The sequence below is a fragment of the Intrasporangium sp. genome (assembly GCF_030452765.1).
GTDB lineage: Bacteria > Actinomycetota > Actinomycetes > Actinomycetales > Dermatophilaceae > Intrasporangium_A.
In genome coordinates, this window is sequence record NZ_JAKDLO010000012.1 from 1 (window position 1) to 43842 (window position 43842).

Here is a 43842-nt window from a genome sequence, read left to right on the forward strand (position 1 = left end):
GACGAGGACGACGAGGACGACGAGGACGACGAGGACGACGAGGACGACGAGGACGATGAGAGATAGGGCGGTCAGCCGATGAGACTCGGCCTCAACCTCGGCTACTGGGGGCCCGGCAGCGCACCCACCGACCTCATCGAGAACGCCGCGCTGGCCGATAGGCTCGGCTTCGACAGCGTGTGGGCCGCCGAGGCGTACGGCTCCGACGCGGTCACGGTCCTGTCGTGGGTGGGAGCGCGCACCGAGCGGGTCAAGCTCGGCAGCGCGGTACTGCAGATCCCCGCGCGAACACCCGCCATGACGGCGATGACGGCAGCAACCCTCGACACGCTCTCCGGCGGACGCTTCCAGCTCGGGCTCGGCGTCTCGGGGCCGCAGGTGAGCGAGGGCTGGCACGGTGTACGGTTCGAGGCCCCGCTGGCCCGGACCAGGGAGTACGTGGAGGTCGTGCGGATGGTCCTGGCCCGTCAGACGGTCGAGCACTCGGGCCGGTTCTGGAGCCTCCCGCTGCCGGACGGCCCAGGAAAGGCGCTGCGCCTGACCATCCGCGGGCACCGGGCCGATCTGCCGCTCTACCTCGCGGCGGTCGGTCCGAAGAACCTCCAGCTGACCGGCGAGATCGCCGACGGGTGGCTCGCCATCTTCTACAGCCCGGAACACTCGGGCGACCTGCTCGCCGCAGTCGAGAAGGGGCGGCGCGCCTCCGGTCGCGCCGAGCCGACCGCGCCGATGTCCGGGTTCGACGTCGTCGCGACCGTGCCGGTCGTGCTCCACGACGACCTCGAGCGCGCGGCCGAGGCCGTGCGGCCCTACTGCGCGCTGTACGTCGGCGGGATGGGCTCCCGGGAGAAGAACTTCTACAACCGGCTCGCCTGCCGGATGGGCTACGAGGAGCAGGCCGCCCGCATCCAGGACCTCTTCCTGGCCGGCCGGCACCGGGAGGCAGCGGCCGCCGTCCCGTTCGAGTTCATCGACGAGACGGCGCTCATCGGCCCGGCCGACCGGATCGCCTCACGGATCGGCCGCTACGCCGACGCCGGTGTCACGACGCTCGCGGTAGCGCCCCACGCACCCACCGGAGAGGGCCAGCGCGCCGTCCTGGCGGCGCTGGCCGAGATGGTGCCGGGCACCGACTAGGCTTCCCGACTGGCCCGTCCGCCGACCTGCGCCGTGGCCGCCTCCACGAGACCGACGACCGATTGGGCGGAAGACGCGTGCCTGACCTCAGCTACCTCGATGCGATCATCCTCGGCGTCGTCGAGGGAGTGACGGAGTACCTGCCGGTCTCCTCGACCGGCCACCTGACGATCACCGAGAAGCTGCTCGGGCTGCAGGTCGACGACCCGGCCGTCACGGCATACACCGCGATCATCCAGCTCGGTGCGATCCTCGCCACGCTCCTCTACTTCTGGCGCGACATCGTGCGGTTCGCGATGGCCTGGTTCCGTGGCCTGGCGCGGGAGCAGGCCCGGCGAGACCCCGACTACGGGCTCGCGTGGGCGGTCGTCATCGGGTCGATCCCCCTCGGCATCGTCGGGTTCCTCGCCAGGGACGTCATCGCGGGCCCCCTGCGCAGCCTCTGGGTCGTCGCCGCGGCCCTCGTCCTGTGGTCGGTCGTCATGGTGGTCGCCGAGCGGATGCACACGAGGCTCGACCGGCGCGGCGTGGTGCGCGGCGAGCACTCGGTGACCCCCCTCGACGGACTCGTCATCGGCCTGGTCCAGTGCTTCTCGCTCGTGCCCGGCGTATCCAGGTCCGGCGCGACGATCTCGGCCGGTCTCGCCCGCGGCATCGACCGCGTCACCGCGACCCGGCTCAGCTTCTTCCTCGCCATCCCGGCGCTGACGGCCGCAGGCCTCTTCCAGGCGGTCGAGGAGCGCGCCCAGCTGACGAGCTTCGGTGTCGGCCAGATGCTCGTGGGCGTGGTCGTGGCCTTCGTCGTCGCCTACGCGTCGATCGCCTGGCTGCTCCGCTTCGTGGCGAGCAACAGTCTGCTCGCCTTCGTCTGGTACCGGGTCGTGCTCGGCGCGGTGCTCGTGCTTGCCCTGGCTGGCGGGTGGATGAGCGCGACCTGAGCGGCCGCGCCCGCGCACCACTTCAGAGCCAGCCGGAGCGTTTGAACGCCCGGTAGAGAACGATGCAGATGGCGACCATGACGCCGAGCACGACGAAGTAGCCCGGGTAGAGCTCGTGACCGCCCACCGTGACGTGCCAGCTCAGCTCGGGCATGAAGTCGAAGTTCATCCCGTAGATCCCGGCGATCATGGTCGGCACCGCGGCCATGGCGACCCAGGCCGAGATCCGGCGCATGTCCTCGTTCTGCTTGACGGACACCCCGGCCAGGTGGGCACTGAGCATGTCGGTCAGCAGCCGGTCGTAGGCGTCGGTGTGGTCGACGACCTGACGCAGATGGTCCATGACGTCCCGAAAGAGGTGGTGCAGGTCGGGCTCGAAGGTCCGGCCGGCGCCGCGGCCCAGGAACTCCTCCAGCGCCTCGGCGAGGGGGCCGGCCGCCCGCCGGAACTCGAGCACCTCCCGCTTGAGCCGGTAGATGACGTTGGCGTCCCCTCCGGCGGAGCTGCCGAAGACGGCCTGCTCGATCTGTTCGAGGTCGCGCCGCAACTCCTGGTCCACTCGTCGGTAGTTGTCGACGACCGAGTCGATGACCGCGTGCAGGACGCCGTTGGCATCGAAGCGCAACCGGTCCGGGTCGCTCTCGAGCGCATGCCGCACCCCGGCCAGCGGGTTGCCCTCGCCGCGCCGTACCGTCACGACGAACCGGTTGCCGATGAAGAGCATCAGCTCGCCCGTCTCGATGTCGCTCGTCTCGTCGAGGTAGCGCAGGGTCTTGAGCACCACGAAGAGGGAGGACTCGTACTGCTCCAGCTTGGCGCGCTGGCGGCCCTTGACCGCGTCCTCGACGGCGAGCGGGTGCAGGTGCAGCTTGCGGTTGACGAGGGCGAACTCCTCTGCGGTCGGGTCCTTGAGCCCGATCCAGAGGAACCCGTCCTCACCGTGTTGCAGCCGGTCGAGCTCGTCACCGAGGTCGGTGCACGGATGCCGCTGCCCGTCCCGGTAGATGGCCTGGTCGACGATCACCCCCCTACCTCACCACGTCCGGGCTGCTCGCGCGCGGCCCGGCGGCTGTGTCTACGCTGGCGAGGTGCCCACCGTCCTCTACGTCCGCCACGGACGCTCGAGCGCCAACACGGCCGGGACGCTCGCCGGCTGGATGCCCGGGGTGTTCCTCGACGAGGCCGGAGCGAGCCAGGCCGAGGCGGTCGGCAGACGGATCGCCGGTGCGGGTCTCACGGTGAGCCGGATCGTCAGCTCCCCCCTGGACCGGTGCGTCCAGACCGGGGACCGGATCGCCGCCGCCCTCGGACCGGTGCCGCGCAGCATCCACGAGGGACTGGGGGAGTGCCGCTACGGCGCATGGACCGGTCGGGCCCTGGCGGAGCTCGCCCGGGACGAGTTGTGGAGGGTGGTACAGGACCGGCCGAGCGAGGCAGCGTTCCCGAGCTCCGCGGCATACCCTGGAGAGTCGCTGGTGCAGATGCAGTCGCGCGCGCTGCGTGCCGTCCGGGAGACCGACGATCACGTCGCGAACGAGCATGGCCCCCACGCCGTCTGGGTCGCGATCTCGCACGGCGACGTCATCAAGTCCCTGCTCGCGCACGCCGTCGGAGCGCACCTCGACGACTTCCAGCGCATCCAGGTCGACCCGGGGTCGGTCAGCGTCGTGCACTACACCAGCCGCCGGCCGATCGTCCTGAGGGTCAACGACACGGGCGGCGACCTGGGTGGGCTGCGGCCCGCGGAGGCAGCAGTGACCGCAGCCGGTGACGCCGTCGTCGGCGGTGGGGCCGGGAGCGTCGGGATAGGGTCGAATCCATGACGCTGCACGACTTCGACCCGGCTCTGCGCTTCGTCGCAGGAACGGTCGGCCCGGTCGGCCAGCGGGCGTTCTACCTCCAGGCGACCGACGGCACGCAGCTGCTCACGGTGGGTCTCGAGAAGCAGCAGGTCGAGATCCTCGCCGACCGCATCAACGACGTGCTCGACCAGCTCGCACCGACCGAGGCAGCCGAGCCGGGAGCGCCCGGCGGCGCGACCGAGGACGCGGAGCCACTCGTGACGCCCTTCGACGAGGACTGGCGCGTCCAGACGCTGGCGCTCTCCTGGGACGACGAGCGCCACCTGATGGTCATCGAGTGCCACGACCACGACCCGGACGACTTCCCGGAGGACGACGGCGCGGCAGCCGCCCTCGACCGCAACTCGCTGCGGGTGACACTGGCGCCGGCAGCCGCCCGCGCCTTCGCCCGCCGCGGTGCCGCCCTCGTCTCGGCCGGCCGGCCCCCGTGCCCCTTCTGCGGAGGGCCACTGGACCCTGAGGGCCACATCTGCCCGCGGGCCAATGGCTACAAGCGCTGAGCCGGGCGACGCCCAGCCGACCAGGCCGGATGACCCGGACCTCACCGCAGACCTCGAGGTCGTCGGTCGGGTCGCCCAGTCGTCCAACCGGGCCCTGCTCTGCCGGCTCGCGGGCACCGGTCACCACGTGATCTACAAGCCCATCCGTGGCGAGCGGCCGCTCTGGGACTTCCCCGACGGTACGCTCGCCGGCCGTGAGGTCGCGGCCCACCTCGTGTCTCGGCTCGGGGGCTGGGATCTCGTACCGCCGACGATCCTCCGGGAGGGGCCGCTCGGGCCCGGCTCGGTCCAGCTGTGGATCGGGGATCCCTTCGACCCGGTCGACGACGAGACGGTTGTCAGCGTCGTGCCCGCAGGCCGGGTGCCTGCCGGGTGGCTCGAGGTGTTCGACGGGGAGACCACGACTGGTCAGCAGGTCGCGGTCGTGCACGTCGACCTGCCGGAGGTCCGCTCGCTCGCCGTGCTCGACGCGGTGCTCAACAACTCCGACCGCAAGGGCTCGCACTGCCTCCGCGACGACACCGGCCGGCTCTGGGCGATCGACCACGGCGTCTGCTTCCACACCGAGCCGAAGCTGCGCACCGTCCTGTGGGGGTGGGCCGGCGAGCCCATCCCGGACGGCGACCTGCAGCGGCTGGCCCGCCTCGAGGACGCGCTGCACCTCGAGGCCCTGGCGACTGCGCTCGGGATCCTGCTGCCGGCCGATGACGTGCTCGCCCTCGGTCGGCGCACGCGCGGGCTGCTGCGCTCCCGGCGGCACCCACAGCCCTCGGGTGGGTGGCCGTCGGTGCCCTGGCCGCCGCTCTGACCCGCTCCGGCCGGCCCCGGGCACGAGGCCCCGAGGCTCGGGGGCGGGGGCAGTCCTGACCCCGCCGCCGGATAGGCTGCCGGGGTGAAGTCGTGGCCGTCGCCGAGCATCCCCAACCTCCCCGGGCGTGCTCCACGAGTCCTCGTCCGCGACACGGCCACCGGATCACAGCTGCCTGCCGCGCAGGGCGACACCGCCACCGTCTACGTCTGTGGGATCACGCCCTACGACGCCACCCACATGGGCCATGCGGCCACGTACGTCACGTTCGACCTGCTCGGCCGGGTGCTGCGCGACTCCGGCGTCGCGGTGTCCTTCGTGCAGAACATCACCGATATCGACGACCCGCTGCTCGAGCGGGCCGCGCGTGACGGCCTCGACTGGCGTGACCTCGCGGTCCGCGAGATCGACCTGTTCCGTGAGGACATGCAGGCCCTGGCCGTCATCGCCCCCGACGCCTACCTGGGCGCCGTGGAATGCATCCCCGGCTTCATCGCCCCGATCGAGGCACTCGTCGCCCGGGGGGCGGCCTATCCGGTGGCAGCGTCGGACGCTCGGCTCGAGGGAGCCTGCGACTACTACTTCGACGTCACCAGCGACCCGACGTTCGGTTCCGTCGGCCACTACGACGACGCGACGATGCTCGCGCTCTCGGCCGAGCGCGGCGGGGACCCCGACCGGGCCGGCAAGCGTGGCCCACTGGACCCGCTGCTGTGGCGCGCAGCCCGGATCGGCGAGCCCGAGTGGGACGGCGCCTCGTTGGGGCCGGGGCGGCCGGGGTGGCACATCGAGTGCGCCTGCATCGCGATGGATCGGCTCGGCATCCCGATCGACGTGCAGGGCGGCGGGAGCGACCTGATCTTCCCGCACCACGAGATGAGCGCCTCGCACGCGAAGGTCCTGGCGCAGGAGGAGACGTTCGCCCGCGCGTACGTGCACCAGGGCATGGTCGGGCTGGACGGAGAGAAGATGAGCAAGTCCAAGGGCAACCTCGTGCTCGTCTCGGCCCTTCGCCGCAGCGGAACCGACCCGATGGCGATCCGCCTCGCCCTGCTGGAGCACCACCACCTGGACGACTGGATGTGGACCGATGAGGTGCTCGAGCAGGGGGTCCAGCGCCTGCGGCGGTGGCGCGAGGCGCTGGCGGCCGGGCGCGGCCCGGACGCGGACCAGACGGTGCGCGAGATCCGGGTGGCCCTGGCCGAGGATCTCGACAGCCCACGGGCGCTGGCCGCGGTGGACCGGTGGGCCTGCCGGGCGCTGAGGGACGGTGGCACGGATCCGGACGCGTCCCGGTTGCTGCGCAGCGCGGTCGATGCGCTGCTCGGGATCCGGCTCTGACCCGGACGCGTTCCTGGGAACGGGCCGCGGTCAGGTCGCCGACCCGGCCGCCAGCACGTCGAGCAGGGCTGTCCCATCAGGCGCACCCAGTCCGGTACACGGGTCCCAGCCGGGCCCTGCGTGGTATGCCCCGTTCGTGCCGCTCGTGATGTCGCGGAAGCCGGGCTGGGCCATCCCCGGCCGGACCCCCTCGTACAGCCGTGCGGCGACGAGCCCGAGCGGGCGATCAAGCGACTGGGCCAGGCGGCATACCAAGGCCGCCCACAAGGGCGCGACCGCGCTCGTCCCTCCGTAGACGGCATCGGTTCCGTCGATGTAGACCCGATACCCCGTGGCAGGGTCGGCGTCGCCGGCGACGTCGGGGACCCCGCGGCCGTGGACCGACGACGCGGCCTGCGCACCGTCCTGCCAGCCGGGCTGCGGGAAGGTGTCGCTGGTTCCGCCCCCCGTCGCGCCCCGGCCTGGACCGTCGTTCCACACGGTCTCGCTCGTCACGGCGCCGGTCGCCGGGTCTGCGACCAGGCTGGTCCCACCGCACGCCAGGACGTGCGGGCTCGAGGCCGGGAAGTCGACGTGCACCCCCGTGCCGGCCGTGTTGTCGGCGCTGCCGTGGTCACCCGCAGCGGCGGTGACGGTGATGCCCAGCGCCGCCGCATCGGCGAAGGCATCGTCCATCGCGGCTCGGGCCTGTGGCGTCCACTGGTCCTCACCCTGCCCCCAGCTGATGCTCATCGCCGTGGGCGCAGGAGTTGCGCGGGCCGCGGTGCTCACGGCATCGAGGAAGCCCGCGTCGGTGTTCGGAGCGAAGTAGACCACCAGCGAGGCCCGCGCAGCGATGGCCCCGGCCACCTCGATGTCGAGCACGACCTCGCCGTCGGCGCTGTTCGGGTCCCCGCTGGGCGCGTTCGTCGCTCCGTCGACCCCGACAGCCGTCACCTGAGGCATCGGCGTGGCGAGCCCGTCGAAGTAGTGCGCGAGGTCGCTGACCCGGTAGCCCCCACCCAACTCGATGATGGCCAGAGTCTGCGCGGACCCGTCGGTCCCGGATGGCATCCGGTAGATCCTCGCGAGATCGAGCGGCGTGTAGCTCGTCCCCGGGGCACTCGCCCTGGTACCGGGCGAGACGGACATGCCGGGGCGGAACTGGGTCTGCGCCTGGGGCCGCGTGTCGAGACCGAGGACCGCCGTCAGGACACCGTCGAGCTCCGCCGGCACGTTGATCGCCCCGGTGCGCATCCGGACCTGCCGGATAGTGCCCTCGTGCTCGACGTGGGCGCGCGTGAGGGTGGTGCCGAAGAGCGCCTCGAGGTCGGCGGTTGCGCCGGAGACCCGCATCCGGCGGGTTGCCCGGTCGGTGCCGATGACGGTGGCGCCCGCGCGAGTGACCGTGTCGGTCACGAGTGCGACGTCGGCCGGGTCTGCCCCGTATCTCGTCTCGAGCTCCTCGAGGGTCAGCCGTGCACTCCTCGCCGGGTCGGGCAGATCGGCACGTCGGCGCAGGACCAGCGTGACCTCCACCTGCTCGTCGCGGGCGATGCGGCCGAGCAGACGAGTCGACTCGGGCAGGGCGCGGGAACTGCCCGGAACCGGGATCCTGTCTCTGGGCATGTCTGGCTCCTTTCAGCGGCCCGCATCGTCGTCACGCCCGCGCAGGTACCGCTCGAACTCGCGCGCGATGGCGTCACCGCTGGCCTCGGGCAGGTCGGCGGTGTCCTGGGCTTCCTCGAGTGACTGGACGTACTCGGCGACCTCGTCCTCGGTGCGGGCCAGCTCGTCGACACCCCGCTCCCAGGCATGCGCGTCCTCCTCGAGGTCGCCGTGCGGCACCCGCATCCCGAGCAGCGACTCGACCCGCTTGAGCAGGCTCAGGGTTGCCTTCGGCGACGGCGGACCGCCGGCGTAGTGGGGCACGGCCGCCCACGCGGACAGCGAAGGGATCGCCAGCTCGCCCGCCATGTGGGTCAACACGCCGACGATCCCGGTCGGGCCCTCGTAGCGGCTCGCCTCGACGTCGAAGCGCTGCCGGACCGAGTCGTCCTCGGCTGTCGCGGTCACCGGGATCGGTCGGGTGTGCGGCACCTCGGCCAGGAGTGCGCCGATCGTGACGATCGCCTGCACCCCGAGCTGGTCGGCGAGCTCGAGCAGCTCGACGCAGAAGGCCCGCCACCGGGTGGACGGCTCGATGCCCTGCACGAGCACGACGTCGTGGTCGAACCCGGTCTCGGTCGCCACCAGGATCCGTGTCGTCGGCCAGACCAGGACGCGCCGCCCGTCCTCGGTCACGACTCGCGGCCGGTTGACCTGGAAGTCGTAGTAGTCCTCGGGGTCGAATGCCGCGACGACCTCGGCATCCCATGACTCGGCGAGGTGGCGGACCGTGGCGGTGGCGGCCTCGCCGGCGTCGTTCCATCCCTCGAAGGCCGCGATCAGGATCGGGTCGTGCAGCTGCGGCAGCTCCTCGAAGTCGAGCACCTGGTCTCCTTGACGGCGGTCGTGGCCGGCGCGTCGACCACGTCTCCAGCCTATGCCGGTCCGCACCGCTGAGCCGGGCGCGGCGGGCGTGTCACGTCCGAGTCGCCCACGCGGGTTCACGGTCGGCCACGGGCCCGCACGGGAGGTTTCGTAGAATCAGGCGTCCCCCCCGTCCTCACCCGCTGTGCCAGCAGCCCAGAGAGGAGCTCCGTTGCCGGACTCCAGCCTGCCCCGACCCGACGCCACCGCAGCGCTCACGGAGGCGCTTCGCGACCGCATCCTCGTCATCGACGGGGCCATGGGGACGATGATCCAGCAAGAGACACCGGGGGAGCGGGAGTGGCGCGGCGAGCGGTTCGCCGACTGGCCGGTCGACGTCAAGGGCAACAGCGACCTGCTCGTGCTGACCCAGCCCGACCTGATCCGCGGGGTGCACCGGCAGTACCTCGAGGCAGGGGCCGACATCGTCGAGACGAACACCTTCAGCGCGACCCGGGTCGCCCAGGCCGACTTCCGCACCGAGCGCCTCGCCTACGAGCTCAACCTCGAGGGTGCGCGCCTCGCCCGTGCGGCCGTCGACGAGTTCGCCACCGCTGCCCGCCCGCGGTGGGTCGCCGGGGCGATCGGCCCGACGAACCGGACCGCCTCGATCTCGCCCGACGTCAACGACCCCGGTGCGCGCAACGTCTCCTTCGACGATCTCGTCGGGGCCTACCACGAGCAGGCCTCGGGGCTGGTCGACGGCGGCGCCGACCTTCTGCTCGTCGAGACGATCTTCGACACCCTCAACGCGAAGGCCGCGATCTTCGCCCTCGAGACCCTCTTCGAGGAGCGGAGCAGACGGTGGCCGGTCGTCATCTCCGGGACGATCACCGACGCATCCGGCCGGACGCTGTCGGGGCAGGTGACCGAGGCGTTCTGGAACTCCGTGCGCCACGTGGAACCCGTCGCGATCGGCTTCAACTGCGCGCTCGGGGCCAAGGACCTCCGGCCGTATGTCGCCGAGCTGGCGACGCTGTCCGACACCTTCGTCTCGGCGTACCCGAACGCCGGGCTGCCCAACGCGTTCGGTGAGTACGACGAGGCCCCCGACACCATGGCGGCCACGATCGGCGAGTTCGCCCGCAGCGGCCTGGTCAACATCGTCGGTGGCTGCTGCGGCACGACACCGGCACACATCGAGGCGATCGCCCACGCGACCGAGGGCGTGGCCCCGCGGGTGCCCGGCACGCCGGCGCCGGCGATGCGGCTCTCGGGACTCGAGCCGCTGACGATCAGGCCGGACAGCCTCTTCGTCAACATCGGCGAGCGCACGAACATCACCGGGTCGGCCCGGTTCCGGGGCCTGATCAAGAACGGCGACTACGACACGGCGCTGTCCGTGGCGGCCCAGCAGGTCGAGAACGGCGCACAGGTCATCGACGTCAACATGGACGAGGGGATGATCGACGGGGTCGTAGCGATGGACCGCTTCCTCAAGCTCGTCGCGAGCGAGCCGGACATCAGCCGGGTCCCGGTCATGGTCGACTCCTCGAAGTGGGAGGTCATCGAGGCCGGGCTCAAGTGCATCCAGGGCAAGCCGATCGTCAACTCGATCTCGATGAAGGAGGGCGAGGAGATCTTCGTCGAGCAGGCCCGGCTGGTCCGCAAGTACGGCGCGGCCGCGGTCGTCATGGCCTTCGACGAGCAGGGCCAGGCCGACAACCTGCAGCGGCGCACGCAAGTGTGCGCCCGCGCCTACCGGATCCTCACCGAGCAGGTCGGCTTCCCCCCGGAGGACATCATCTTCGACCCCAACGTCTTCGCGATCGCGACCGGCATCGAGGAGCACGCCTCGTACGGCCGGGACTTCATCGAGGCGACCCGTTGGATCAAGGCCAACCTGCCCGGGGCGCACGTGTCCGGGGGCATCTCCAACGTGTCGTTCTCGTTCCGCGGCAACAACCCGGTCCGCGAGGCGATCCACGCGGTCTTCCTCTACCACGCCGTCGCGGCGGGTCTCGACATGGGGATCGTCAACGCCGGTGCGCTCGCCGTCTACGACGAGGTCGACGCCGAGCTGCGTGAGCGGATCGAGGACGTCGTGCTCGCGCGCCGGACCGACGCGGGCGAGCGGCTGCTGGAGATCGCGGAGCGCTACAACCGCACCGGCGACACACCGGAGACCGCCGACGAGGAATGGCGCGCCCTGCCGGTCCGCGAACGCATCACGCACGCCCTCGTCAAGGGCATCGACACGCACGTCGAGGCGGACACCGAGCAGCTGCGCAGCGAGATCGATGACGCGGGGGGCCGTCCGATCGAGGTCATCGAAGGCCCCCTGATGGACGGCATGAACGTCGTGGGCGACCTGTTCGGCGCGGGCAAGATGTTCCTGCCCCAGGTGGTCAAGAGCGCCCGGGTCATGAAGAAGGCCGTCGCGTACCTCATCCCCTTCATCGAGGAGGAGAAGGCCAAGAACCCCGAGGTTGCCACGCAGAAGGACACGAACGGCACGATCGTGATGGCCACCGTCAAGGGCGACGTCCACGACATCGGCAAGAACATCGTCGGCGTCGTCCTGTCGTGCAACAACTACGAGGTCATCGACCTCGGGGTGATGGTGCCGGCCCAGAAGATCCTCGCCGCCGCCGAGGAACACGCGGCCGACCTGATCGGGCTCTCGGGGCTCATCACGCCTTCGCTGGACCAGATGGCCTCGTTCGCCGGCGAGATGCAGCGGACCGGGATGACGATCCCGCTGCTCATCGGCGGAGCCACCACGTCCCGGGCCCACACAGCCGTGCGCATCGACGGCCGCTACGACGGCCCCGTCGTCTGGGTCAAGGACGCCTCGCGCTCGGTCCCGACCGCGGCGGCACTGCTCAGCGACGAACGGCGCCCGGACCTGCTCGCATCCATCAAGACGGACTACGACGCCCTGCGCGCCCGCCATGCGGCCAAGCAGGACCGGCCCCTGCTCACCCTCGGACAGGCCCGGGAGGGCCGCACCCCGATCGACTGGTCCGACTACCGCCCGCCGCGCCCGCACCTGCTGCTGCGCCAGGACCAGGACGTCTCACCGATCACCGGCCGGCGCGGCGCCTCCCAGCACGTCCGGGTCTTCCATCGCTACCCGCTCGACGAGATCCGTCGGTACATCGACTGGCAGCCGTTCTTCAACGCCTGGGAGATGAAGGGATCTTTCCCCGACATCCTCAACAACCCGGCCAGTGGACCCGCTGCCCGCAAGCTGTACGAGGACGCCCAGGCGCTGCTCGACCAGGTGATCGGCGAGGGCTGGCTGCAGGCCAACGCGGTCATCGGGCTGTTCCCGGCCAACTCCGTGGGCGACGACGTCGAGGTGTACCTCGACGAGACCCGGGGCGAACCACACGCCATCCTGCGCAACCTGCGTCAGCAGGGCCAGCACCGCGAGGGCATCCCGAACCGCTCGCTCGGCGACTTCGTCGCCCCCAGGCAGAGCGGCATCCGCGACTACGTCGGTGGCTTCGCCGTCACCGCCGGCCTGGGCGCGCAGGACCGGGTCGCGGCCTACCGCGCCGATCTCGACGACTACAACGCCATCCTCATCGAGGCGGTCGCGGACCGGCTGGCTGAGGCGTTCGCCGAGCGGATGCACGAACGGGTCCGCAAGGAGTTCTGGGGCTATGCCCCCGACGAGCACCTGACCAACGAGCACCTGATCAAGGAGCAGTATGTCGGCGTGCGGCCCGCCCCCGGTTACCCGGCCTGCCCGGAGCACTCCGAGAAGCAGACCCTCTGGGAGCTGCTCGACGTGCACGCGAACACCGGTATCGAGCTGACCGACGCGATGGCCATGTGGCCGGGCGCATCCGTCTCGGGCTGGTACTTCTCGCACCCGCAGTCGCAGTACTTCGTCGTGGGCCGCCTGGGGCGCGACCAGGTGGCCGACTACGCCGACCGCAAGGGCTGGACTCTGGCGGAGGCCGAGCGCTGGCTGTCGGCGAGCCTTGCCTACGACCCGGAGGACTGACCGTGGGCACCCAGGGCCTCCCGTCCGCCGTGCTGTGGGACATGGACGGCACCCTCGTCGACACCGAGCCGTACTGGATGCGTGCCGAACATGAGCTCGTCGCCGAGTACGGCGGTGTCTGGACCGACGAGGACGCCGCGTCGCTCGTCGGCAACGCTCTCGAGGTGTCGGCCGGGATGATCCTGCAACGGACCGGGCTACGGCTCACCGTCTCCGATGTGGTCCACGCCCTGCTCGCCCGGGTCATCGAGCAGGTCCGCGTCACGGTGCCGTGGCGACCGGGTGCCCGGGAGCTGCTCGAGGACCTGGGCCGGGCCGGAGTGCCCTCGGTCCTGGTCACGATGTCGTGGCGGTCACTCGCTGACACGGTCGTCGGCCGGCTTCCGACCGGGTCCTTCCGCGGCATGGTGACGGGCGACCAGGTGCATCGAGGCAAGCCCGACCCCGAGGCCTACCTGACCGCCGCCCGCCTGCTCGACGTGCCGCCGGCGGCCTGTGTCGCGCTCGAGGACTCACCCTCCGGCGTCCGCTCGGCTACGGCAGCGGGCGTGCCCACCCTGGCTATTCCCCATGTGGTGCCGGTGCCGCAGGTGGTAGGGGCGGTGCAGATCCCCACACTGGCGGGCGTGGGCCCGGCGGACCTGCTCACCCTTCTCGACGGCGCGACCCCGGGCCGGACGCCGGCTCGGTGAGTGCCGGGTCCGCCGCCCGGACAGGCCGCCACGTGGTGTCCCGGCCGTCCTGGCCGGGCCCGAGCCCGCCGGGACGGTCAGCCAGCGCTCTCGAGCGCGCCCGAGTCAGCCGGGTCGAGGGCGCGGGTTGCGGCATCGTCGGGCAGCGGTGGCGGGGTGCCGCCCCAAGCCGGGCAGATCGCCCGATACTCGCACCAGTCGCAGAGCCGGCCCGGGCTCGGTTGCCAGTCGCCGGTCCGGGCGGCGTGCTCGATCGCGGCCCACAGGGCGCGGATCTTGCGCTCCACGCCCGCCAGATCCTGCTCGTCGGGGACATGGCGGAGCACTTCGCCGTTGCCGAGATAGACCAGCTGGAGCATCCTCGGGATCTCGCCGCGCTGCCTCCACAGGACGAGCGCGTAGAACTTCATCTGGAAGAGGGCCTTGGCCTCGAACCGCTCGGACGGGGACCTGCCGGTCTTGTAGTCGACCACGCGCATGGCGCCGTCGGGTGCCAGGTCGAGCCGGTCGACGTATCCGCGCAGCACGAGGCCGTCGAGGTCGGTCTCGACGTACAGCTCTCGCTCGGCCGGCTCGAGCCGGGTGGGGTCCTCCAGGCCGAACCAGGTCTGCAGGAGCGCGCCTGCCCCACCGAACCAGTCGCCGGAGTGGGCGCGTGACGCGCTTGCCGAGTTGCTGCCCCCACCGTGCTCGACGAGCAGGTCGGCCAGATCGGGCTCCTCGAGCACGAGCCGTCGCCACTGCCCCGGGACGAGGCCCAGGGCTGCCTCCAGGGTGCGCTCGGCTCTCGGCAGGTCGAAGAGCCGCTCGAGCACCGCGTGCACCAAGGTGCCCCGGGCCGCTGCCACCGTCGGCGGCGAGGGGAGCCGGTCGATGACGCGGAAGCGGTAGCGCATCGGACAGGCCATGAAGTCCGACGCCCGGCTGGGTGACAGGGCTGCGACCATGCGCCGACTGTACGACCCGGCAACGACAGTGCCGCTCCGTTGCTCGGTGTGTTCGTCCCAGCCGGTGTCGTAGTGTCCCACTCATGACCACACCGCCCGGCGCGTCCCGTTCGCCGCACGGCTGGCGGATGGGATCGCTCGGCGGCACCCCGGTCTACCTGGGCCGGTCCTGGCCGATCATCGCGGTCGTCATCGTCGTGCTGTTCGGGCCCCGACTCGGTGACGTGGGTCGCGGTCCCGCCTACGGTTACCTCGTCGCGCTCGGCTACGCCGTGCTGCTGCTCGTCTCGGTCCTCGTCCACGAGGCGGCCCACGCGCTGGCCGCCCGGTGGAGCGGCCACCCGGTCGACCGCATCGTCGCCGACGTGTGGGGCGGGCACACCGTGTACGACGCGACGCGCTCGCACCCGGGCGCGACCGCCGTCATCGCCGTTGTCGGTCCGCTCGCGAACCTGGCTCTGGCCGCCCTCGGGTACGTCCTGCTGCCCTTGGTCAGGGGCGACACCGCGCAGCTGCTCGTCGGGGTGGTCACCTGGGCGAACCTGCTCGTGGGCCTGTTCAACCTCCTTCCCGGCCTACCCCTCGACGGTGGACAGATCGTCAGCGCCCTCGTCTGGAAGGTGACCGGCCGCAAGGGCACCGGGCTCGTGGCGGCAGGGTGGCTCGGGCGGGTGCTCGCCGTGGGGGGCGTGGCCTACCTCGTCGGCGTGCCCCTCGCGCAGGGGCGTCAGCCCGACCTCACGACCCTCCTGTGGGCCGCCCTGATCGCCTTCTTCCTCTGGAAGGGTGCCTCCGACGCGATCCGCTCCGGCCACATCCACGAGGCCACGGCGGGCCCGGTCGACCCGGTCCTCGACCCCGCCGTGCTCGTGCCGACGTCGAGCACGGTCGCGCAGGCGGTCGCGACCGCGTCGGCGGGCGGACGACCCGTCGTCATCATCGGTACCGACAGCGCCGGCTGGCCCGTGGGAGTCGTACCGGGCTCGGCGCTCGCCGACATCCCGGAGTCACGACGCGGCACGACGAGCCTGTCCGCCGCCCTGCAGCCCGAGCAGCGCGACTGGGTCGTGGCCCTCCCGCCCGAGGCCGTGCTCACCGACCTCGTGCGGGCGATGGGGGAGCGGTCCCTCTCGATCGCCGTCGTGATCGACGAGCCGACCAGAGGCGTGCGGGGCGTCGCGCGCGCCGAGCGGGTGAACGAGGTCGTGGGCGCGGAGCTCGCCCGGCGCGGCCACCGCTGAGCGAGTCCATGGCGAGACACGGCGACACCTAGACTGTCCTGCCATGACGAGCCCGGCATCGCCCGCCCCCGACGAGCAGTCTCGCCACCGGCGCGGCGTGTTCGAGGTGGGCGAGCGGGTCCAGCTGACCGACCCCAAGGGGCGTCTGCACACGATCACCCTCGAACCGGGTCGTGAGTTCCACACGCACCGGGGCTACCTGCGTCACGACGACCTCGTCGGCCGGCCCGACGGGTCGGTCCTCAGCAACACGGCGGGCGTCGAGTACCTCGCCCTGCGCCCCCTGCTGGCCGACTACGTCATGTCGATGCCACGCGGCGCCGCGGTCGTCTACCCCAAGGACGCCGGCCAGATCGTCCAGATGGCCGACATCTTCCCCGGCGCGGTCGTCGTCGAGGCAGGAGTCGGGTCGGGGGCGCTGTCCATGTCCCTGCTCCGGGCGGTCGGTGCCTCCGGTCGGCTGTACAGCTTCGAGCGGCGCGAGGACTTCGCGGAGATCGCCCGGGCCAACGCCCGGGCCTTCTTCGGCGCAGACCACCCCGCCTGGTCGGTGCAGGTCGGCGACCTCGTCGACCGGCTCGCCGAGCACCTCGACCCCGGCACCGTCGACCGCGTCGTACTCGACATGCTCGCGCCGTGGGAGTGCCTCGAGGCCGTCGGGAATGTACTCACCCCCGGCGGGGTACTCATCTGTTATGTCGCAACGACGACCCAGCTCAGCAGGGTGGCCGAGGGGATCCGCGCCCACGGCGGGTTCACCGAGCCGAGCGCCTGGGAGTCGATCGTGCGCGGCTGGCACCTCGAGGGCCTGGCCGTCCGGCCGGAACACCGGATGCACGGTCACACCGGCTTCCTCATCACGACCCGGCGGCTGGCTCCGGGCGTCACCCCGCCGCAGCGCACGCGCCGTCCCGCCAAGGGCTCGCGCGCAGACTGTGCCGGTACCGCCGCCGGAGCCGCCGGTACCGCCGGAGCCAGTACCCCCGAAACCGCCGGCACCCCCGACCCCGACGCCACCGAGTGGACCCCGCAGGCTCTCGGCGAGCGGGTCAAGTCCGACAAACGGATTCGACGTCTGCGACGTTCGCTCACTGGAACATCCGACGGATAGACCGGATTCCGAGTTACTGTCGAAGGGTCAGGTATCGCGGACGAGGAGGCCGACATGACCGACGAGACCCGTGGGATGCCACCACCCGGCGGCGCGCCGGGCGACCGTGACCGGGAGGCCCTGCAGTCGGAGATCCACGGCCTTCACCGTGCCTCCTCGGCATCCGAGCGCGCCCGCGAGCTGGAGGCACGCCTCAGCCATCTGCAGACCTCCCTGACCACCCTGTCCACCCAGAACGAGCGCCTCGTGCGCACGCTGAAGGAGGCTCGCGAGCAGATCGTCACGCTCAAGAAGGAGGTCGACCGGCTCGCCCAGCCGCCGAGCACCTTCGGGCTCATCGTGGACGCCGACGAGGAAGGCACGGCCGACATCCTCACCGGTGGTCGCAAGATGCGGGTCGCGGTGAGCCCGTCGGTCGACGCCAAGGAGCTCGGCCCCGGCCGAGAGGTCATGCTCAACGAGGCCCTCAACGTCGTGGCAGTGCACGGCTACGAGCGTGTCGGCGAGGTCGTGACGATCAAGGAGAAGCTGTCCGACGGTCGCCTCGTCGTGGTCACGCACGGTGACGAGGAGCGCGTCTGCCGCCCAGCCGAGACGCTGCGCAACGAGCACATCCGGGTCGGCGACGCGCTGACCCTCGACCCGCGCAGCAACTTCGTCTACGAGGTCATCCCCAAGCTCGAGGTCGAGGAGCTCGTCCTCGAGGAGGTGCCCGACGTCGCCTACGACGACATCGGTGGCCTGGTCGGGCAGATCGAGCAGATCCGAGACGCGGTCGAGCTGCCGTTCATGCATCCGGAGCTGTTCCGCGAGCACGCCCTCAAGCCCCCGAAGGGCGTCCTGCTCTACGGTCCCCCCGGCTGCGGCAAGACCCTGATCGCCAAGGCCGTCGCTGCGTCCCTGGCGCGCCAGATCGCCGAGCGGGAGGGCGCCGACCCGACCGAGCGCAAGAGCTACTTTCTCAACATCAAGGGCCCGGAGCTGCTCAACAAGTATGTCGGCGAGACCGAGCGGCACATCCGGCTGATCTTCCAGCGGGCCCGCGAGAAGGCGTCCGAGGGCACGCCCGTCGTCGTCTTCTTCGACGAGATGGACTCGCTGTTCCGCACCCGCGGCTCGGGTATCTCGAGCGACGTGGAGACGACGATCGTGCCCCAGCTGCTCGCCGAGATCGACGGGGTCGAGCGGCTCGACAACGTCATCGTCATCGGTGCCTCCAACCGCGAGGACATGATCGACCCGGCGATCCTGCGGCCCGGCCGGCTCGATGCCAAGATCAAGATCGAGCGCCCCGACGCCGAGGCCGCCCGCGACATCTTCACCAAGTACCTCACGATCGACCTGCCGCTGCACGACCACGACCTGACCGAGCATCACGGTGACCGCGCGGCGACGGTCGAGGACATGATCACCGCCGCGGTCGAGCGGATGTACTCCGAGGTCGAGGACAACCGCTTCCTCGAGGTCACCTACTCCGGTGGCGACAAGGAGATCCTCTACTTCAAGGACTTCAACTCCGGCGCGATGATCCAGAACATCGTCGACCGCGCCAAGAAGCTCGCGATCAAGGAGTACCTCACGACGGGCCAGAAGGGCATCCGCGTCGAGCACGTCCTGGCCAGCTGCCTGGACGAGTTCAAGGAGAACGAAGACCTGCCCAACACGACCAACCCCGACGACTGGGCGCGGATCTCGGGCAAGAAGGGCGAGCGCATCGTCTACATCCGCACGCTCATCAAGGGCAAGGACGGCAGCTCGCCGGGCCGGACCATCGCGACGGCCAACACCGGCCAGTACCTCTGACCACGAGCGCGTATGCCGCTCAGCGGGCCCCCCGCGAGGGCTCGCGCACCCGCGCGGTGAGGTGAGCGGCATACCTGCTGCGCCGCCACTGCCGCAGTGCCCGCCACCCGATCAGCAGGACGGCGAGGGTGACCGAGGCGACGATCACGAAGGGCCACTCGGTACCTGCCCCGGTGACGCGGCGCAGCACCATCCCGAGCACGACCGTGGCGAACCAGACGGTGATGCCCGGGCCGACCTGCCGCGGCCACTGCCGCCGCAGTGACCGCACGACGCCCCAGCCGACGAACGTCCCGACGAGGAAGGGCCAGGCGGTCAGCACCGCCCCGAGGACCGGCGCGGCCTGCTGGTGCGAAGCGCGCCCGGCAGCCGCGAACCCGAGGACGAGGAGCACGTCGAGGCCGAGCCACGCGAGCGGCCGGAGCGGAACGGGGCGCTTCATACGGTGGTCTCGAACGGCAGCTTCGCCTGCGGGGGAGCGTACGTGGGGTCGACCCCCTCGAACAGGGACGAGACCGACCGGCCGTAGTGGATCCGGCTGATCGCCTCGCCGAAGAGCCGGGCGACCGAGATGGTGCGCAGCTGCGGCCAGTCGGCCGGGCGCGGCACGGTGTCGGTCGTGACGGCCTCGGTGACCCACCCGTGGTCGCGCAGCCGCTCGACCGCCTTGCCGGTGAACAGGCCGTGCGTGCACACGACCGAGGCTCCGGTGGCGCCCTCGTCGCGCAGCCGGTCGATGAGCTCGACCATCGAGCCCCCCGTCGCGATCTCGTCGTCGAGGACGATGGCACGCCGCCCCCGCACGTCGCCGACGATCGAGTCGATGATGACGTGGTCGTCGGCGACCCGCCGCTTGGAGCCGGCCGCGACCGGCAGGCCGAGCAGCCGGGCGAAGAGCGTCGCGACCTTGGCGTTGCCCAGGTCGGGGCTGACCACGATGGCGTCCCGAAGGTCGGTGTCGCGGAAGTGGTCGGCGAGCACCCCGATCGCGGTGAGGTGGTCGACGGGCAGCCTGAAGAAGCCGTGCACCTGAGGGGCGTGCAGCGCCATGGTCAGCACCCGGTCGGCACCGGCGGTCCTGATGAGGTCGGCGACGAGGCGACCGCCGAGGGAGATCCGCGATGCGTCCTTCTTGTCCGACCTGGCGTAGGCGTAGTGGGGCATGACCGCGGTGATCTGCCCGGCGGAGGCGCCCCGCGCGGCGTCGATCATCAGGAGCAGCTCCATGAGGTGCTCCTGGGTCGGTGGGACGAGCGGCTGGATGAGGTAGACGTCCTGCTTGCGGCAGTTGGCGAGCAGCTGCGCCTGGAGGCAGTCGTTGCTGAAGCGCTTGATGTCGACGGGGGACAGCGGCACTCCGAGGTGGTCGCAGATCCGCTCGGCCAGGGCCGGGTGGGCCGAGCCGCTGAAGACGACGACGTCGTTCACCGCAGGGATCCTCTCGACGGGGACGGGGCCGAGCCTACTGGAGTCGGCGGCGGTGCGGTTATCGTCGTGGACATGACGGTTCGGCGGATCATGGGCATCGAGACGGAGTACGGCATCTCTGTGCCGGGCGACCCCTTGGCCAACCCGATGTTCCTCTCCGGGCAGGTCGTCAGCGTCTATGCGGCGGCGCACGGGATCCGGTCGAACCAGTCGAGCTGGGACTACGAGTTCGAGGACCCGTTGCGGGACGCCCGCGGCTGGCAGCTGAGCCGTACGGAGGCCGACGAGTCGCAGCTGACCGACTCCGAGGACCCGAGCCTGGCCAACGTCGTGCTGCCCAACGGGGCGCGCTACTACGTCGACCATGCGCACCCCGAGTACAGCTCGCCCGAGGTGACGACCCCGCGTGACGCCGTCGTCTGGGACCGGGCCGGCGACGCGATCGCGCTCGAGTCGGTCCGGCTGCTCGCCGACCGGCCGGACCACCAGCTGGTCAACCTCTACAAGAACAACGCCGACGGCAAGGGCCAGTCCTACGGCGCGCACGAGAACTACCTCATGCCACGCCGGACCCCGTTCCCGGAGATCGTCCGGCACCTCGTTCCCTTCTTCGTCACGCGACAGGTCATCTGCGGCGCGGGGCGGGTCGGGATCGGGGTCGACTCGAAGGCGCCCGGCTTCCAGATCTCCCAGCGCGCCGACTTCTTCGAGACCGAGGTCGGCCTCGAGACCACCCTCAAGCGGCCGATCATCAACACCCGTGACGAGCCGCACGCCGTCGCCGACCGGTTCCGCCGGCTGCACGTCATCATCGGCGACGCCAACCAGCTCGACGTGGCCTGCCTGCTCAAGCTGGGCACGACCTCGCTCGTGCTCGGGATGATCGAGACCGGCCATCTCGCGGAGCCGCCGTCGATCCGGCGACCCGTCGCGGCGTTGCAGGCCGTCTCGCACGACCCGTCGCTGACGACCCGGCTCGAGCTGCTCGACGGACGCTCGATGACGGCCCTCGACATCCAGTGGTCCTATCTCGAGGCGGCCCGAGCCTGGCTCGACGGCCGCCGCGACGACCCGGCCCCCGAGGCGACCGAGCAGGTCATGACGTTGTGGGAGGACGTGCTGACCCGGCTGGGCCGAGACGTCATGTCGTGCGCGCCCGAGATCGACTGGGTGGCCAAGCTCCAGCTTCTTCAGGGCTACCGCACCCGGGACGGCATGACCTGGGACGACCACCGGCTCGCCGCCATCGACATCCAGTGGGCCGACGTGCGCCCGGAGAAGGGCCTGGTGCACCGCCTCCGGGACCGGGGCCGGACCCGCGAGCTGGTCTCCAGCGAGGAGGTCAAGGCCGCGCAGGCGTGGCCACCGGAGGACACCCGAGCGTGGTTCCGGGGCACCTGCGTGCGACGTTTCGCCCCCAACATCTTCTCCGCGAGCTGGGACTCGGTCGTCTTCGACGTGCCGGGGCAGGCCAGCCTGCAGCGTGTGCCGATCCTCGAGCCCGAACGGGGGACTCGCGAGCAGGTCGGGGAGCTGCTCGAGCAGAGCCACGACGTGCGCTCGCTGCTGGCCGGGCTGGCCGCACCGGAGTGACCCGGCACAGTCGGATGAGCGCGGTCCGGCACCGATGACCCAGCCGCACGAGTTAGGGTCGAGGTAGTGGATCGCCATAGCCGCAGGAGGTAGTCATGGCCGCCCAGGAACACGCCAAGCCGCAACGCCGCGAGGACGAGCCGGCCGACGCGCCGGAGACGCCACCGGCAGCCCCGGCAGGAGCCGCCACGAAGGAGGGCCTCGGCGACGACATCGACTCGGTCCTCGACGAGATCGACGGGGTGCTCGAGTCCAACGCGGAGGAGTTCGTGCGCGGCTTCGTCCAGAAGGGCGGCCAGTGAGCGGGCGGCCCGAGCCGCGGGCCCACCGTCTCGACGACGCCTACCTCACCGCTGGATCCTCGTCCTTCACCGACTTCCTCGCCTCGTATCGCCCGGAGCTGCTCCCGTCGGGGCGCTCGCTGCCGCCCTCGGCGAGCATCGAGGCGCCGCACGGCACGACGATCGTCTCGCTGCTGACCGCTGACGGGGTCGTCATGGCCGGGGACCGGCGCGCGACGATGGGCAGCTTCATCGCGAACCGGGACATGCAGAAGGTCTTCGCCGCCGACGGCTACTCCGTGGTCGGCATCGCAGGGACGGCCGGCATCGCCATCGAGCTCGTCCGGCTCTACCAGGTCGAGCTCGAGCACTACGAGAAGATCGAGGGCATCCTCATGTCGCTCGAGGGCAAGGCGAACCGGCTCGCCCTGATGATCCGGGGCAACCTCGGCCTGGCGATGCAGGGCCTGTCCGTCGTGCCGGTCTACGCCGGCTTCGACCTCGAGACCGCGATGGGGCGCATCTACTCCTACGACGTGACGGGCGGCTGCTACACCGAGGGCAGCCATCACAGCACCGGTTCCGGCTCGCTCTTCGCACGTGGGGCGCTGAAGAAGCTCTGGCGGCCGGGCCTGAGCGAGGAGCAGGGCGTGCAGATCGCGGTCGAGGCGCTCTACGACGCCGCCGACGACGACTCGGCCACAGGTGGCCCCGACCTCGGGCGCCAGATCTGGCCCAGCGTCGCGTTCGTCGACTCCTCGGGGGTGCGCTTCGCCGCCGACGACACCCTGCAGGGCGTCGTCGAGGCGATCATCGCGGCCCGGCGTGACAACCCGGGGGGTGCGCGATGAGCATGCCGTTCTACGTCCCGCCCGAGCAGATCATGAAGGACCGCGCCGACTTCGCGCGCAAGGGCATCGCCAAGGGCCGGTCCGTCGTGGTCCTCGGCTACGACCGGGGCATCGCCTTCGTCGCCGAGAACCCGTCGAGCGCGCTGCACAAGGTGTCCGAGATCTACGACCGGATCGCGTTCGCCGCGGTCGGACGGTACAACGAGTTCGAGAGCCTGCGAGTGGCCGGCATCCGTTATGCCGACGTGCGTGGCTACTCCTACGACCGCACCGACGTCACCGCGCGAGCCCTGGCCAACACGTACGCCCAGACGCTCGGAGCGATCTTCGTCCAGGAGAGCAAGCCCTTCGAGATCGAGATCGTCGTCGCGGAGGTCGGACGCACTCCCGAGGACGACCAGATCTTCCGGCTCACCTATGACGGGTCGGTCGCCGACGAGCACGGCTACGTCGCCATGGGCGGCGCGAGCGAACGGGCCGAGGAGCGGCTGGCGCGCGACTGGCGGTCGGGCCTCTCACTGGCCGAGGCGTTGCGGATGGCGGTCGGTGTGCTCGGCGCGCCCGCGAGTGAGGGTGCCGACCCGCGTGAGCTGGCCGCCGACCAGCTCGAGGTCGCCGTGCTCGACCGCGAACGTCCGAGGCGCAGCTTCCGACGCATCCAGGGTGCCCTGCTCGGGCGGCTGCTCAACACGGCCGACCCCACGAGCGAGGCACCGGTGTCCGACGAACGGCATCCTGGCCACCCCGACGTGCTGACCGGGGAGGACGAGCCGCCGACCGACCCTGCCTGACGGCGTGACACCGCAGCGGGGCCGGCCAGGGCCTGTCCTGTTCGGGCCGGGTCAGCGTTGCGGGGACGCCTGCTTGGGCTGGCCCCCGGGCTGGGTCGGCTCCGGCGTCCCCTTCGGCTGCTCCGCCTTCGGCTGGCCCCCCGGTTTCGCCTGCTCCCCCGGTTTCGCCGCTGCGGTGGCCTGCTGCTGCACTCCAGCCTTCTGCGGTCCGCTTGGAGTCGCCGGTGTGCTCGGCATGTCCTGCCCCGCACCGTGCGGGTGCGCCTTGCCCTGGGCCGTGCCCTGCTGACCTGCCGGTGCGACCGTATCCGGCACCATGCCGGTGCCGAGCGATGCGAGCATCTGGCGCAGGTTGGTCAGCTGCGCGCTGATGCTGTCGCGCTGGGCCATCGCAGCCGCCAGCTCGCGGTCGCTCTCCTCCCGGACCCGGGAGGCGTGGTCTCGGGCCTCTGACACGATCTCGTCGGCCTCGGCCCGGGCCTGCTCGATCGATGCCTTGGCGCGCGTGCGAGCGTCCGCCGACTCGCGCTCGGAGCGCTGCGCGAGCTGCTTGGCGTGTGCGGCGACCTCGGCGAGCGCGGCCTCCTCGGCCTCCTGCCGGGTGGCGAACTCCCGGGCCGCCTGTTCGCGGCGCTCGGCGAGGCTCGTCTCGAGCTCCGCGGTCACCGCGGACGACTGCGCCCGTTGCGCCTCGAACTCGGCCGCGGCCTCTTTCCGGTGGGCTGCGGCGACGCTCTGCGCCTCGGCGACGACCTGCTGCGCCTCGCGTTGGGCCTGCGCGATGATGCGGGCCGACTCCTCGTCGGCGCGGGCCCGGGCCTCGGTGGCGTATGCGCTGGTCGTGGCCTTCAGCTCCGCGGCCGTCTCGGTGGCCCGGTCTCGCAGCGACTCTGCCTCGGACTGGGCCCTGCTGCGCAGGTCGGCTGCCTCGCTCTCGGCGAGGGCCAGGATCTGCCCGATCCGCTCACCGAACTCGGTGTACCTCGGCGCGGCGGAGGCCGCGGTCGCGGTGCGCTTCAGCTCGACCATGGTGCGGGCCTGCTGGGCCAGCTGGGTGCGCAGGTCGCCGAGGGCGGCGTTGACCCGGGTCAGCTCGACGCTGCGTTCCGAGGCGTCCTTCTTCGCCGCGACGAGGGTGCGGTTCTGCGTCTCGATGAACTCGTCGACATCGGCGGGCTCGTAGCCGCGTCGGGAGAGCTTGAAGGTGGGTCTGTCGATCATGACCATCCAATGCACGGGTCGGGGGGAGGGGGGCGTGTGGCCATGCGGTCACGTGGGCCATTGTGGCAAACGCGCGCGGCGACGCGTCGGCGCTGGCGCCCCGAGGGTTCCGGATGCCGCTCAGCAGGGCGAGCGGGGGCGGCATCCGTGTCGCCGTGGCGCAGTAGGGAAGGCGCAGTAGGGAAGGCGCAGTAGGAAGGCAAGGGCCAGTGCAGGCGGTCAGTGCAGTCGCACCCTGGGGTCGAGGACGGCGTAGACGGCGTCGGCGACGATGTTCGCGACGACGACGGCTGCCGAGGCGAACAGCACGATGCCGATGATGACGGGCAGGTCCTGCTGGTTGATCGCGTCGATGGCGGTCTTGCCCAGCCCGGGCAGGCTGAAGACCGTCTCGGTCACGACCACCCCGCCGAGGACCACGCCGACGTCGATACCGAACTGGGTGACAACGGGGGTCAGCGCGGCCCGCAGGGCATGGCGCAGCACGACGCGCCGCTCGCCCAGCCCCTTGGACCTGGCCGTCCGCACATAGTCCTCCCCGAGGACGTCGAGCATGGAGGCTCGCGTGAGGCGGGTGTAGGTGGCCGCCGAGACCAGGGCGAGGGTGAACCACGGCAGGACCATGTGGATGAACCAGTCGTAGACCCCGTCACCGAGCGGCACGTAGCCGCCGGCGGGGAAGACCGCCACACCAGCCAGGGTCAGCCGGAAGTAGAGGAAGTAAAGCAGCAGCAGGCCGAGCAGGAAGGTCGGCATCGAGTAGAAGAAGAGCGCGAAGACGGTCAGGCCCCGGTCGAGGAGCGAGCGCGGCCGGATCGAGGAGACGACCCCGTTGAAGACGCCCAGGACGAGCCAGATGATGGCTCCCGGGATGACGAGCGAGAGCGTGACCGGCAACGCCGCGCTCATGATCTCGGTGACGGGCACGCCGTGGTAGTAGTCGAAGCCGAGGTCTCCGTGCAGCGCCTTGCCGACGAAGTCGAGGTACTGCTTCCAGATCGGCTGGTCGAGCCCCAGCCGGTGGGAGATCAGGGCGACGACCTCGGGGGTGGCCTGCCGCCCCGCGAGCGTTCGCGCGACGTCGTTGGGCGCGATGAAGAACAGCGCGAAGACCGCCATGGTGATGAGCCACATGACGACGACGCCCAAGGCGAGCCGGCGGACGAGGAATCGCAGCATTCTTCCAGCTCCTATTCCGCGAAGAGGCGGTCGCTGCGCGGGTCGAATGCGTCCCGCACACCATCACCGAAGAGGTTGAAGGCAAGGGTCGTGATGAGCAGCGCGGCCCCGGGGAAGACGACGAACCACCAGGCGACGGTGTAGTAGTTCTGCGACGTGCTGATCATGCCGCCCCAGTCCGCCGTGGGGGGTGGCAGCCCGAGGCCGAGGAACGACAGCGTCGCCTCGACGACGATGACGACCGGGATGAGCAGCGAGGCGTAGACGATGATCGGGGCCAGCACGTTCGGCAGGATGTCGACGAACATGATCCGCGAGTTCGTCGCGCCGAGTGAGCGTGCCGCCTCGACGAACTCCCGCTCGCGCAGCGAGAGGACCTGGCCGCGGACGATCCTCGCGACCGAGGCCCAGCTGAAGCAGCCGATGACGAGGATCGTGACGAGCAGGCTGGGGCCGGTGATCGACACGAGCGCCACGGCCACGAGCAGGAACGGCATCGACAGGATGACGTCGATCAGCCGAGCCAGGAGCGTGTCGACAACCCCGCCGAGGAAGCCGGATGCGAGGCCGACGACGACGCCGATGACGACGGTGAGGGCGGTCGCGACGACGCCGACGAGCAGGGAGATGCGGGCACCGTAGGCGATCCGGACGAACAGGTCCCGGCCGAGATCGTCGGTGCCGAGCCAGAACTGGCTCGACGGGCCCATCGGCAGGCCCGCGGGGGTGAGGCCCGTCTCACGGTACTGCTGGTTGACCGGATGGCCCGTGATCGTCGTCGCGAGCGGGGCGAAGATCGCGATGAGGAGGATGAGCACGATGACACCGAGGGAGATCATCGCCACCCGGTCGCGGCGGAGCCGCTGCCAGGCGAGCAGCCACGGGCTGCGGCCCTCGATCCGCTTGGGTGGCGGGCCGCCAGAGCCCTGTTCCGTGTCGGCGGACGCGACATCCGTCTCGGTGCCGGGGGTCTCGCCGGGCAGCTCAGTGGCCATCGCGCTCAGCTCCTCTCGGTCCGCGAACCGCCGCCGGTGGTCGTGCCGCCGGCAACGATGTCCGAGTCGTCGATGTGTGGCACCGCCAGGGCGAGGTCCTCACCGACCTCGAGTGGGTGCAGACAGGCGGTGCGGTGCTCGGGGGGGTCGCCGAGGACCGGCTCGAGCGGCGGGTCCGTCACCACGCAGTCCTGTTGGGCCTTGGGGCAGCGGGTGTGGAAGCGGCAGCCGCTCGGGGGGCTCACCGGTGAGGGCAGGTCACCGGTCAGGACGATCCGCTCCTTGCTGTCGGTCACGTCCGGGTCGGCGATCGGCAGCGCCGAGAGAAGGGCCTTGCTGTAGGGATGCCGCGTCGTCTCGAAGAGGGCCTCCGCCGGGGCGACCTCGTCGATCTTGCCGAGGTACATGACGGCAATGCGGTCGCTGACGTGCCGCACCACCGACAGGTCGTGCGAGATGAACAGGTAGGTCAGGCCGAAGTCGTCCTGCAGGTCGATCAGCAGGTTGATGATCTGTGCCTGGATCGAGACGTCGAGGGCCGAGACCGGCTCGTCGCAGATGACGAGCTTGGGCTGCAGGGCCAGAGCCCGGGCGACCCCGATGCGCTGGCGCTGGCCACCGGAGAACTCCGCCGGGAAGCGGTTGTAGTGCTCGGGGTTGAGCCCGACCCGCTCCATGAGGTCCTGGACCTTGGTCTTGATCTCCTTGCGGGAGCCGACGCCGTGGATCGTGAACGGGTCGCCGATGATGGCACCCACCCGCCTTCGCGGGTTGAGCGAGCCGTACGGGTCCTGGAAGATCATCTGGACCTCGCGTCGCACCGGCCGCAGGTCCTTGCGGGACAGGGTGCTGATGTCCTTGCCGTCGAACCAGACGTTGCCACTGGTGAGGGGGTAGAGCCTGGCGATGCACCGGGCCAGGGTCGACTTGCCGCAGCCGGTCTCGCCGACCAGGCCCACCGTCTCGCCGGGCTGGACCTCGAGGCTGACCCCGTCGACGGCATGCACGACGAGCCGCTCCCGGGTGAAGAGGCTCGTCGAGTGGACCGGGAACGTCTTGACGACGTCCTGCAGGCGCAGCAGCGGGTCGCTCATGCCGACCACTCCTCGGACTCGGAGACCGCGGACGTGGCGTTGGTCTCGTCTGCCTGCTGCCGGTCGAGGTGGCGCACCTCGCGGTTGCTCGAGAGCCAGCACGCCGACAGGTGGTCCGGGTCGTCGTACACCTCGGCCAGTGGAGGGGTCTCCTGCCAGCACCGGTCGAAGGCGTACCGACAGCGGGGGGCGAAGGGGCACCCGCGCGGCAGCGAGATGAGCGACGGCGGCGCCCCGGCGATGGGGGTCAGCCGCGCACCGATGTCGCCCTGGGCCGGCAAGGAAGCGAGCAGGCCCTCGGTGTAAGGATGGTGGTTGTCGTAGAAGATGGTCCGCCGGGCCGCCTTCTCCATGACGGCCCCGGCATACATGACGACGACCTCGTCGGACATCTCGGCGACGACGCCGAGATCGTGGGTGATCAGGATGATCGCGGTGCCGTACTGCTCCTGCAGGTTGCGCATGACATCGAGGACCTGGGCCTGCACCGTGACGTCGAGCGCGGTGGTGGGTTCGTCGGCGATGAGCAGGTCCGGCTCGAGGGACATCGCCATGGCGATCATGACGCGTTGGCGCATCCCGCCGGAGAACTGGTGGGGGTAGTCGTCGATCCGGCTCTCGGCCCGGGGGATGCCCACGAGCGAGAGCAGGTGCGCCGCGTGCTGGCGGGCGGCGTCCTTGGAGACATGGTGGTCGTGCGCCCGGATCATCTCGACGATCTGCCAGCCCACCGGGTAGTAGGGGTGCAGGCTCGAGAGCGGATCCTGGAAGATCATGCCGATCCGCTTGCCCCGGATCCCCCGGAGCACCTTCGCCGAGGCACCGATGAGCTCGATGCCGTCGAAGGTCGCGGAGCCGGAGATCCGGGCCCCCCGGGTCAGCCCGGTGATGGTCTGAGTCGAGACGCTCTTGCCGGAGCCGGACTCCCCGACGATGGCGAGCGTGCTGCCACGCTCGACATCGAAGGAGAGTCCGCGCACGGCCTGGACGACTCCGTCAGGGGTGTTGAAGGCGACCCGAAGGTCTCGCACCTCGAGGAGAGCCATCGTGCGCCACTTCCTTTCGGTCAGCCGCCCTGCTTGTCCGGGTCCAGCCAGACGTTCGTCGGGTCGAAGTTCTGGAACATCGGCACGTAGATCGCGTTGTGGACCTGGCTCGCGTGGTAGTTGGCCTGCTTCGGCTGGGTGATCGGGAAGAACGGCGCGTCCGACATGACCTGCTTGTCGGCCTTGGCCCACAGGGTGCGAGCCTCGTCCTCGGTCTTGGCGTTGGCCGCCTGCTTGATCAGGTCGTTCGTCGCCGGGTTGTTGTAGAGCCCGAAGTTGCTGCCCTGCGGCGGGAAGCTCGGCTCACCAGAGAACAGCGGGTTGAAGAACGACAGCGCTGCGTTGCCGTACCAGTCAGAACCCCACCCCGCCACGGCCAGATCCCAGACGCCTCGCTTGGCGACCGAGGGCACCTGCAGGTACTTCGTGTAGAAGTCTGCGTTCGGCGAGGGCACGCCGGTGACGTGGATGCCGGCATCGGACAGGTCCTGCTGGGCCGTCTGGTAGGTCTTCGTGCTGCCTTCAGAGGCGTTCCGGTAGAGGATCTTGACGGTGATCCCGTTCGGGAACCCGGCGTCGGCGAGCATCTGCTTGGCCTTGGACGCGTCGTACGGGTAGAGGTCGAAGTTCTGCTCGCCACCGACGATGTTCGACGGGAGCACGTGGCTCAGCGGGTCGTTGGTGTTCGGCCCACCGAGGACCTGGATGATGTTGTTGCGGTTCAGCGCGTACTCGAGCGCCTGGCGCACCTTGACGTTGCCCAGTGCCCCGTTGTTGTTCGGCGAGGCTGTGTTGAAGACGATGTACGGGTTGCTCGAGGCGGTGACACCGATGTTGAGGTTCGGGTCCTTCTTGGCGATGAGCGCCGGCAGCTGGGACGCCGGTGGGAAGTTGTCGAACTCCATGTCCGCACTCGCGCTGCCGGTCTGCAGCTGCTGCTGGGTCGAGTCCTGGGTGACCGTCTCGTTGATCACGATCTTGTCGACGTACGCCTTGTGGATCGGGTCGCTCGCGCCGTCCCACGCCGGGTTGCGCGAGAACTGGATCTTCTTCGTCGGCGTGTAGCTGTCGACCTTGTACGGGCCGTCCGAGATCGTGTGCTGGGCAAGCTCCGCACTACCCGGCAGGTACTTGTTGTACTCCTCCGGGGCGGCGGAGAAGGCCGGCATCGTCAGCATGTCGGTGAAGTAGCTCGCCGGGTGGTTCAGCGTGAACTGGAGGGTGAGGTCGTCCTTGGCGACGACGCCCGGCAGGTCGGTGTCCTTCATGTAGTCGGCGAGGCCCTTCGCCGTCTTGTCCTTGATCTTGGCGAAGTTGTCGCAGAACTGGCTCATTCCCTTGATGAGGGTCACGTAGTCGGGCAGGCCGCCGAACGGCTGGACCGGGTTGCAGGTGCGCTTGATGCCGCGCACGAAGTCGGCGGCGGTGACCTGGCGGGCCGGGTTGGTGTCCCACTTGACCCCGTCGCGGAGCTTGATGGTGTAGGTCAGCCCGTCCTCGCTGATGCCGTTGCCCGGGGTGGGCATCGACTGGGAGATGTCCGGGGCAGCCTTCATGGTCTTGCCCTCGATGGCGGGATACGAGAACAGCTGTCGGCTCCAGATGCGCAGGGCGAGGTAGCCGATGCTGTAGTAGCTGATGTTGGGGTCCATCTGGTCGACGTCGCCCGAGCCCAGCATGTTGAGGGTGCCGCCCTTGACCGGCTGCGCGGCGTTGCCGCCTCCGCCGGTCGAGCCGGGGCTCGGTGTGCTCGACCCACCGCACGCCGCCAAGCCGATCATGCTCAGCGTCGAGACGGCTGCGACGAGCGCGACCCGTTTCGTCCTGCTTGTCATCTCACTCTCCTTCGAGACCACGTCTCGTGGACCGGCCTTGAACCGGGGTGACCGGTGCTTGGCCCTGGCGCTGTCACGCTAGGCACGTGGTGCAGCCCCCGGTACCCAGTCGCGACCAGGTGTCACAGGACTGTCATGCCCACGTCATGAAGGAGACCCGGATGTGACATTCCGATGACGATGACGAGGTCCAGCGGTCACACCGCTGCAGCCCATGCGGCGAGGCAGAATGTGGGTGTGACCCGCCAGCTGCTTCTCGTCGAGGACGACTCCCGGGTGCGACGCGCCCTGCGGATGGCCTTGGAGGACGAGGGGTTCCACGTCACCGAGGCCGCGGACGGCGCCCAGTGCCTTGCCGCGATGCGCGAGCAAACCCCGGACGTCGTGCTGCTCGACGTCATGCTCCCGGACCACGACGGCTTCGCCGTTTGCCGCGAGATCCGCCGGGACAGCGACGTGCCGGTCATCATGGTGACCGCCCGCACGGACAGCCACGACGTCGTCGCCGGCCTCGAGGCGGGTGCAGACGACTACGTCACCAAACCGCTGGTCTCCAAGGAGCTCGCCGCGCGGATCCGGGCGCTGCTGCGCCGGGTGGAGCCCTCGGTCGACCAGCACCCCAGGCGGGTCAGCTTCGGCGACCTCAGCATCGGCCTCGACGACGGCATCGTGCGGCGCGACGACGAGGAGCTCGGGCTGACCCGGACAGAGTTCCGCCTGCTGGCCGAGCTCGCCGCCGCGGACGGCGGGATCTGCAGCCGGGAGCACCTGTTGGACAGGGTCTGGGGCTACGACTACTTCGGCGACAGCCGCATCGTCGACGTCCACATCCGCCGGCTACGGGTCAAGGTGGAGCGAGACCCCGCCAACCCGCGGCATGTCGTGACCGCCCGGGGCCTCGGTTACCGGCTGGTGGGATAGGTGCGGCGCAGGGAGCGTCGGCTGCGCCCGAGCCGTCGGCGGCTCGGCCTGAGACAACGGGTGTCGGTGGCCTTCGGCCTGCTCGCCCTCGCGCTGTCCGCGCTCCTGTCGATCGTCGCCTGGGGCGTCGTGTCGCGGTACCTCGTGAACGAACAACAGTCGGCCGCCCTCGCCCAGGCCGACCTGCACCGGTCGCTCCTCGCGCAGGGCATCGTCCAGCGCAAGGACACCGTGGCCCTGCTGCTCAACGGCCTGCCCACCAACGGGTCGATCGGTGCCACCGCGGTCGTCGCGGGACGCTGGTACGCGACCTCCCCACGCGTCCAGCCCGTGACGCTGCCGAACGAGCTCATCGCCGAGGCCATCGCCGGGGAGACCGCGACCCAGCGGATCCGCCTCGAGGGTGGCCTCTACCTGGCCGTCGGCATCCCGCTCGCCCAGAGCGACGACGCCTTCTTCGAGGTCTTCCCGATGGGCGAGACCGAGACGACACTGCGTGCGCTCTCGTGGGTGCTGACCGGGGCGGCCGCAGCCACGACCCTGCTCGGTGCGGCCTTCGGCCGGGTCGCCAGCGGCATCGCGCTCCGACCCCTCAACGGGCTCAACACGGTCGCCGCCGCCGTCGCCTCTGGGCGGCTCGATGCACGCCTGCCGATCGGCGACGACCCCGACCTCGCACCTCTGGCCACCTCCTTCAACCGCACCGTCGGAGAGCTGGAGCATCGGGTGATCGCCGACTCCCGGTTCGCCGTCGACGTCGGCCACGAGCTGCGTACGCCGCTGACGACGATGCTCAACTCCCTGCAGGTGATCAAGAACCGGGAGAACAGCCTGCCGCTCGAGCTCCGGGAGCCCCTTGACCTGCTCTCGGGCGACCTGCAGCGGTTCCGGACGCTGGTCGTCGACCTGCTCGAGATCTCGCGCCACGACGCGGGCGAGCAGCTCGTGCTGGCACCCACCGCGATCGGCGAGCTCGTCCGGATCGCTGCGGACACCGCCGCGGGCCGCCGTGTCACCACGATCGACGACAGCGCACGAGGTCTGAGCCTCCCGGTCGACAAACGGCGGCTCGAACGCGCGATCGTCAACCTCGTCGGCAACGCCGAGTCGCACGGCGGTGGCTGCCTCGGGGTGACCGTGACCCGGGAGGAGCACGACGTCCTGGTCCGGGTCGACGACGGCGGCCCGGGGGTAGCCGACGAGCACCGCCCGCTCGTGTTCGACCGGTTCGCTCGCGGCGGCCGCGCGAGCAGCGAGGGCGTGGGCCTGGGCCTGGCCATCGTGCGCCGCCACGTCGCGGCCCACGGCGGCACCGTGCACGTCGAGGACCGGCCGGGGGGAGGTGCGCGGTTTGTCATCACGTTGCCCATCACGCGCCCCTGAAGCGGGCCGCACCGGCCGCCCTCGACACCTCCTCCGGGCCCTTCTCGCGTGCGGCCTGTACCTGCTTCTGCTCGCAGACTGTGGCATCGGTCCACAGGACCGCCCGGTCATCGTCAGCGTCCAGCCCCAGAAGGCGGTCCCCGTACCGTCCACCGTCATGTCCGGGGTGCCCCTCAGCGTGCAGGTCTACCTGCTCCAGGGGTCGTACTTGTTCCGCGTGACCCGCACGGTGCTGCCCGGTCCCGGCCTGCAGCCCACCCTCTCGGCGCTCTCGGCGCCGTTGTCGCCGGACGAGCAGGCCCAAGGCCTGCGCACGGCCCTGCCCACGTCGATCCAGCCGATGCGCGGGCTGATGGCGCGTGGTGACATCGCCCAGGTCGAGGTGCCGGCGGGCTTCGACCGGCTCCCGGTCCAGGAGCAGATCAACGCGCTCGGGCAGATCGTCTTCACCATCACCGCCGACACCCTCGCCACGGGGGTCCAGCTCGTCGAGGACGGCCGGCCCGTGGCCGTCCCGGACGCGAGCGGTCAGCTGCAGAACCGGCCGGTGACGCGCGAGGACTATGGCGTGCTCGCTCCGCGTATCGAATGATCCCGTATCGAACGAGCCTGTCGTAAGCGAGCCCCGCCGAGCAGCCGTCGCCCTGTCAGGTCACGTCAGCGCAGCCGGGCGACGATCGCGAGTTCCTCCGCCCGGTCCAGGCCGGCACCGCCGCGCGCCCGGTCCAGGCCCAGCTGCGCCTCCCAGGCTGCCGCGTCCTCGACCACGTCGCTGAGGGGCCGATGGATGAGCCCGTCGCGCACGGCAGCGACCCCGCTCCGGTCCATGAAGGCGCACCACTCGGGATCGGCCAGCCACAGGGGCAGCGAGTGCGGACCCATGAACTCCTCCACGCCTGCCGACCGGAGCGCGTCGTCGGAGACCGGAACCAGCTCTCCGGTGAACCCGGCGACTGCCGCGCAGGCGTCGAGCACGTCACTCAGCGGGATGGTGGGGCCGAGAGCGTTGCGAGCTCCGGTGATGCCCCGCAGCCCCGCAGAGACGACCCAGCTCGCCAGGTCTCCGACGTGCACCCACTGGACCGGTCGGTCCCGGCGCGCGGGGACGAGGACCGGCCCGCCGTCCCGGGCCGCGAGGGCGAACCGGCCCGGCCAGTAGCCGAACCGGTCGCTGCGGTCGCCGGCCCCGACGATGAGCCCGGCCCGCACGATCAGGGCATCGGGCCCGCGCACCGAGCGCACGGCCACCTCGCAGGCGACCTTGCCCTCGCCGTACTCCTCGGGTGTGGCCATGTCCGCTCGCAATGCGGGGAGCAGCCCCGCCGACTCGTCGGCACCCGGCTCGTCGTGCCGGGCATAGGCCGAGATCGAGCTGACGAGCACCCACCGACTGGCCGCGTCCGCCAGCGCCTGGACGGCGCCCCGGGCGTGGACCGGCGCTCGAGCCAGGTCGACGACCAGGTCCCACTCGCCGGGGCCGAGCTCGGCGGCATACACCCCGACGTCGTCACGGTCGCCGGGCACCAGGCGGGCGCCGTCCGGAACCGAGCCGCTGACCCCCCGCGCGAGGCAGGTCACGTCATGTCCATCGTCCACCGCGACGCGCGCCACCGCGCCACCCAGCCACGAGGTTCCGCCAAGGACGAGGACGCGCGCCATGCCGCAAGGAGACCACGACCGGCCGTACCGGGGAACCCGTGTTCGCGGCGGGCGAAAGCCCGGCAACCTAGAGTGGATTCATGCAGCGGCGCATCTTCGGGATCGAGAACGAGTACGGCGTCACGTGCACGACTCGCGGGCAGCGCCGGCTCACACCCGACGAGGTGGCCCGCTACCTCTTCCGCAAGGTCGTCGCGTGGGGCCGGTCGAGCAACGTCTTCCTCGGCAACGGCGCCCGGCTCTACCTCGACGTCGGCTCGCACCCCGAGTACGCCACGGCCGAGTGCGACTCGGTGCGTGAGCTCGTCATCCAGGACAAGGCGGGCGAGCGCATCCTCGAGGGGCTCGTCGAGGACGCCCAGCTGAGGCTTCAGGACGACGGGGTCGAGGGCGAGATCTTCGTCTTCAAGAACAACACCGACTCGGCCGGCAACTCCTACGGCTGCCACGAGAACTACCTCTACAGCCGAGCCGGCGACTTCCAGCGCGTCTCGGACATGTTCATCCCGTTCCTGATCAGCCGCCAGATCACCTGCGGTGCGGGCAAGGTGATCGCCACGCCGCACGGGGCGACCTTCGCCGTGAGCCAGCGCGCCGACCACATCTGGGAGGGCGTGTCGTCGGCGACGACCCGGTCCCGGCCCATCATCAACACGCGGGACGAGCCGCATGCCGACGCCGAGCGGTACCGGCGCCTGCACGTGATCGTCGGCGACTCCAACCTGTCCGAGACGACGAGCCTGCTCAAGGTCGGCTCGGCCGACCTCGTCCTGCAGATGATCGAGGCGGGCGTCGTCATGCGCGACCTCACGCTGGAGAACCCGATCCGCGCGATCCGGACGATGAGCCACGACATCACCGGCCGGGCCACCGTGCGGCTCGCGAACGGCCGCGAGCTGTCGGCGCTCGACATGCAGCGCGAGTACCACGACAAGGCGTGCGAGTTCGTCGACCGCGAGGGCATCGTCAGCGACGACGTCAAACACGTGCTCGACCTCTGGGGCCGCGCGCTCGACGCGATCGGGGCCGGCGACCTCGACGCCGTCGCGACCGAGATCGACTGGGTCATCAAGCACCAGCTCATCGAGCGCTACCGGGCCAAGCACGGGCTCGAGCTGTCCGACCCGCGGGTCCAGCAGATCGACCTGGCCTACCACGACATCGACCGGCGCCGCGGGCTGTTCAACCTGCTCCAGCGGCACGGCCGGGCGGCCCGCGTCTCCAGCGACATCGAGATCTTCGAGGCCAAGGTGCGCCCGCCCCAGACGACGCGGGCCAAGCTGCGCGGCGACTTCATCCGAGCCGCGCAGGCTCGCGGCCGCGACTTCACCGTCGACTGGGTGCACCTCAAGCTCAACGACCAGGCGCAGCGCACGGTCCTGTGCAAGGACCCGTTCCGGGCCGTCGACGAGCGGGTCGAGCGGCTCATGGAGTCGATCGAACGGTCCTCGGTGCCGCGGCACCGACCCCTCTGACGGTTCCGTGCCGGCCGAGGGGGCGGAACTCTTTCATACCTTCGGGGGTTACAGTGACGTCGCTTCGTCCCCTACCGTCGCTGAGGTCCTCGTGCGTCTCACCCGTCCAACGCTGGCCATCGCCGCCGCGCTCGGCCTGTCCCTGCTCGCCGCGTGTGGCTCGTCCGGCCCGACGCCCGGTGCCACCGGGGCGGCCACCGACGGCGGCACGGCAGCGGTGTCGACGCCGCTACCCGGCGCCGTCGGGATCGAGGCCGTCACCGCGACCGGCCCGGTCGACTTCACGACCGCCCCCAAGGTGAAGTTCACGAAGAAGCCCGTCTCGACGAGCGCCGTCACGAGCGAGGTCCTCGTCAAGGGCAGCGGCCAGGAGTCGACCGCCAAGGACACCGTGATGCTGCGCGCCCAGATCTTCAACGGAACGACCGGCAAGCTGCTCGACAACGGCTACGACAAGGGCCGCACCGCCGAAGGGTTCCGGCTCGGGCGCACCGACCTCATCAAGGGCTTCGCCAAGGGCCTGACCGGCGTGCAGCAGGGCGCGCGGGTCGCCTTCACGATCCCGCCGAGCGAGGGCTTCGGAAGCGCCGGCAACGCGAACCTCGGTATCGGCCCGACCGACACGATCGTCGTGGTCGCCGACATCAAGGACGTCCACGCCGGCCTCACCGAGGTCACCGGCACGCAGCAGCCGAGCCCGGCCGGCCTGCCCACGGTGACCTTCCCAGACGGCCCGACCAAGGCGCCCACCGTGACCATCCCGAAGAGCGCCGCCCCGACCAAGACGGAGCAGGCCACGCTCATCGAGGGCACCGGCCCGGTCGTCCGGAAGGGCGAGACGATCACAGCCCAGTACCACGGCGTGCTCTGGAAGGACGGGAAGGTCTTCGACTCGTCATGGGAGCGGGGCGCGCTCGCCGACTTCGCGATCGGTGTCGGCCAGGTCATCCCGGGCTGGGACAAGACCCTGGTCGGCAAGAAGGTCGGGAGCCGCGTGCTGCTCGTCATCCCGCCGGCGGACGGCTACGGCGCCAAGGGCATGGGTGACACGATCTCGGGCACCGACACGCTCGTCTTCGTCGTCGACATCCTCGACGCCTACTGAGCCGGCGCCCACCGCCCGGCAAGCAAGGTTCACCGGGTCAGCAGTCCCACCGCGAACCGGCCCGCGACCGCGGAGGCGAGGAAGCTCGCCCGGTCGGCGTCGTAGCCACGCCCCATCGTCGACAGGGGCACCGGCACGTCACGCAGGGCCTGCTCGAGCCCGTCACACGCGAGCTCATGAGCGGTGAGTCGCCCGTCGGTTCCCGCGCAGAGCGCGTGAGCCTGCTCGCGGACCAGCTGACCGAACGCCCCCGGCAGCAGCGGCACCGCCACGTCCGCCGCGACGAGCGCGACCCGCCCGTATGCCGTGCAGCTGTGGTGTGAGAGTCCGCGGTGCCGCTCGCGCCGGTCGGCCTCCGAGACGCGCAGGGCACAGACCGGGCGCCCGCGCAGCACCCCGGCGGCGTTGACCGCCTCACCGGCCGAGGTGCCGGAGAAGCCCCACCGGGTGCCGGTGCCGAGGTTGCCCGGGCCCTGGGCGACGACGACGAGGTCGGCACCGACGACGTGACGAGCCGCGAGCAGGCCGGTGTGGACATTGACCGCCTCGAGGTCGCCGCCGTGCGCCTGCCCGACCGTGACCGACGCGGCGAGCCAGCCGGCCTCGCGCAGGCCCGCGACCGTGCGAGAGAAGTCGATGGGCAGGGCGCCGCCGTCGGTCATGACGTAGGCGACCCGGACGGCCGGGTCGCTCGCGCGGGCACCCGCGATGATCGCAGGTAGCGCCGAATGGAGGTCTGCGACGAGGACCGGCAGCCCGGCCAGGTCGTCGGCGTCCCGCAGGATCCCGTGGTACTCGCTGTCCTGCTCGTCGACACCGAGGACCATCGTCTGGCTCGGCGTGTACCGCGCCTTGACCAGATGGCCCCGGACGGAAGCCACCTCGGGTATCGGCTCGGGTAGGGCATCGGGTGCGGCGACGACGATCGCAACGCCCCCGGTGCCGAGGCCGCGCTCGAGGGCCGTCGTGTTGAGCAGCACCCGGGTGCCGGGTGCGAGCTCACCGACGACGTCGAGGTAGCCGAGCGCCCGGACCGTCTCCCCGGAGGTGAGCTGGGCGGCATACTCCCGTGCGCCGGCCCAGCCGGAACGGGTCGCGACGACGACACCGGAACGCCACTGGATCATGCCGTGAATCTACCGACCGGATAGGTTGGCGGCATGAGCCCTGCGTCGCCGTCCGCCGGGAAGACCGAGCGACTGCTCAACCTCGTCCTCGCCCTCAAGTCGGCCCGGCGGCCCGTGTCGAAGCAGCGCCTGCGTGAGTCGATCGACGACTACCGAGCGGCCGCGTCCACCGAGGCCTTCGACCGGATGTTCGAACGTGACAAGGACGACCTGCGCGAGCTCGGCATCCAGGTCCACGCCACGGTCCTCGACCCGTTCTTCGACGACGAGGTCGGCTACCGGATCGACTCGTCGGAGACGAGCCTGCCGGCGATCTCCTTCGAACCGGACGAGCGCGTGGCCCTCGCCCTGGCGGCCCGCGCCTGGGCGGGGGCCAGCATCAGCGGGTCCGCGGCGGCGGCCCTGCGCAAGCTGCGGCTTCGCGGCGTCGAGCTCGACGAGGCGATCCCGGCAGGGGTGGAGCCGCGGATCCGCACGAAGGAACCGGCCTTCGATCCCGTGCACGCGGCGCTGCTCGCGCGCCAGCCCATCGTCTTCGACTACCGGCGCGCCGACGGCACCGTCACGACCCGCCACGTACGCCCGTGGGCCCTGAAGAGCTGGCACGGGCGGTGGTACCTCGCCGCGTACGACCTCGACCGGGGCGAGCAGCGCGCGTTCCGTCTGGGCCGCGTCGTGGGGCCGGTGCGCAAGAAGGGCAAGGCCGGTTCCTACCAGGTGCCGCCCGGTGCCGGCGTCGAGGTCGACCTGCGGGGTGGGGAGTCCGAGGAGGAAGCGGGCACGGCCGTCATCCGGGTGCGCCGCGGCACCGGACACAGCCTGCGCCGACGAGCGCTGCGGGAGGCCCCGGTGGGCGAGGGCTGGATCGAGCTCGAGGTGCCCTGGGCGCGCGGCCGGACCGAGCACGACGTCGCGGCACTCGGTGCGGCGGCCGTGGCGATGAGCCCCGATGATCTCGTCGCGGCGGTGCGGGCCGCGCTCGACGGTGCGGCACGTGCCCACTCGGGGACCCACACCGAGGTGGCGCGATGACCACCGGACGACCGGTCCCGGAGACCGCGACCCGACGGCTCCAGCGACTCCTGTCGATGGTGCCCTGGCTGCTGGCGCACCCCGGGGTGTCGATCGCCGCTGCGGCGCTCGAGTTCGGTGTCACCGAGAAGCAGGTCGACGAGGACCTCAGCCTGCTGTTCGTGTGCGGCACGCCCGGGGGCACCCATGCCGAGCTCATCGACGCGCAGTGGGACGACGGTCACATCTACCTGTCCAACGCCGACGACATCGCCGCGCCCATGCGGCTGACCCGCGACGAGGCCGTCACCCTCACGGCGGGCCTGCACGCGCTCGTCCCCTCGCTCGTCGACCCCGACGTCGTCGAACGCACCCTGGCCAAGCTGCGCAGCGCGAGCGCAGAGCTCGACGCGCCCGCGCTCGACCTCGAGATCGACGACGGACGGCAGCATGCCGCGATGGAGCCGATCCGAGCGGGGCTCACGGGCCACCGGCGGCTCCACCTGACCTACTGGGTCCCCTCCCGGGACGAGGCGACCGAGCGCGACGTCGACCCGATGCGCGTGCTCAACCTCGACGGGCACTGGTACCTGGAGGGATGGTGCCACCGCGCCGACGGGGTTCGGCTCTTCCGACTCGACCGCATCGAGGCGGCTACCGTCCTGCCCACCGACGGCACCCCACCGAAGCAGGCACGGCCGCGCGACCTGGACGCCGACCGGGACGTCTTCGTGGCCGGGGACGGCGACCTGCTCGTCGTCATCGAGGCCGACCGGGACACCGCCTGGATCGGCGACTACTACCCGACCGAGTCGGTGCGCCGCCGCAGCGACGGGTCGGTGCTCGTGACGATGAGGGTCGCCGAACCCGCCCTGGTGCGCCGCCTCATGCTCCAGCTCGGCGGCTCCGCACACGTGCTCGAGCCCACCGAGCTGGCTCGACGGATCGCGGCCGAGGCACGCGCCGCCCTGGACGCCTACGACGGCTCCGCCGGCGCTGACGGTCGCGATCGCGTGCGCGACCGGGCCTGAGCCCGCCAGTCACCGTCCTCGGTTCTGGCACGTACACTGGCAGACGCAGCCACGCTTTGCCCCGGCGCACTGCCGGGTCCGCACGTCTGAGGAGTCGACCATGGCCGGCCTGGGAGCCCCAGAGCTCATCATCATCGCCATCATCATCATCGCCCTGTTCGGGTGGAAGAAGCTGCCCGACATGGCGCGCAGCGTCGGTCGCTCCGCGCGTGTCTTCAAGTCCGAGGTCGAGGAGATGAAGAAGGACGGCGCCGCCTCGCAGACGACGCTCAAGGGCGATGTCGTCTCCAAGGACGCCGAGCGGCAGGCAGCCGAGGAGCGCGCGGCCGAGGCGGAGCGCAAGGCGGCGGAGGCGCGTACCGAAGCGGAGCGGCTGCGCAGGGACACGACCCTCTGAGCTGAGCGGCATACCTTCCCCGTCCGCCTCGTGAGCCGAAGGCCGTCCGTGCTGCGAAAACGCAACCCCGAGGGGCGGATGTCCCTCGCCCAGCACCTCCGGGAGCTGCGCAACCGCATCATGATCGCGGGCGGGGCGATCCTCGCCGGTGCGGTGCTCGGGTGGATCTACTACGACGCGATCATCGGGCGGCTGCTCAAGCCGCTCAAGGACGTCGCGGCCGAGCGCGGCGATGCGGGTCTGGTCAACATCAACTTCGGCGGGATGACGGACCCCTTCGCGACGAAGATCACCGTCTCGCTCTTCGTCGGCGTCATCCTCACCTCGCCCGTCTGGCTGCTGCAGATCTGGGGCTTCATCGTCCCCGGCCTGACGAAGAAGGAGAAGCGCATCGCGCGCCTGTTCGCCCTCGCCGCCGTCCCGCTCTTCCTCGCCGGGTGCTACGCCGCGTTCGTCATGGTGCCCAAGGCCGTCGGCGTGCTGCTCGACTTCACCCCGACCGGGGCCTACAACCTGCAGGAGGGTACGGCCTACCTCAACTTCGTGCTCAAGTTCATCCTGGCGTTCGGCTTCGCGTTCTTGCTGCCGGTCTTCCTCGTCGCGCTCAACCTGGCCGGCGTCCTGCCCGCTCGCACCATGCTCAAGGCGTGGCGCCCTGCGGTCATGGTCATCTTCGTCTTCGCGGCGGTCATGACCCCCACGCCGGACGCGTACACGATGGTCGTGCTCGCGATGCCCATGGTGATCCTCTTCTTCGGCTCCGTCGGGCTCGCCTTCTTCTTCGACCGACGGCGGGAGCGGAACCAGCCCGACTGGCTCGACGTGCCGGACGACCAGGCGTCCGCCCTGTAGCGTTCGGCTGTGTCCGAGGAAGCGCCCGCGCCGCCCGACGGCGTCGGGCCGGCGGCCCAACACGTCGCCGTCGTCGTCAACCCGACGTCCGGCAAGGGCGCCGGCCGGTCGGTCGGCTTGCGCGTGCTCGAGCTGCTGCGGGAGGCGGGCGCTCGCGTCACGGATGCGAGCGCTGACTCCGTCGCCACGGCGCGGGCACGCGCCGAGGCCGCCATCGAGGCGGGCGCCGACACGCTCTGCGTGGTCGGCGGCGACGGCATGGCGCACTTCGGCATCAACCTGACGGCCGGTCGAGCCGTGCACCTGGGTATCGTCGCGGCCGGCACGGGCAACGACTTCGCCCGCAACCTGGGACTGCCGGTGCGCGACCCCGACGCCGCCGTGCGAATCGTCCGCCACGGCCACACCCGCCGGGTGGATGCCGGCCGGGTGGCCGTCGCGGGTGGCAAGCGGTGGTTCGGTGGGGTGCTCGGGGCAGGGTTCGACGCCGTCGTCGCGGCACGGGCCGAGCGGATGCGCTGGCCCCGCGGGCAGCTGCGCTACAACCTCGCGATCCTGCGCGAGCTGCCGTTCTTCCGGCCCATCCCGTATGTCGTCGAGTGCGACGGAGAGCGCATCCAGACCCGCGCCATGCTCGTCGCGGTCGCGAACACCGGCTCCTTCGGCGGGGGGATGCGGATCTGCCCCGACGCCGACCCGACCGACGGCCTCTTCGACGTGCTCATCCTCCATGACATTCCGACCCTCGAGTTCCTGCGGGTGTTCCCCACCGTCTACTCGGGGCGTCACGTCGGCCACCCGCGCGTGGAGATCCGGCGGGCCGCACGGGTGCGTCTCGAGGCGGTCGGGGTCCCGTCCCAGGCCGACGGCGAGCCGTTCGAGCCGTTGCCGCTGGAGGTCGAGAACGTGCCCGGGGCGCTGACCGTCCTTGCACCGCAGCCCTCGGGAGGACCACGATGATGCCGTCCGTCTGGCCCCGCCTCGCCGAGTTCGCCACCGGGCTCGACTTCCCGCTCGACGACTTCCAGGTCGAGGCGTGCCGTGCCGTCGAGGACGGCCAGGGTGTGCTCGTCGCAGCCCCCACCGGTGCGGGCAAAACGGTGGTCGGCGAGTTCGCCGTCGACCTGGCCCTGCAGCGCGGCCGCAAGGCGTTCTACACGACGCCGATCAAGGCGCTGTCGAACCAGAAGTACGCCGATCTGGTGCGGCGCTACGGACCGGACCGGGTCGGGCTGCTCACCGGCGACGCATCGGTCAACGGCGAGGCGCCGGTCGTCGTCATGACCACCGAGGTGCTGCGCAACATGATGTACGCCGGCTCGAGCACCCTGAAGGGGCTGGGCTGGGTCGTGATGGACGAGGTGCACTACCTGGCGGACCGGTTCCGCGGCGCGGTGTGGGAGGAGGTGATCATCCACCTGCCCCTGGACGTACGGGTCGTGTCCCTGTCGGCCACCGTCTCGAACGCCGAGGAGTTCGGAGCCTGGCTCGGGCAGGTTCGCGGTGAGATGCAGGTCGTCGTCTCCGAACACCGCCCGGTGCCGCTGTGGCAGCACCTGATGGTCGGCCAGACGCTGTTCGACCTCTTCGTCGAGGAGGCGAGCGCTGAGGGCGGTCACGTACGGGTCAACCCCGACGTGCTCCGGAGCATCCGGGCCGCCGAGGGCCGCGGCGGCTGGGAGTCGCACCGGACGACCGGGCCACCGCGACGAGGCCGT

At 70.9% G+C, this 43842-nt stretch carries 40 protein-coding genes; 26 read left to right on the forward strand and 14 right to left on the reverse strand.

Translation table 11 applies throughout. The features are described 5' to 3' along the window. Window positions 1-78 precede the first annotated feature (78 nt). Both L0H79_RS02770 and L0H79_RS02775 read left to right on the forward strand, forming a co-directional pair. Window positions 79-1137 carry an LLM class F420-dependent oxidoreductase gene (locus tag L0H79_RS02770; protein WP_301483017.1) on the forward strand — a complete coding sequence of 353 codons (1059 nt, stop codon included), beginning with the start codon at window positions 79-81 and terminating at the stop codon, window positions 1135-1137. Between the two features lie 77 nt (window positions 1138-1214). Beyond that, on the forward strand, window positions 1215-2075 hold the full coding sequence (locus tag L0H79_RS02775; protein ID WP_301483018.1) for an undecaprenyl-diphosphate phosphatase: 861 nt from the start codon (window positions 1215-1217) through the stop codon (window positions 2073-2075). A gap of 22 nt (window positions 2076-2097) precedes the next feature. Here the strand turns inward: L0H79_RS02775 and corA are convergent, their stop codons facing one another. Next, a complete protein-coding gene (gene corA, locus L0H79_RS02780) occupies window positions 2098-3099 on the reverse strand; it encodes a magnesium/cobalt transporter CorA (RefSeq protein ID WP_301483019.1) in 1002 nt (333 codons plus the stop codon). Window positions 3100-3163: 64 nt separating this feature from the next. On the opposite strand from corA, the gene L0H79_RS02785 reads away from it, so the two are divergent. From L0H79_RS02785 to mshC, 4 genes are all read left to right on the forward strand, one after another. Then, complete coding sequence (locus L0H79_RS02785) at window positions 3164-3898, forward strand: MSMEG_4193 family putative phosphomutase (protein WP_301483020.1); 735 nt, start codon at window positions 3164-3166, stop codon at window positions 3896-3898. After that, window positions 3895-4437 carry a DUF3090 domain-containing protein gene (locus tag L0H79_RS02790; RefSeq protein ID WP_301483021.1) on the forward strand — a complete coding sequence of 181 codons (543 nt, stop codon included), beginning with the start codon at window positions 3895-3897 and terminating at the stop codon, window positions 4435-4437. Before L0H79_RS02785 ends, L0H79_RS02790 begins: the two co-directional genes overlap by 4 nt. After that, the gene (locus tag L0H79_RS02795) at window positions 4421-5245 is read left to right on the forward strand and encodes an SCO1664 family protein (protein WP_301483022.1); all 825 of its coding nucleotides are present in this window, start codon (window positions 4421-4423) and stop codon (window positions 5243-5245) included. The genes L0H79_RS02790 and L0H79_RS02795 overlap by 17 nt, the downstream gene beginning before the upstream one ends. Window positions 5246-5329: 84 nt before the next feature. Next, a complete protein-coding gene (gene mshC, locus L0H79_RS02800) occupies window positions 5330-6586 on the forward strand; it encodes a cysteine--1-D-myo-inosityl 2-amino-2-deoxy-alpha-D-glucopyranoside ligase (RefSeq protein WP_301483023.1) in 1257 nt (418 codons plus the stop codon). Window positions 6587-6616: 30 nt separating this feature from the next. On the opposite strand, the gene L0H79_RS02805 is transcribed toward mshC, so the two are convergent. Further along, window positions 6617-8194 carry a protease pro-enzyme activation domain-containing protein gene (locus tag L0H79_RS02805; RefSeq protein ID WP_301483024.1) on the reverse strand — a complete coding sequence of 526 codons (1578 nt, stop codon included), beginning with the start codon at window positions 8192-8194 and terminating at the stop codon, window positions 6617-6619. A 12-nt stretch (window positions 8195-8206) separates the two neighbouring features. Next, entirely contained in the window at window positions 8207-9058 is an 852-nt protein-coding gene (locus tag L0H79_RS02810; RefSeq protein WP_301483025.1) for a PAC2 family protein, read from the reverse strand. A 298-nt stretch (window positions 9059-9356) separates the two neighbouring features. Here L0H79_RS02810 and metH point away from each other — a divergent pair, with 298 nt between their 5' ends. After that, window positions 9357-13055 (forward strand): methionine synthase, encoded by a 3699-nt coding sequence (metH, locus tag L0H79_RS02815; RefSeq protein WP_301483056.1) that lies wholly within the window; start codon window positions 9357-9359, stop codon window positions 13053-13055. Between the two features lie 2 nt (window positions 13056-13057). Continuing rightward, window positions 13058-13747: an HAD family phosphatase gene (locus L0H79_RS02820; protein WP_301483026.1), complete on the forward strand. Its 690-nt coding sequence runs from the start codon at window positions 13058-13060 to the stop codon at window positions 13745-13747. A gap of 77 nt (window positions 13748-13824) precedes the next feature. Here L0H79_RS02820 and L0H79_RS02825 read toward each other — a convergent pair whose 3' ends face one another. Further along, on the reverse strand, window positions 13825-14694 hold the full coding sequence (locus L0H79_RS02825) for a PD-(D/E)XK nuclease family protein (RefSeq protein WP_301483027.1): 870 nt from the start codon (window positions 14692-14694) through the stop codon (window positions 13825-13827). A gap of 83 nt (window positions 14695-14777) precedes the next feature. Here L0H79_RS02825 and L0H79_RS02830 point away from each other — a divergent pair, with 83 nt between their 5' ends. The 3 genes from L0H79_RS02830 to arc are packed head-to-tail and all read left to right on the forward strand — an operon-like array spanning window position 14778 to window position 18849. Further along, on the forward strand, window positions 14778-15935 hold the full coding sequence (locus tag L0H79_RS02830; RefSeq protein WP_301483028.1) for a site-2 protease family protein: 1158 nt from the start codon (window positions 14778-14780) through the stop codon (window positions 15933-15935). Window positions 15936-15978: 43 nt separating this feature from the next. After that, window positions 15979-17046, forward strand: a complete 1068-nt coding sequence (locus L0H79_RS02835) for a tRNA (adenine-N1)-methyltransferase (protein WP_301483029.1) — start codon at window positions 15979-15981, stop codon at window positions 17044-17046. A 54-nt stretch (window positions 17047-17100) separates the two neighbouring features. Continuing rightward, window positions 17101-18849, forward strand: coding sequence for a proteasome ATPase (gene arc / locus L0H79_RS02840; protein WP_301483030.1), 1749 nt, complete (start codon window positions 17101-17103; stop codon window positions 18847-18849). 19 nt (window positions 18850-18868) lie between these two features. Here the strand turns inward: arc and L0H79_RS02845 are convergent, their stop codons facing one another. Both L0H79_RS02845 and L0H79_RS02850 read right to left on the reverse strand, forming a co-directional pair. Further along, window positions 18869-19291 carry a DUF3054 domain-containing protein gene (locus L0H79_RS02845; RefSeq protein ID WP_301483031.1) on the reverse strand — a complete coding sequence of 141 codons (423 nt, stop codon included), beginning with the start codon at window positions 19289-19291 and terminating at the stop codon, window positions 18869-18871. Next, window positions 19288-20277: a ribose-phosphate pyrophosphokinase gene (locus L0H79_RS02850; RefSeq protein WP_301483032.1), complete on the reverse strand. Its 990-nt coding sequence runs from the start codon at window positions 20275-20277 to the stop codon at window positions 19288-19290. Before L0H79_RS02850 ends, L0H79_RS02845 begins: the two co-directional genes overlap by 4 nt. A 72-nt stretch (window positions 20278-20349) precedes the next feature. On the opposite strand from L0H79_RS02850, the gene dop reads away from it, so the two are divergent. The 4 genes from dop (at window position 20350) to prcA (ending at window position 23793) form a co-directional block, all read left to right on the forward strand. After that, window positions 20350-21870, forward strand: a complete 1521-nt coding sequence (gene dop / locus L0H79_RS02855; RefSeq protein ID WP_301483033.1) for a depupylase/deamidase Dop — start codon at window positions 20350-20352, stop codon at window positions 21868-21870. 95 nt (window positions 21871-21965) lie between these two features. Next, window positions 21966-22172 carry a ubiquitin-like protein Pup gene (locus L0H79_RS02860; protein ID WP_301483034.1) on the forward strand — a complete coding sequence of 69 codons (207 nt, stop codon included), beginning with the start codon at window positions 21966-21968 and terminating at the stop codon, window positions 22170-22172. Continuing rightward, window positions 22169-23002 (forward strand): proteasome subunit beta, encoded by an 834-nt coding sequence (gene prcB / locus L0H79_RS02865; RefSeq protein ID WP_301483035.1) that lies wholly within the window; start codon window positions 22169-22171, stop codon window positions 23000-23002. Before L0H79_RS02860 ends, prcB begins: the two co-directional genes overlap by 4 nt. Next, a complete protein-coding gene (gene prcA / locus L0H79_RS02870; protein ID WP_301483036.1) occupies window positions 22999-23793 on the forward strand; it encodes a proteasome subunit alpha in 795 nt (264 codons plus the stop codon). The genes prcB and prcA overlap by 4 nt, the downstream gene beginning before the upstream one ends. Before the next feature lie 51 nt (window positions 23794-23844). Here prcA and L0H79_RS02875 read toward each other — a convergent pair whose 3' ends face one another. The 6 genes from L0H79_RS02875 to L0H79_RS02900 form a co-directional block, all read right to left on the reverse strand. Next, entirely contained in the window at window positions 23845-25014 is a 1170-nt protein-coding gene (locus L0H79_RS02875) for a hypothetical protein (protein ID WP_301483037.1), read from the reverse strand. A 219-nt stretch (window positions 25015-25233) separates the two neighbouring features. Continuing rightward, window positions 25234-26193 (reverse strand): ABC transporter permease, encoded by a 960-nt coding sequence (locus tag L0H79_RS02880; protein ID WP_301483039.1) that lies wholly within the window; start codon window positions 26191-26193, stop codon window positions 25234-25236. Window positions 26194-26204: 11 nt separating this feature from the next. Further along, on the reverse strand, window positions 26205-27188 hold the full coding sequence (locus L0H79_RS02885) for an ABC transporter permease (RefSeq protein WP_301483040.1): 984 nt from the start codon (window positions 27186-27188) through the stop codon (window positions 26205-26207). Between the two features lie 5 nt (window positions 27189-27193). Continuing rightward, window positions 27194-28282, reverse strand: a complete 1089-nt coding sequence (locus tag L0H79_RS02890; RefSeq protein WP_301483041.1) for an ABC transporter ATP-binding protein — start codon at window positions 28280-28282, stop codon at window positions 27194-27196. After that, window positions 28279-29328: an ABC transporter ATP-binding protein gene (locus L0H79_RS02895; protein WP_301483042.1), complete on the reverse strand. Its 1050-nt coding sequence runs from the start codon at window positions 29326-29328 to the stop codon at window positions 28279-28281. The genes L0H79_RS02890 and L0H79_RS02895 overlap by 4 nt, the downstream gene beginning before the upstream one ends. 20 nt (window positions 29329-29348) lie before the next feature. Further along, complete coding sequence (locus tag L0H79_RS02900; protein WP_301483043.1) at window positions 29349-31163, reverse strand: ABC transporter substrate-binding protein; 1815 nt, start codon at window positions 31161-31163, stop codon at window positions 29349-29351. Window positions 31164-31400: 237 nt separating this feature from the next. Between L0H79_RS02900 and L0H79_RS02905 the strand changes: the two genes are divergently transcribed. From L0H79_RS02905 to L0H79_RS02915, 3 genes are all read left to right on the forward strand, one after another. Continuing rightward, window positions 31401-32084, forward strand: coding sequence for a response regulator transcription factor (locus L0H79_RS02905; protein WP_301483044.1), 684 nt, complete (start codon window positions 31401-31403; stop codon window positions 32082-32084). Beyond that, a complete protein-coding gene (locus L0H79_RS02910) occupies window positions 32085-33467 on the forward strand; it encodes a HAMP domain-containing sensor histidine kinase (protein ID WP_301483045.1) in 1383 nt (460 codons plus the stop codon). Between the two features lie 157 nt (window positions 33468-33624). After that, entirely contained in the window at window positions 33625-34059 is a 435-nt protein-coding gene (locus L0H79_RS02915; protein ID WP_301483046.1) for a GerMN domain-containing protein, read from the forward strand. A 65-nt stretch (window positions 34060-34124) separates the two neighbouring features. On the opposite strand, the gene L0H79_RS02920 is transcribed toward L0H79_RS02915, so the two are convergent. Next, a complete protein-coding gene (locus tag L0H79_RS02920; protein ID WP_301483047.1) occupies window positions 34125-35126 on the reverse strand; it encodes an NAD-dependent epimerase/dehydratase family protein in 1002 nt (333 codons plus the stop codon). Between the two features lie 80 nt (window positions 35127-35206). Here L0H79_RS02920 and pafA point away from each other — a divergent pair, with 80 nt between their 5' ends. After that, a complete protein-coding gene (gene pafA, locus L0H79_RS02925) occupies window positions 35207-36601 on the forward strand; it encodes a Pup--protein ligase (RefSeq protein ID WP_301483048.1) in 1395 nt (464 codons plus the stop codon). Between the two features lie 91 nt (window positions 36602-36692). Beyond that, window positions 36693-37706 carry an FKBP-type peptidyl-prolyl cis-trans isomerase gene (locus L0H79_RS02930; protein ID WP_301483049.1) on the forward strand — a complete coding sequence of 338 codons (1014 nt, stop codon included), beginning with the start codon at window positions 36693-36695 and terminating at the stop codon, window positions 37704-37706. Window positions 37707-37735: 29 nt separating this feature from the next. Here L0H79_RS02930 and L0H79_RS02935 read toward each other — a convergent pair whose 3' ends face one another. After that, window positions 37736-38833, reverse strand: coding sequence for a DUF3866 family protein (locus L0H79_RS02935; protein ID WP_301483050.1), 1098 nt, complete (start codon window positions 38831-38833; stop codon window positions 37736-37738). A 33-nt stretch (window positions 38834-38866) separates the two neighbouring features. Between L0H79_RS02935 and L0H79_RS02940 the strand changes: the two genes are divergently transcribed. From L0H79_RS02940 to L0H79_RS02965, 6 genes are all read left to right on the forward strand, one after another. Next, window positions 38867-39865 carry a YafY family protein gene (locus L0H79_RS02940; protein WP_301483051.1) on the forward strand — a complete coding sequence of 333 codons (999 nt, stop codon included), beginning with the start codon at window positions 38867-38869 and terminating at the stop codon, window positions 39863-39865. Continuing rightward, window positions 39862-40875: a YafY family protein gene (locus tag L0H79_RS02945; RefSeq protein ID WP_301483052.1), complete on the forward strand. Its 1014-nt coding sequence runs from the start codon at window positions 39862-39864 to the stop codon at window positions 40873-40875. Before L0H79_RS02940 ends, L0H79_RS02945 begins: the two co-directional genes overlap by 4 nt. Window positions 40876-40975: 100 nt before the next feature. Next, the gene (tatA, locus tag L0H79_RS02950; RefSeq protein ID WP_301483053.1) at window positions 40976-41272 is read left to right on the forward strand and encodes a Sec-independent protein translocase subunit TatA; all 297 of its coding nucleotides are present in this window, start codon (window positions 40976-40978) and stop codon (window positions 41270-41272) included. Window positions 41273-41302: 30 nt separating this feature from the next. After that, window positions 41303-42124, forward strand: coding sequence for a twin-arginine translocase subunit TatC (gene tatC / locus L0H79_RS02955; RefSeq protein ID WP_367652425.1), 822 nt, complete (start codon window positions 41303-41305; stop codon window positions 42122-42124). Window positions 42125-42133: 9 nt separating this feature from the next. Continuing rightward, window positions 42134-43084, forward strand: coding sequence for a diacylglycerol kinase family protein (locus tag L0H79_RS02960; protein ID WP_301483054.1), 951 nt, complete (start codon window positions 42134-42136; stop codon window positions 43082-43084). After that, a partial coding sequence (locus L0H79_RS02965) for a DEAD/DEAH box helicase (RefSeq protein WP_301483055.1) occupies window positions 43084-43842 on the forward strand: 759 nt, incomplete at its 3' end. The genes L0H79_RS02960 and L0H79_RS02965, both read left to right, overlap by 1 nt.

Bases quoted from the DNA above. Each gene is read 5' to 3' on its own strand.
- L0H79_RS02770 (WP_301483017.1), top strand. From the start codon at position 79: ATGAGACTCGGCCTCAACCTCGGCTACTGGGGGCCCGGCAGCGCACCC.
- L0H79_RS02790 (WP_301483021.1), top strand. From the start codon at position 3,895: ATGACGCTGCACGACTTCGACCCGGCTCTGCGCTTCGTCGCAGGAACG.
- L0H79_RS02795 (WP_301483022.1), top strand. From the start codon at position 4,421: ATGGCTACAAGCGCTGAGCCGGGCGACGCCCAGCCGACCAGGCCGGAT.
- L0H79_RS02805 (WP_301483024.1), bottom strand. From the start codon at position 8,194: ATGCCCAGAGACAGGATCCCGGTTCCGGGCAGTTCCCGCGCCCTGCCC.
- metH (WP_301483056.1), top strand. From the start codon at position 9,357: ATGGGGACGATGATCCAGCAAGAGACACCGGGGGAGCGGGAGTGGCGC.
- L0H79_RS02825 (WP_301483027.1), bottom strand. From the start codon at position 14,694: ATGGTCGCAGCCCTGTCACCCAGCCGGGCGTCGGACTTCATGGCCTGT.
- L0H79_RS02830 (WP_301483028.1), top strand. From the start codon at position 14,778: ATGACCACACCGCCCGGCGCGTCCCGTTCGCCGCACGGCTGGCGGATG.
- L0H79_RS02835 (WP_301483029.1), top strand. From the start codon at position 15,979: ATGACGAGCCCGGCATCGCCCGCCCCCGACGAGCAGTCTCGCCACCGG.
- arc (WP_301483030.1), top strand. From the start codon at position 17,101: ATGACCGACGAGACCCGTGGGATGCCACCACCCGGCGGCGCGCCGGGC.
- L0H79_RS02845 (WP_301483031.1), bottom strand. From the start codon at position 19,291: ATGAAGCGCCCCGTTCCGCTCCGGCCGCTCGCGTGGCTCGGCCTCGAC.
- dop (WP_301483033.1), top strand. From the start codon at position 20,350: ATGACGGTTCGGCGGATCATGGGCATCGAGACGGAGTACGGCATCTCT.
- L0H79_RS02860 (WP_301483034.1), top strand. From the start codon at position 21,966: ATGGCCGCCCAGGAACACGCCAAGCCGCAACGCCGCGAGGACGAGCCG.
- prcA (WP_301483036.1), top strand. From the start codon at position 22,999: ATGAGCATGCCGTTCTACGTCCCGCCCGAGCAGATCATGAAGGACCGC.
- L0H79_RS02875 (WP_301483037.1), bottom strand. From the start codon at position 25,014: ATGATCGACAGACCCACCTTCAAGCTCTCCCGACGCGGCTACGAGCCC.
- L0H79_RS02880 (WP_301483039.1), bottom strand. From the start codon at position 26,193: ATGCTGCGATTCCTCGTCCGCCGGCTCGCCTTGGGCGTCGTCGTCATG.
- L0H79_RS02885 (WP_301483040.1), bottom strand. From the start codon at position 27,188: ATGGCCACTGAGCTGCCCGGCGAGACCCCCGGCACCGAGACGGATGTC.
- L0H79_RS02890 (WP_301483041.1), bottom strand. From the start codon at position 28,282: ATGAGCGACCCGCTGCTGCGCCTGCAGGACGTCGTCAAGACGTTCCCG.
- L0H79_RS02895 (WP_301483042.1), bottom strand. From the start codon at position 29,328: ATGGCTCTCCTCGAGGTGCGAGACCTTCGGGTCGCCTTCAACACCCCT.
- L0H79_RS02900 (WP_301483043.1), bottom strand. From the start codon at position 31,163: ATGACAAGCAGGACGAAACGGGTCGCGCTCGTCGCAGCCGTCTCGACG.
- L0H79_RS02915 (WP_301483046.1), top strand. From the start codon at position 33,625: ATGTCCGGGGTGCCCCTCAGCGTGCAGGTCTACCTGCTCCAGGGGTCG.
- L0H79_RS02920 (WP_301483047.1), bottom strand. From the start codon at position 35,126: ATGGCGCGCGTCCTCGTCCTTGGCGGAACCTCGTGGCTGGGTGGCGCG.
- pafA (WP_301483048.1), top strand. From the start codon at position 35,207: ATGCAGCGGCGCATCTTCGGGATCGAGAACGAGTACGGCGTCACGTGC.
- L0H79_RS02935 (WP_301483050.1), bottom strand. From the start codon at position 38,833: ATGATCCAGTGGCGTTCCGGTGTCGTCGTCGCGACCCGTTCCGGCTGG.
- L0H79_RS02940 (WP_301483051.1), top strand. From the start codon at position 38,867: ATGAGCCCTGCGTCGCCGTCCGCCGGGAAGACCGAGCGACTGCTCAAC.
- L0H79_RS02945 (WP_301483052.1), top strand. From the start codon at position 39,862: ATGACCACCGGACGACCGGTCCCGGAGACCGCGACCCGACGGCTCCAG.
- tatA (WP_301483053.1), top strand. From the start codon at position 40,976: ATGGCCGGCCTGGGAGCCCCAGAGCTCATCATCATCGCCATCATCATC.